This window comes from Streptomyces sp. Ncost-T10-10d (assembly GCF_900091955.1).
Lineage (GTDB): Bacteria > Actinomycetota > Actinomycetes > Streptomycetales > Streptomycetaceae > Streptomyces.
In genome coordinates this window covers 1-56430 of the sequence record NZ_FMDF01000030.1, presented here as the reverse complement: position 1 = coordinate 56430, position 56430 = coordinate 1, and the positions used below count along the sequence as shown (strand labels likewise).

Genomic DNA, 56430 nt, shown 5'->3' with positions numbered 1-56430 from the left:
GGCCGGGCCGACTGGCTGCAGGACGCCGAGCCGTACCTGGCCGGCGGCGGAGCCTCGCGCAAGGTCGCCCGCCGCACGGATGGCGGTGTGGACGTCGAGTGGCATTCCACCGCCGCCCGCCACGAGGCCGGTTCCCCCAACGTCATCGGCGTGTACTCGATCGCCTCCGCCTGCAAGGCGCTGACCGAGGCGGGCTTCGACAACCTGGTCGCCCGGGAGCAGCACCTCGTCACCGCGGTCCGGGCCGGGCTCGCCGCCGTTCCCGAGGTCAAGGTGCTCTCGCTGTTCGGCGACGACGCCCCGCGGGTCGGCGTCATCTCCTTCGTGGTGGAGGGCTGGAACAGCTCGCACTTCGCGGCCGCGCTCTCCGCCGAGTACGGCATCGGGGTCCGCGACGGACTGTTCTGCGCCCACCCGCTGGTCCGCACCCTGCTGGGCAGCGACCCGCAGGAGGTCGGCGAGTGCGGCGCGCCCGAGGCCGAGCCGGGCGAGCTCTCGCTCAACGCGATCCGGGTGAGTTTCGGCGCCGGTACGCCGGACGAGCACATCGAGCGATTCGTGCGCGCGGTCAAGGAACTGGTGAGCAGGGGCGCGCAGTGGAAGTACCGCACCGAGGACGGCCGCTGTGTCCCGGACCGGGGCGCGGCGCAGCTCTGACGGGCGCGCAGCACTGCGGCGGGGGACGGGCTCGGTCGAGCCCGTCCCCCGCCGCAGTGCTACGCCGTAATAAGGGGCGTACCTACGCGTCGAGGCCGATGGCGAAGGCGGCCTCCAGGTCGTGCTGCGAGTACGTACGGAAGGCCACATGCGTATCGGTGGCCTCGACGCCGGGGATCTTGCTGATCCGGCCGGGGATGACGTCCGCCAGATCGTCGTGCTTGGCCACCCGGACCATGGCGATCAGGTCGTACGTACCGGTGACGGAGAAGACCTCGCTGACGCTGTCCAGCGCTGCGATGGCCTCGGCGATCTCGGGAATCCGGTCCACGCTGGTTTTGATGAGCACGATCGCGGTGATCACGGCTGACTTTCTCCCTCGGTGGCCGTGGCTGGAGCCTTCACTCTATCCGTACGCCGGTAACGCCCCCAGGCGTAGAGGAAGCCGAGGGCGAAGCCGACCACATGGGCCAGATAAGCCACGCCGGGGCCCCGCTGCCCGCGCCCTGGACCGCCAGCCACTGCAGGACGAACCAGAAGATCAGCACGATCCAGGCAGGGAAGCGCAGCGGCAGGAAGAAGAGGAACGGGAACAGGCTGGTGACCCGGGCCCTGGGGAACAGATAGAGGAACGCCCCCAGCACCGCCGAGATCGCCCCCGACGCACCGACGAGCGTCTGGTCGGACGAGGCGTGCGCGGCCGCATAGCCGACCAGTGCGAGATAGCCGCAGCCCAGATAGAAGAAGGTGAACTCCACATGGCCCATGCGTTCCTCGGCCATCGCCCCGAACACGTACAGGAAGAGCATGTTGCCGAGCAGATGCAGCCAGCTGCCGTGCACGAAGAGGGCGGTCAGCGGGGTGAGCAGGGCGCGTGCGGAGCCGTCCCACAGCTCGCTCGGGATCACGCCCCAGCGTTCGAAATACCCGGCCTGGGCGGCGAGCAGGGTGTCGGCGGTGCCGTAGGGCGGGTTGAAGCCGGAGAGCGGACTGATCAGGAAGACCAGACAGCACAGGGCGATCAGGGCATAGGTCACCGGCGGTCCGCCCGAGGTGACCGTCCGTAGGAGTCCGCTGGTTAATCTGGCGCCCGCAGCCCGCCGATCGATCATGAACAGAGCATGACGCAAGTGGAGGGAACGGGACAGACCGCCTCGCCGTGTCGGGGGGACGTGGCTAGGCCGTAGGGTTACGGCAGGACATCCGCAGTTCGACGGCGCACCGCGAGATCCTTGAAGCAGGCGGCACGAGGCTCGACGAAAGAGGACGCACGATGACGACGGTTCCCCAACCGACCGACGGGACCCGCTGGCGCTGCACGCTCTGCGGAAATCTCACACGGTTCGACGTGACGCGTTCCTCCAAGGTCATCGAATACGTCCATCTCGACCTGGCCGGGGAATCCACCGTCGAGGAGCGCGAGGTGGTCAGTGAGACCATCGAGTCGGTGCGCTGCCGGTGGTGCAATGCGGTGGATCAGATCGAACTGGTGGACAGGCCGGGTGCCGACTCCTGACGGGGCCGTGCGGACAGACAATTTGGGGTGACGGATGGTGGAGCAGCCCGCTAGCGGCGCCGAGTCGGCCGAGGCGGCCGACGACGCCGTCGAGGCGCTCGACCGCCCGCTGCCCGAAGGTGTACGGCGACGGGTCGTCGCGCTGGTCTCGGACGCGTTCGGCGGCCTGACGGTCACCGAACTGCCGACCCAGCTGAGACAGTACGCCCGCTTCACTCCGACCCGGCGCGCCAAGTTCGCCGGGAACGCGATGGCGGCCGCGCTGGAGGGCGACGCACTGTTCCGGCAGCGCATCGGCGAACGGCTCAAGGAGGAGCAGCCGGAGCTGGCGGCCGCGCTGGAGGCCGGTTCGCCGCCCGCAGCCGCCGACCCCGTCGATGTGGCCGCCGCGGCCTATGTGCTGCGCCCGGCCGGCTGGGTGAAGCTGGTCACCTCCGCCGGCGAGGAGGCTCAGCGGGCCGGTGCCGAGCGCGCCGACGAGGAGAGCCGCCGCGAGCTGGAACGGCTGCGCGAGGAACTCGCCCAGGCCCGCTCCCAGACGAAGAGCGAGACCGAACGGCTCCGCGGCGAGCTGGACGCGGCCCGCAAGGAAGCCGAATCCCTTCAGCGCAAACTGCGCAGTGTCACCAACGAGGTCAAGCGCGGCGAGGCCGCGCTGCGCCGCAGCCGGGCCGAGACCGACGCCGTACGGTCCGAGGCGGCTGCCCAGGTCTCCGCGGCCGAGAGCGAGTCCCGTAGGCTCAAGGCGCGGCTCGGTGAGGCGGAGGCGTCCGTCGAGGCGGGCCGCAGGGCCGCCAGGGAGGGCCGCTCGGTCGAGGACATGCGGTTGCGACTGCTGCTGGACACGGTGCTCGACGCGGCCCGCGGGCTCCGTCGCGAACTGGCCCTGCCGCCCTCCTCGATCCGCCCCGCGGACAGTGCCGACGCGGTGGAGCCCGGCAGGATGTCGCCCAAGGACATTGCCGCCAGGGCTCTTTCGGAGACCGATCCGGCCCTGCTCGACCAGCTGCTCGCGCTGCCGCAGGCGCATCTGATCGTCGACGGCTACAACGTCACCAAGACCGGCTATCCGCAGCTGCCGCTGGAGAAGCAGCGATTGAGGCTGCTGGGCGGCCTCGCGGTGCTCGCGGCACAGACCGGCGCCGAGATGACCTGTGTCTTCGACGGGGCCGAACTGGCCGCCCCGGTGCTGCTCGCACCGCCGCGCGGGGTGCGGGTGCTGTTCAGCAAGCCGGGTGTGACCGCTGATGAACTCATCCGTCAGCTGGCGCGCGCCGAACCGCCGGGCCGGCCCGTCGTGGTGGTCTCCACCGACCGCGAAGTCGCCGACGGAGTGGCGAAGGCGGGCGCCAGGCCCGTTGCGTCCGTCTTGCTCCTGAAGCGCCTTTCGCGCGTCTAGTGACACTTGCCGGGTCTCGGCGGAAATCAGGGAACGGACCGTCAAGTCGCCGCTACCCCCTGTGTGTCGTGGGTAAAGAAGTGCAGTCTGTGACGAGATTTTTCTTGTGAGGATTTGAACTGATCACAAGTTGGTCACTAGGGTCGGGCCTCGAACCTTCGCACGGTTGATCACCCATCCGGGGTGGCAGCGAAGGCGCCGCCGAGTCCGTGACATGCACGGAGCCGGGGATCGAGTCCCCCCACAGCCCGGTAGGCGGCTCAAGGAAGAAGGAGCTCGCCTTCGTGGGGTCCCACCGCCGTCCCAAGCAGCCGAGCCGCGCCCGTGTGACCGTGCTCACCGCGACCGCCGCCGCAGCCGTCGCGCTGACCTCCCAGGCGGCCCACGCCGACCCGAAGCCCTCCAAGGGTGAAGTCCGGGAAGAGGTCGAGAAGCTCAGCCACGATGCCGGCGACGCCAACGAGAAGTACTACGGCGCCAAGGAGAAGCAGCAGAAGCTGGAGAAGGAAGTCGGCGCGCTGCAGGACAAGGTGGCCCGCGGTCAGCAGGAGCTCAACAACCTGCGCAACGGCCTCGGTTCGCTCGCGGCGGCGCAGTACCGCTCCGGCGGCATCGACCCGTCGGTGCAGCTCTTCCTCTCGTCCAACCCGGACACCTTCCTCGACGAGGCCTCGGCCCTCGACCAGTTGACGGCCAAGCAGACCGAGACCCTGGGCAAGATCCAGGAGAAGCAGCGGGTCCTCGCGCAGGAGCGCAAGGAGGCCCAGGACAAGCTCGGTGACCTCGCGGACGTACGCAAGACGCTCGGCGAGAAGAAGAAGGACCTCCAGACCAAGCTGGCCAAGGCGCAGCAACTGCTCAACTCGATGACCGCCGCCGAGCGTGCGAAGATGCGCGAGGACCAGCAGCGCGCCAGCCGCTCCGCGGGCGACCGGGTCGAACTGGGCAACGAGCTCCCCGCCTCCGCCTGGGGCGCCGCCGCTCTGAACGCCGCCAAGACCCAGGTGGGCAAGCCGTACGGCCGCGGCGGCACCGGCCCCGGCTCCTTCGACTGCTCCGGGCTGACCCAGTGGGCCTACGCCCAGGCCAACGTCCAGATCTCCCGGGTCACTTACACCCAGGTCAACGACGGAGTCCACATCGGGCGCAGCGCGCTGAAGCCGGGCGACCTGGTCTTCTTCAACAACACCGCGCACGTGGGCCTCTACGCGGGCAACAACACCGTCCTGCACGCCCCGTACCCGGGCACGGTCGTGCGCTACGAGTCGATGAACACCATCGGCAGCTTCCAGTTCGGCGTGCGCGTCGGCTGACGACGCCCGAACGGGCGAATTCCCGCGCCCGCGCAGACAGTCCGCCCCGCCGGAGACCACAGGTCACCGGCGGGGCGTCGCCGTTTCTGCCGCCCTGTCGCCCGGCGCGGTCGTTGGTCGCTCCGTAACCGTCCGACTACTGTCTGCCTGCCGTGCAGCTCCCGGTCGTCGGTCCGCCCGCCCCGGGCGGCAGGGGCTGCGCACATCTGCGTACAGCGGAAGGGAGTGCGGCGTCCTGTGGTGTCCCATCGCCGTTCCACACAGCCCGGCCTCAACGTGAGCGTCCGGGCCACCGTTCTGTCGGCCGCGGCGGCGACCGCGGCCGCCACCCTCGGGGCGGCCACCGCGAACGCCGACCCGCAGGACACGCCCCGGACCGCCAAGGCCCGGGTCGACCGGCTGTACAGCGAGGCGGAGCGGGCCACCGAGCAGTACAACAAGGCCGGTGAGAACGCCGACCGGCTGCGCGGCGAGCTGAAGCGGACCCAGGACCGGGCGGCCCGCGACCAGGAACGCCTCAACCGGATGCGTACGGCGCTCGGTTCGGTGGCGAGCGCGCAGTACCGCTCGGGCGGCCTCGATCCCTCGCTCGCTCTGCTGCTCTCCTCCGATCCGGACACCTACCTCGACCGGGCGGCCAGCCTGGACCGCCTGACCGAGCATCAGGCCGCCGAGCTGCGGCAGCTCCAGCAGGCTCAGCGCTCTCTCGCACAGACCCGCGCGGAGGCCGCCCGGGCGCTGGCCGATCTGGAGCGCAACAGGGCGGCCGTCACCCGCCACAGACGGACCGTCGAGCGCAAGATCGCCCGGGCCAAGCAGCTGCTGGACGCGCTGCCCAGCGCCGACAGGGCGGACTTCGAGCGGTCCTCGCGCTCCGGCCGCGACGACGCGTTCCCGGCCATGGCCGATCTGCCGGCCGGCTCCGCACGGGCCGCCGCAGCCGTCATGGCGGTCCGGGAGGCGCTGGGCCGCCCGTACATCTGGGGGGCCAGCGGACCCGCCGGATTCGACTGTTCCGGGCTGATGCAGTGGGCGTACGCCCGGGCCGGGGTCAGCCTGCCGCGCACCTCGCAGGCCCAGCGGTACGCGGGACACATGGTGCCGCTCTCCGAGGCCCGCCCCGGCGATCTGGTCGTCTACCGCGCGGACGCCGGCCACATCGGTATGTACGTCGGCAACGGCCAGGTGATCCACGCCCCCTACCCGGGCGCCCCGGTGCGCTACGACCCCGTCGGCATGATGCCCGTCTCCTCGGTCACCCGCATCTGACCCGTACTCTCGATCGGGTGGCTGACAGTCGGCGGACCGCGCGACGGGGACGTGACCGAGGACGGCGCACGGCGGGAGTGCTGCTCGCCGGGCTGCTGTCCGCCTCCGCCTGCGCGGCCCCCGACGACGGCGCCGCCCCGGACTCCACCGCCCGCGGCATCCGCGCCACCCTGGACCGCCGCGCGGCCGCCGTGCTGGAACACGACACGGACGCCTATCTGGCCGCCATAGACCCGCGGGCCACCGGGTTGCGCACGGCCCAGCGCCGGGAACTGGACAACCTCGCGGACGTACCGCTGAGCTCATGGACGTACCGGCTGACGGGCGTGACCGGACAGGGCACCGACCGGGCGACCGCGGACATACAGCTGCGCTACCGGATCAAGGGCTACGACGCCGCCCCGGTCGCCGCGGACCGGGTGCTCGATCTGAGACGGGACAGCGCGGAGGACCGCTGGTACATCGTCGGCGACCGGGCGGGCAAGGACGGCGGCCGGCAGCTCTGGCAGCAGGGCGATGTCCAGGTGGTGAGCGGAAAGCACAGCCTCGTCCTCGGGGTCGGCCGCACCGGGCAGGAGCTGCACCGGATCGCCCGGGCGGCGGACCGCGCGGTGCCCGCCGTCTCGGACGCCTGGCCGGAACGCTGGGCAGGCCGCGTGCTGGTGCTCGTACCGCACACCGTGGGGGACATGGCGGATCTGCTGGGGTCACCGGCGGCGAACTACCGGGGCATCGCGGCCGTCACCACCGGGCGGACCGGCGGTCCGGACCGGGCGCCCGCGGACCGGGTGATCGTCAACCCGCAGGCGTACGGCATGCTCGGCACCTTCGGGCAGCGGATCGTCCTCAGCCACGAGATCACCCATGTCGCCACCCGCACCCGCACCTCCGCCGCCACCCCGACCTGGCTCTCCGAAGGCTTCGCCGACTGGGCGGCCTACCGAGCCGAGAACCGTACCGCGGCACAGGCCGCGCCCGAACTGGCCGGCGCCGTCCTGCGCGGCGATCCGCCCGCCGAGCTCCCCACGGACGAGGACTTCGGCTTCGCGGGAGACCCCGCGCGCCTGGCAAGGGCGTACGAGGGCGCCTGGCTGGCCTGCGAGCTGATCGCCGACCACTGGGGCGAGGAGAAGCTGTTCGCCTTCTACCGCGCCGTCGGAGGGCACTCGGGGCGGGACGGGGCGGTGGAGCAGGCCATGCAGGAGGTGCTGTCCACGACCCCGCAGGACTTCACCGCACGCTGGCGGGAGTATCTGGGCTCCCGGCTCGGTTGAGCGGGACGCGTTCAGGAGCCGGCCGGCTCGGCCTCCCGGCCGACGCCGGACCGGGCGGCCGGCGGCCGCACGCCCTCGCGCGTCCCCCCGGACACCGTCTGCCGCCACAGCCGGCGGCAGGCGATCAGCGTCGCCGCGACCAGCAGGCCGTTGCGCAGGAACATCAGCGTCACGCCCGTCGCGTCGCTGGTCACCACATGGACGAACCCGAGCGGGAACTCCAGCTGAGTGATGCCCGTGGCGAGCAGTACCAGAACGGCCGGCAGCCCCATCCGGCTGTCGCGGAAGACCAGGCAGACCGCCGCCAGGCCGACCAGCCACAGCATGTACTGGGGGCTGATCACCCGGCTCGTCGTCGTGAACAGCAGCACCGCCGTGAACGCCGCGTCGGCCGGGGTGTTCACCCGGAAGTCGCAGGCCCTCAGCCGCCACACCAGCAGCCAGCCGAAGGCCACGACGGACAGGCCGAGAGCGAGCGTGCTCACCAGCGGCACATGCGGACCCAGGAACTCCAGCGAGCCGTAGTGCAGCTCCACCCGGCCCTGCCAGCCGAACTGCCGCCACACATGGAAGACCAGCGCCCCCAGCGACTCGACCTCGGTGCCCCGGTCGCGCTGGAAGCCGAGAAAGGCCAGCGCACCGGGCATCGCCACGGTGCAGACCACCAGCAGCCCGGCCGCCGCCACCGCCGCGGCCGTCCACGCCCGGCGCGTCTGCGGCCCACGCGCCGTACCGGCCAGGATCAGCACCGGCCACACCTTCAGCAGCGCACCCACGGCGGCGAGCACCCCCAGCACCCGCGGATGCCGTATCCCCGCGAGCAGCGCCGCCACCGCCACCGCCGCCACCATCACGTCGTAGCGGGCGTACGCGGTCGTACCGAGGAGCGGCACCCCCGCCACCCACACCCAGGCGCCCGCCGTCCACCGCCCGGTCCGGCGGCCCGCGTACAGCAGCAGCCCCAGCACCAGCCCGTCGCACAGGAACGCGAGGACGAAGAAGGCCGAGGCGTAGTCCAGGAACGGCAGCAGGGCGGGGGAGAGGATGGCGAGCGCGGCGAGGGGCGGGTACTGCCAGGTGACGTCGGACTGCGGGTACGTACCGGTCTTCAGGACCTCGGACCAGCCGTGGTAGATCACCGAGACATCACTGGTCACGTCCGGTCCGGGCAGCGTGATCACCTTCGTGACGCAGAGCAGCAGCGCGACCCTGGTGAGGGCCCACACCGCGACAGCCGGCCGCGCGCCGGTCGATCCCGTCATGGACGCCTCATCCGTTTCGTCAGTGGGTGCTCGGTGGGTACGACGAGCCATGATGCCTGCCCGGCCTGTGCGAGAGCCATCGGCCCGGCCGCCCGGTACTGTCGGCCGGGATGGACAAGACCCTGATCGTGACCAACGACTTCCCGCCCCGCCCCGGCGGCATCCAGGCATTCCTGCACAACATGGCACTGCGCCTGGACCCCGGACAGATCGTCGTATACGCCTCCACCTGGAAGCGCAGCCCCGAAGGCATCGCGGCCACCGCGGCCTTCGACGCCGAGCAGCCGTTCACCGTCGTCCGAGACCGTACGACGATGCTGCTGCCGACCCCGCGGGTCACCCGGCGCGCGGTGCAGCTGCTGCGCGTACACGGCTGCACATCCGTCTGGTTCGGCGCCGCGGCCCCGCTCGGACTGATGGCTCCGGCGCTGCGCAGGGCCGGTGCCCGCCGCCTGGTCGCCACCACGCACGGGCACGAGGCGGGCTGGGCCCAGCTGCCCGCGGCCCGGCAGCTGCTGGGAAGGATCGGGGAAAGCACGGACGCGATCACCTACCTGGGGGAGTACACCCGCTCCCGGATCGCCACGGCACTCAGCCCCGAGGCGGCGGACCGCATGGTTCAACTGCCGCCCGGCGTCGACGAGAAGACCTTCCACCCGGACTCCGGCGGGGACCTGATCAGGGCCCGGCTCGGGCTCTCGGACCGGCCCGTGGTCGTCTGCGTGTCACGGCTAGTGCCGCGCAAGGGCCAGGACACGCTGATCCTCGCGATGCCCGCGATCCTGGCGCAGGTGCCGGACGCGGTGCTGTTGATCGTCGGCGGTGGACCGTACGCCAAGGAGCTGAAGCGACTGGCCGAGGAGACGGGGGTCGGCGACTCGGTGCGCTTCACCGGGCCGGTGCCATGGGACGAACTGCCTGCCCACTGCGGCGCGGGCGACGTCTTCGCCATGCCGTGCCGGACCCGTCGCGGCGGCCTCGACGTGGAGGGCCTCGGCATCGTCTTCCTGGAGGCGTCCGCGACCGGACTGCCGGTGGTGGCGGGCGACTCGGGCGGCGCGCCGGACGCCGTGCTCGACGGCGAGACCGGGTGGGTGGTGCGCGGCGGCTCGGTGGAGGAGTCGGCCGACCGGATCGTCACCCTGCTCCGTGACCCGGAGCTGCGGCAGCGGATGGGGGAGCGGGGGCGGGCCTGGGTCGAGGAGAAGTGGCGCTGGGACCTGCTGGCCGACAGGCTCCGTGCGCTGCTCTGACGCCACGTGACGCGGTACGCCGAGGAGGCCCGCGCGCGTACGCGAGAGGGGGTCCGCACATGCCGTGCGGGCCCCCTCTCACGTGCTTCGGGTCAGCTCCGGTAGATCGACTCGACCTCGTCCGCGAAGTCCTTCGCCACCACGTTCCGCTTCAGCTTCAGCGACGGTGTGATGTGCCCCGCCTCCTCGGTGAACTGGGACGCCAGGATGCGGAACTTGCGTACCGACTCCGCCTTGGACACCGCGGCGTTCCCGTCGTCCACCGCCCGCTGCACCTCGGCCAGCAGCTCCGGGTCCTCACGCAGCGACACGGCCGTCGAGCCGGTCGGCTTGCCGTGCTCCTCGGCCCAGCGGCCCAGGAACTCCTCGTCCAGGGTGATCAGCGCGCCCACGAACGGCCGCCCGTCGCCGACCACCATGCACTCGGCGACCAGGGCGTGCCCGCGGATGCGGTCCTCGATCACCGCGGGAGCGACGTTCTTGCCGCCCGCCGTGACGATGATCTCCTTCTTGCGTCCGGTGATCGCGAGATAGCCGTCCTCGTCGAGCGTGCCGATGTCGCCCGTGTGGAACCAGCCGTCGGCCAGCGCCTCGGCCGACGCCACCTCGTTGTTCCAGTAGCCGGTGAACAGGTGCTCGCCGTGCAGCAGCACCTCGCCGTCGTCGGCGATCCGGACGACCGAGCCGGGCAGCGGCTGGCCGACCGTACCGATCTTCTGCCGGTCCCACGGATTGAACGCGGTGGCCGCGCACGTCTCGGTGAGGCCATAGCCCTCAAGCACCGTGAAGCCGATACCGCGGTAGAAGTGGCCGAGCCGCTCGCCCAGCGGTGCGCCGCCGGAGATCGCGTACTCGCCGCGTCCGCCGAGGACGGCCCGCAGCTTGCTGTAGACCAGCCGGTCGAAGATCTTGTGCTTGAACTTCAGGCCCATGGAGGGGCCCTGAGGGGTTCCCAGCGCGCGGCTGTACGCGATCGCCGTGTTCGCGGCCTTGTCGAAGATCCTGCCCTTGCCGTCGGCCTGTGCCCTGGCGCGCGCCGAGTTGTAGACCTTCTCGAAGACCCGCGGCACACCGAGGATCAACGTCGGCCGGAATGAGGCCAGTTCATCGGTGAGATTCTTGATGTCCGGTACGCAGCCGAGCTTGATCGGGGCCATCACCGAGGCCACCTCGACCAGCCGTCCGAAGACATGCGCGGCGGGCAGGAAGAGCAGCACCGAACACTCGCCGGTACGGAAGAGGGGCTTCAGCCGCTCCACCACATTGCCGCACTCCGCGAAGAAGCTGCGGTGCGTGAGCACGCAGCCCTTGGGGCGGCCGGTGGTGCCCGAGGTGTAGACGATGGTGGCCGGGTCGTCCGCCTTGGCGCTAGCCATCCGCAGGTCCAGGGTCTCGTCCGAGACGTCCTCGCCGATCGCCGACAGCCCGCGGACCGCGTCGTCCTCGATCTGCCAGATGCCCTTCAGGGCGGGCAGATCCGCCTGGACCGAGACCACGGAGGCCTGGTGCGCCTCCGACTCCGCGATGCACAAGGTGGCACCGGAGTCACCGAGGATCCACTGGATCTGCTCGGGCGAGCTGGTCTCGTACACCGGGACGGTGACCGCGCCCGCGCTCCAGATCGCGAAGTCGAGCAGGACCCACTCGTAGCGCGTACGGGAGAGCAGCGCCACCCGGTCGCCCGCTTCGATGCCCGCAGCGATCAGGCCCTTGGCGACGGCTCTGACCTCGGCCAGGAACTGTGTGGCGTCGACATCGGTCCACACTCCAGCCACTTTGCGGCTCATCACCGCAACATCGGGATGCTGAGCGGCATTGCGGCGGATGAGATCCGTCAGGTTGCCGTCCGAGGGGACCTCGTACAGGGCCGGAAGGCTGAACTCGCGCAAGACTGCTGCTCCTCATCGGGCTCCGGTGCCACGGCTCTGTGTGACGCACCGGCTGCGGTCCAAGATTGGCGGGTGCTCAGTGGGGGTGAGCACGACTGGACTGCCCGGACGTTACCCACCAGTACTCGGTTCCCGATAGGGGGTTCCGGCCAGATGTCTCATGCGTCACACAGAACCGTGATCCTTGCGCGCACAGTAGTCCACCGTGGTTACCCCCCGGAGGTCGTCGCAGGTCCGGCGGCCTCTACCCAGGTGGACAGCGGAGTTCTAGGGTGATCGTCATGCCAGCCGGACCGAACAGCCGAGAAACCTCGACCGCACGGCGCACGCGCGTTCACGTGGTCAGTGACGTGCACGGCAGCACCGAGGCCCTGGCCCGCGCCGGGGACGGCGCCGACGCGCTGGTCTGCCTTGGTGACCTGGTGCTCTTCCTCGACTATGCCGACCACTCGCGCGGCATCTTCCCCGATCTGTTCGGCGTGGAGAACGCCGACCGGATCGTCGAACTGCGCACCGCTCGCCGCTACGAGGAGGCGCGGGAGTTCGGCCGCGGCCTGTGGGCGGGCATGGACCGCAACGCCGCGATCGTCTCGGCGGTGCGCAAGCAGTACGCCGAACTCTTCGCCGCCTTCCCCACCCCGACGTACGCCACCTACGGCAACGTCGACATCCCCGATCTGTGGCCCGAGTACGCGCGCCCGGGCACCACCGTCCTCGACGGCGACCGCGTCGAGATCGGCGGCCGCGTGTTCGGTTTCGTCGGCGGCGGCCTGAAGACCCCTATGAACACCCCGTACGAGATCAGCGACGAGGAGTACGCCGCCAAGATCGAGGCCGTCGGCCCGGTCGACGTGCTCTGCACCCACATTCCCCCCGATGTGCCGGAGCTGACGTACGACACGGTGGCGCGCCGCTTCGAACGCGGCAGCCGGGCCCTGCTCGACGCCATCCGCAGGACCCGCCCCCGTTACGCACTGTTCGGCCATGTCCACCAGCCCCTGGTCCGCCGGATGCGGATCGGCACCACCGAATGCGTGAACGTCGGCCACTTCGCGTCCACCGGCAGGCCCTGGGCCCTGGAATGGTGACCGCACCGGCGCCGGACCCTGGAACGAGGCGCCGCGCACACGCGATAGCCTTCTGACGGCAGGCCTCTGCCGACGCACCGGTACACCGCACTGGAGGAGCCACGGCGATGGCTGAACACACCAGCTCGAGCATCACGATCGAGGCGGCGCCGGCCGACGTCATGGGAGTGATCGCCGACTTCGCCCGCTATCCGGAGTGGACCGGCGAGGTCAAGGAGGCCGAGGTCCTCTCCTTGGACGACCAGGGCCGCGCCGAGAAGGTCCGTCTCGTCCTCGACGCCGGAGCGATCAAGGACGACCACACCCTCGCGTACACCTGGATCGGCGACTACGAGGTCAGCTGGACCCTCGTCAAGTCCCAGATGCTGCGCGCCATCGACGGCTCCTACGCGCTGGCCCCGCTCGGCGACGGCGACCGCACCGAGGTCACCTACCGGCTGACCGTCGACGTCAAGATCCCGATGCTCGGCATGATCAAGCGCAAGGCCGAGAAGGTCATCATCGACCGAGCCCTGGCCGGCCTGAAGAAGCGCGTCGAGTCCGTCCCGAAGGCCTGACCCGGTGCGTACGGTCCTCGTCACCGGTCCCGGCGGCGCCGGCCGTACCACCCTCGCGGCGGCGACCGCGCTGGCCGCGGCCCGTCGCGGGCGCCGCACCCTGCTGCTCTCCGCCGACGCCATACCCGGCTTTCCAGAAGGCACAGAACCCACCGAGGTCACGGACGGTCTGTGGTCCGCCCGCATCGACTCCGGCGAACACTTCCGCAGCGAACTGCTCACCCTCCAGGATCAGGCGTCCGGCGTGCTCGACCTGCTCGGCGGGAACCGGCTGGACGGCGAGGAACTCACCGAACTCCCCGGCAGCGCCCAGCTCGCCCTCCTGCACGCCCTGCGCCGCGCCGCCCGGGGCGACTGGTCGCCGGGCGGCTACGAAGTCCTCGTCGTCGACCTTCCGCCGCTGCGCGAAGCGCTCGCCGTACTCGCCCTGCCCGAACAGCTGCGCCGCTATCTGCGCCGACTGCTGCCCCGGGAACGCCAGGCCGCACGCGCCCTTCGCCCGATGCTCGCCCAGCTCGCCGGCGTACCCATGCCCGCCCAGTGGCTGTACGAGGCCGCCGCCCGCAGGGACGCCGAGCTGGCCGCCGTCCAGGCACTGATCGATGACCGCAACACCACGCTGCGGCTGGTCGCCGAACCCGGCCCCGCCGCCGAGGACGCCCTGCGCACCGCCCGCACCGGACTCGCCCTGCACGGACTGCGCGTCGACACCCTCGCGGTGAACCGGGTACTGCCCAGGCACTCCGGCGACCCCTGGTTCGCGGCCCTCGCCGCGCAGCAGGAGAAGACCATCGACCACTGGTACGAGGAATGGGTGCCCTCGGCGGCCCTGTGCGAAGTGCCCCACCTCGGCCGCGATCCCCGGGGCCTGGACGACCTCGCCCTCCTCGACACCGGAGCCGGCTGCACCGTCTTCGAGGAGGCGGGCACCGGCGGCGGCCTCTTCGAGGGCGACGGACTCGCCGCGGAACTGGACGACCGGGGCCCCGGCCGGGCCGACGACCCCTGGTGGATCGAGGACCCGAACGCCCCGGACGGCCTCGACGAGCTGCGGTCGCTGCTGCCCGGCAGCCGGATCGTGACCGCCGCGCCGCCCGGCGAGGGCGACTCCGTTCTGGTCTGGTGCCTGCCCCTGCCCGGCGCCGTCAAGTCGGACCTCCAGTTGGTGCGCCGCGGCGACGAACTGCTCCTCACCGTGGGCCCGTTCCACCGGATCGTCCCTCTGGAATCCGGGCTGCGCCGTTGCACCGTCTCCGGCGCCGCCCTCACCGACGGGGTGCTCCGGGTCCGGTTCACGCCGGACCCCGGTCTGTGGCCCCGGACGAGCTGAACACCACATCACGGTTCGGGTAACGTCGGTAGTACGCGCCCCGTATGCCGGGCCGCCGGCAAACCACGTCGCAGGAGTCCGCCATGAGCGAAGCCACCGATCGTCCCGTCGACGACGACGCGTGGGCGAAGGCCTGCGCCGAGGACCTCGAAGCGGAGAAAGCCCGCCGTCGCGCCCAGCAGGGCCCGCCGCCCGGCTCCGCAGCCGAGGAACTGCGCAAGCTGGTCGACGCCGTGGCCGACAAGGTCTCGTCCCTCCGGTCGCCGCTGTTCGGCGCGGCGGCCCAGGGCACCGTGCAGCAGATCATCAAGCAGGCCAAGTCCGCCGTCGAGCCCGTCATCGAACGCAATCCGGACGTCTTCGACCACATTGCCGCGGCCGGCAACGAACTCCTCGCCGCCTACCGCTCCGCCGTGGAAGGCCAGGAACGCCGCTGGACCCAGGGCGCCGGGGCCCCCACGGGCACCGAGAAGAAGGCCGACAACCCCACCGACCCGCGCGACGAGGGCCCCGCAACGGGCGAACACATCGATCTGGACTGACCGGCACCGATGGGTAGGGTCCCCGGCTCGGGTACCGTTGGCCACAGCGGGGCTCGACCGAAACTGAGGGATTCATGGGACTCACCATCGGCGTCGATATCGGCGGCACGAAGATCGCAGCTGGAGTGGTCGACGAAGAGGGACAGATCCTCTCGATGTTCAAGGTGCCGACCCCGCCGACGGCTGAAGGCATTGTCGACGCGATCGCGGCGGCCGTGTCCGGTGCGAGCGAGGGCCACCAGATCGACGCCGTCGGCATCGGCGCCGCCGGATATGTCGACGACAAGCGCGCCACCGTGCTGTTCGCGCCGAACATCAACTGGCGGCACGAGCCGCTGAAGGACAAGGTCGAACAGCGCGTCGGCCTTCCGGTCGTCGTCGAGAACGACGCCAACGCCGCCGCCTGGGGCGAATACCGCTTCGGCGCCGGACAGGGCCACGACGACGTCATCTGCATCACGCTCGGCACCGGTCTCGGTGGCGGCATCATCATCGGCAACAAGCTGCGACGCGGACGCTTCGGTGTGGCCGCCGAATTCGGCCACATCCGGGTTGTCCCGGACGGGCTGCTCTGCGGCTGCGGCAGCCAGGGATGCTGGGAGCAGTACGCCTCCGGGCGTGCGCTCGTCCGCTACGCGAAGCAGCGCGCCAACGCCACCCCTTCGAGCGCCACTGTCCTGCTCAGCCTCGGCGACGGCACGGTGGACGGCATCGAGGGCAAGCACATCAGCCAGGCCGCCCGGCAGGGCGACCCGGTGGCGATCGACTCGTTCCGCGAGCTGGCCCGCTGGGCCGGCGCCGGACTCGCCGACCTGGCCTCGCTCTTCGACCCGTCCGCGTTCATCGTCGGCGGCGGCGTGTCGGACGAGGGCGAACTCGTCCTCGACCCGATCCGCAAGTCGTTCCGGCGCTGGCTGATCGGCGGCGAATGGCGTCCGCACGCCCAGGTGCTCGCGGCCCAACTGGGCGGCAAGGCAGGCCTGGTGGGCGCGGCTGACCTGGCCCGCCAGGGCTGAACCACCCGGAACCGGACAGAATCGGACGCCCGTCGCGCCCCCGTGGGGTGCGGCGGGCGTCCGTCGTATCGTGAGACGCATGGTCCTGACGCCACTGCCCGACTCCCGTACCGAGCCGGATGGTTCGGCCGTCATCAGAGTGCTCAGCTACAACGTCCGGTCGATGCGCGACGACCGCGAGGCACTGGCCCGCGTCATCAGCGCCTGCGCCCCCGACCTCGTCCTCATCCAGGAAGCCCCGCGCTTCTTCCGCTGGCGCAAGCGCGCCGCCTGGCTCGCGGCCCGCACCGACCTGGTCGTCCTGAGCGGCGGCGCCGCGGCGGCCGGGCCGCTGTTGCTCTGCTCGCTGCGGGCCACCGTGGAGCGGACGGAGGACGTGCTGCTGCCACTCAGCCCCGGACTGCACCGCAGGGGCTTCGCCACGTCGGTGGTACGGATCGCGGGCACCCGGATCGGTCTGCTGAGCTTCCATCTGAGCCTGCAGCGCGACGAACGCCTGGCCCAGGCGCAGATGCTGCTGGAACGGCTGGACGCGATGGGCGTCGAGCACGCCATCGCGGCCGGGGACCTCAACGACGTACCGACCGGGACCGCGTTCAGGCGGCTGGCCGGGCGGCTCCAGGACTGCTGGGCCGTGAGGCCGTGGGGTGGCGAGAACACCTTCTCGCCGGACCATCCGCGGCGGCGCATCGACGCCGTGTTCGCGACGGACGGGATCGAGGTGCTCGGCTGCGGTGTCCCCGCAGGGCTGCCCGGTGTCACCGACGCGGACCTGCGGGCGGCCACGGACCATCTGCCGGTGCTGGCGGCACTACGGGTGCCCGCGACCAGGCCCTGAGCTGCACGGCAACAGCGCAAGGCCACCTCGACCGGCCCGATCTCAGACCACCGCTCCGCGCCCCGGATCGTCGCCGTCCTCGTCGTCGTCCTCCATCCGCGCCACCAGCGTGACGAAGCCGCCCAGGAATCCGCCGACGCAGATCGTCGTGAGCCACCACGTCATGTCCCACCTCAGCAGCACCGCGACCAGCATCAGTACCGGGCCGCCGACGACCGCGAGCCAGGCGAACTTCGCCGTGACATCGGCCTCGGGCAGCGGTGGCGGCTCCGGAGGGACGAAATGTCCCTCGTCGCTGTCGTCGATGTCGCCGTCCTTCGGCTCCTCGACCTCGTAGTCGCGCGGACCGGCGACGCCGGGGGCGAACACGATCGAGCTGCCGAGCGGCTTCTCCGGCGGTTTTGGGGTCTTCTTCCCGACCCCCTTGTCCGGATCCAGGACGCTCGACTGATCGTCCTCCAGCAGCGCGAGATCCTCGATCGACCTGAACGGCTTGGCGCCCGGCGGGTCCGGCGGCTCGTCGCCGTAGCCCGCCACGATCGCCTTCCACACGGCGTCCTCGTCGATCGGCCGGTCGGACCGCTCGCCGCCGTCGCCCGGCGGCACTTTCCGGGCAGCGGCATCCTCGGGACCCGTACCGTCGTCCGGTACGGACGTTTCCTCCGTGGGAAGAGCCGCTCCCTCGGTGGGGAGGGCAGCTCCTTCCGCGGGCAGGGGCTCGCGTCCCTCCTCGCTGCCCGCGCGCTCCGCGTCGTGCTCAGCCACCTGACGTGCTCCCCTTCTTTCCTGCGCTCGGAGCGAGGCGGCCGATGAACCGGTAGCTCTCGTCGAAGATCCGCTCCGCATCGTGGTCCAACGTCGCCACGTGGTAGCTCTGTTCCAGCAGGATCTCCTCGACATCCGTCGACGACACCCGGCTGAGGATCCGGGCCGAGTCGGCGGGCGGCACCACATGGTCCTGCGGGCTGTGCAGCAGGACGATCGGCTGGGTGACCTGGGGCAGCTCGGCGTCGACCAGTCGGAAGAAATTCCGCAGCGAATGCGCCGCGTGCAACGGCACCCGGTCGTACCCCACCTCGGCGGAGCCCTCCAGGGCGATATCGCTCGCCAGCCCCTTCGTCGTCCGTACCAGGTGGCGGGCGACCGGCAGCGCGTACGCCGCCAGACCGTGCACCTTGTTCGCCGGATTGACGAGCACCAGACCGCTGATCGTGTCCCCGTGTTTCGCCGCCAGCCGCAGCGTGAGCGCTCCGCCCATGGAAAGCCCGAAGACGAAGACCTGGCTGCACTGCTCCAGGAGGGCGCGCAGCTCCCGGTCCACCTCCGCGTACCAGTCCTGCCAGCCCGTGAGCTGCATGTCCTCCCAGCGGGTGCCGTGACCGGGCAGCAGCGGCAGCGAGACGGTGAGCCCGCGCTCCACCAGATAGTCGGCCCAGGGGCGCAGCGACTGCGGGGAGCCGGTAAATCCGTGACAGAGAAGGACGCCGGCCTCTCCGCCCTCGTGGCGGAACGGCTCGGCTCCAGGCAGGACCGGCACCGGGGTCTCCTGTTCGTGAGGCTCGAAGGGGAGCGAAAGGGGGAGTGCAGAAGGATTACTTCACCGTACGCGACCGGACCGACACCGACCAGGGCCGTCACGGCCCCAGCCGCCGCCTCGGCTCCGTGCCGGGCGGGAGCGCGGACGGCCCCACGGGTTAAGGTCTGTCGGACAGCACACAGGAGGCACCCGAGTTGATCTACGGCGCAATGAAGTTCTCCATCGGCGGGTCGTTGAAGCTCGCCTTCAGGCCATGGGTGGAGGGCCTGGAGAACATCCCCGCGCAGGGACCGGCGATCCTCGCGAGCAACCATCTGTCGTTCTCCGATTCCTTCTTCCTGCCGGCCGTCCTGGACCGCAAGGTCACCTTCATCGCCAAGTCCGAGTACTTCACCGCGCCCGGCGTGAAGGGCAAACTGACCGCCGCCTTCTTCAAGGGCGTCGGCCAGCTCCCGGTGGACCGCTCGGGTGCCCGAGGCGCCGGCGAGGCGGCCATCAAGGCGGGCATCGAGGTCATCGAGAGCGGCGGGCTCTTCGGCATCTACCCGGAGGGCACCCGCTCGCCCGACGGCCGTCTCTACCGCGGCAAGCCCGGCGGACTCGCCCGGGTGGCGCTGGCCACCGGAGCGCCTGTCATCCCCGTCGCGATGATCGACACGGAGAAGATCCAGCCGCCGGGCCAGGTGATCCCCAAGCTGATGCGTCCGGGGATCAGGATCGGCAAGCCGCTCGACTTCAGCCGTTACCACGGCATGGAGGGGGACCGCTTCATCCTTCGCTCGGTCACCGACGAGGTGATGTACGAGATCATGAAGCTCTCCGGCCAGGAATACGTGGACATCTACGCGACCGCCGCCAAGCGGCAGATCGCCGATGAGGCGAAGCGCCGCGCCGAGGAGCAGAAGCAAGCGGCCAGAGAGTCCGGAATGCAGGGATGACGGAACGGTCCGGCGCGTAACCGCGTCGTTTCCGTCCGGGGGGTGGGGAAATGGCCAGGCGCGAGCGGGTCGTGCGCATGTCGGTCGAGCAGCCGCTGTGGAGTGCGCTGACTGCGTACCGCATTCTGACGATGCTCTACGCGATCCTGCTGGCCGTCTTCGGCCGGGACAGGTACGACCGGCCCTGGGTGGCCATCGTCTTCCTGGTGGTGATGGCGGCCTGGACGCTCGGCACCCTTCCGAAGGTCGCGGGCGCCGTCGCCTGCACCAAGCGTTTCCTCGGCGCCGACCTGGCCCTCGCCCTCGTGGGCATCCTCCTCACCCCGCTCGCCGACTTCGAGGCCCAGCACGTCGACGGTCCGACGCTGCCGTCCATCTGGACCGCGGGCTCCGTGCTGGCCTTCGCGATCAAGGGGGGCTGGCGCTGGGCGGCCTTCGCCTCCACCTTCGTCGCCGTCGCCAACATCATCGAGCGCGGCGAGCCCAGCCGGGACACCTTCCACAACGTCCTGCTGGTCTGGGTCGCCTCCATCGCCATCGGTTACGTCGTCGAGGTGGCCAGGGCCAGTGAGCGCACCCTCGCCCGCGCCCTGGAGATCGAGGCCGCCACCCGCGAGCGGGAACGGCTGGCCCGCGACATCCACGACAGCGTGCTCCAGGTCCTCGCGATGGTGCAGCGGCGCGGCACGGCGCTGGGCGGCGAGGCCGCCGAACTGGGCCGGATGGCCGGGGAGCAGGAAGTCGCCCTGCGCACCCTGGTCTCCAGCGGTCTGGTGCCCACCACCCGAGTCTCCGAGGACGCCGCCGAGGGCGCCGTGGTCCGCAGCGTGGAGGTCGACGACGAGCCGTCCGGGCAGGCCGACTGCGATCTGCGCTCCCTGCTCGCCCCGCACGCCGGCTCCCGGATCAGTTTCGCGGAGCCCGGCGCACCGGTGCTGCTCGCTCCCGGGGCGGCGAAGGAGCTGGCAGCCGCTGTCAGTGCCGCCCTGGACAATGTCAGGGTCCACGCGGGGGAGAATGCCCAGGCCTGGATCCTCGTCGAGGACTGGCCGGACGAGGTGATCGTGACGGTCCGGGACGACGGCCCCGGCATCCCGGACGGGCGGCTCGCCCAGGCCGAGGGCGAGGGACGGATGGGGGTCGCCCTGTCGATCCGGGGGCGGCTGCGTGACCTGGGCGGCACGGCGGAGTTGATTTCGGTGCCCGGCCAGGGCACCGAGGTCGAGTTGAAGGTTCCGAAGGTTTCACGGGGGAAGGCGGGATCAGCAAGATGAGCACGGAGAACATCCAGGGTGCCGAGGAGCGGACCATCAGGGTGATGGTCGTCGACGACCACCCGATGTGGCGCGATGCAGTCGCCCGCGATCTTTCCGAGTCCGGTTTCGAAGTGGTGGCGACCGCCGGTGACGGGCCGCAGGCCGTCCGCAGGGCGAAGGCCACCACCCCCGACGTCCTCGTACTCGACCTCAACCTGCCCGGCATGCCCGGCGTACAGGTCTGCAAGGAACTCGTCGGCTCCCACCCCGGACTGCGCGTCCTGGTGCTCTCCGCGAGCGGCGAGCACGCCGACGTACTGGAGGCGGTCAAGTCCGGCGCCACCGGCTATCTGCTCAAGTCGGCCAGTACGCAGGAGCTGACCGAGGCCGTGCGGTCCACCGCCGTCGGCGACCCCGTCTTCACCCCGGGCCTCGCCGGACTCGTCCTCGGCGAGTACCGCAGGCTCGCCTCCGACCCGACGCCCGTCGCCTCCGACGAACCCAAGGCCCCGCAGCTCACCGAGCGCGAGACCGAGGTGCTGCGGCTGGTCGCCAAAGGGCTCTCGTACAAGCAGATCGCCGAGCGTCTGGTCATCTCGCACCGCACCGTCCAGAACCACGTGCAGAACACCCTGGGCAAGCTCCAGTTGCACAACCGGGTGGAGCTCGTGCGGTACGCGATCGAGCGCGGCCTCGACGATGCCTGAACGCGCCGGAGCGTGCAGCTCCGCACCTGTGAGACCAACCGCCCCGTAACGCAACGGATTTGACCTTCCACCCCATCCCTGAGTGACCTGGATCACGATTAACGTGGTGGTCGGGGGGCTCACTTCGGCGAAGGGATGCTTCCATGCGGGTCGGAGTACTGACCGGGGGCGGCGATTGTCCCGGGCTCAATGCGGTCATCCGCGCCATCGTCCGCAAGGGCGTGCAGGAGTACGGCTACGACTTCATCGGATTCCGGGACGGCTGGCGCGGCCCGCTGGAGGGCGAGACGGTGCCGCTCTCCATTCCGGCGGTGCGCGGCATCCTGCCGCGCGGCGGCACCATCCTCGGTTCCTCGCGCACCAATCCGCTCGGCGCGGAGCACGGCGTCCGCCGGATCAGGGACAACCTCGCCAAGTACGAGGTCGATTCGCTCATCACGATCGGCGGCGAGGACACCCTGGGCGTGGCGGCGACCCTGTCCGACGAACACGGCATCAAGTGCGTGGGCGTTCCCAAGACCATCGACAACGACCTCTCCGCCACCGACTACACCTTTGGATTCGACACGGCTGTCGGGATCGCGACCGAGGCGATCGACCGGCTGCACACCACCGCCGAATCCCATATGCGCGTTCTCGTCGTCGAGGTGATGGGCCGTCATGCGGGCTGGATCGCGCTCCACTCGGGACTGGCCGGCGGTGCGAATGTCATCCTCATCCCGGAACAGCGCTTCGACATCGATCAGGTGTGCGCCTGGGTGACCTCCCGTTTCAGGGCGAGCTACGCACCGATAGTGGTGGTCGCCGAAGGGGCCATGCCCGCGCAGGGCGAGATGATCCTCAAGGACGGATCGCACGACTCCTTCGGTCACGTCCGGCTCTCCGGTGTCGGCGAATGGCTGGCCAAGGAGATCGAGAGCCGCACCGGCAAGGAGGCCAGAACGACCGTCCTCGGCCATGTCCAGCGCGGCGGCACCCCCAGCGCCTTCGACCGCTGGCTGGCCACCCGCTTCGGCCTGCACGCGATCGATGCCGTGCGGGACGGCGACTTCGGCACGATGGTCGCCCTGAAGGGCACCGGCATCATCCGGGTGCCGATCGCGGAGGCGACCGCCCGGCTCAAGACGGTCGACCCGGCCCTCTACGCGGAAGCAGGTGTCTTCTTCGGCTGAGCGGCGCACCGGGGGCATGGGCCGTATATTCGCGATGACCGGCCCATGCCCCCTGATCTGCACAATGAACGGGAGAAGTCATGGAAATCCTGGCATTCGGTGTGCAGTCCGACGAGAAGCCGCTGCTCGAGAAGGCGTTCGCCGGACAGCACGAGGTCCGTTGCCTGGACGTCTTCCTCACCAGGGACACTGCACCGATCGCGGCGGGCTACGAGATCATTTCCACCAGCGTCAACGCGGATCTGAGCAGCGCCGTCCTGCAGACCCTCGCAGCGGGTGGCACGCAGATGATCGCCCAGCGCTCCACCGGCTTCAACAACATCGATCTCGATGTCGCCGAGCGGCTTGCCCTGCGGGTCGCCCGGGTCTCCTTCTACTCGCCCTACTCGGTCGCGGAATTCGCCTGGACGCTCGCGCTGGCGGTCAATCGCCGCATCATCCGGGCCGCGAGCCGCACCCGCGATTTCGATTTCCGGCTCGACGGCCTCCTCGGCCGGGACATGCACGGCCGCACGGCCGGGGTGATCGGTACGGGCAAGATCGGCGAGGCCTTCACCCGGATCGCCCACGGCTTCGGCATGAAGCTGCTCGGCTGGGACATCGTCGAGAACCCCGCCTGCGCCGGGCTCGGCATGGAATACGTGGACAAGGAACAGCTCCTCACCGATTCCGACCTGATCAGCCTGCACGTTCCGCTGCTGCCTTCGACGCACCACATCATCGGCAAGGACGCCCTGGCGCACATGAGGGACGACGCGATCCTGATCAACTCCAGCCGCGGCGGACTCATCGACACCAGGGCGCTGGTCGCCGAGTTGCGCGCGGGCCGTCTTCTGGGTGTCGGGCTGGATGTGTACGAGGCGGAGGCCGGGCTCTTCTTCCTCGACAAGTCCCTGGAGGGCATCGACGACGACACGCTCGCCCGGCTCGTCACCTTCCCGAACGTGATCGTGACCTCGCACCAGGCGTACTACACCCAGGACGCCGTGGACCAGATCATCGACGCCACCGTCCAGAACGTCGCCGACTATCTGGCCGACCGCCCCAGCGACAACGTCCTCGTCCCGGTGCTTTCCCGGTGAAACGGGACCCCGGAGCTTCTCCGGGGTCCCCGCGCCCCCTTCAGCCGGCCACCGGCAGCCCTGCCAGCAGCCCGGCCACGATCGTCGCGCCGCGCAGTGTCAGCACCGACTCCGGGTGGAACTGCACCGAGGCGAAGCCCGGCCCGCGCAGCGCATGCAGTTCCCCGGTCGCCTCGTCCAGGCTCGCCTCGACACCGTGTGCAGCCAGCTCGGTGACCGCGCCGTCGTCACAGCGCGCGGTGAAGCTGTTGTAGAAGCCGACCGTCTCCGGCCGCCCGAACAGATCGATCCGGGCCTGCGTGCCCTGGTACGGCACGGTCTTGCGGACGATCTCCAGACCCAGCTCCGCCGCGATCAGCTCATGGCCGAGGCAGACCCCGAGCAGCCCGTGCCGGTGATCACGGACCAGCTCCGCGGCGAACTCGCGCAGCAGCCGCATCTTCGGGTCGGTGGTGTCACCCGGATCCCCGGGCCCGGGGCCCAGCACGACCGGACCCTCGTGTGCCCGTACGCGCCCGCGCAGCCCCGGCTCGTCGTAGCGGTGCACCGACACCTCCAGCCCCGAGGAGCGCAGCAGATGCGCCAGCATCGCGGTGAAGGTGTCCTCACCATCGATCACCAGCGCATGGCCGGACAGCTCGTGCGTACGCTCCTGCATCCGCAACCAGAACGGCGCGAGACCGTCGCGCCGGGCGTCCAGTGCCGCCTGCACCCGCGGGTCGGCCGCCAGCTGCGGAGGTGCCGCCTCGGCCCGGGGCCGGCCCGGCCGCACCCCCAGCGCGGCCAGCACGCCGGCCGCCTTCGCATGGGTCTCGGCGACCTCGCTGTCCGGATCGGAGTGGCGTACGAGCGTCGCCCCGACAGGGACCTGCAATTGCCCGTCGGCCGAGATGTCGGCGGTACGGATCAGGATCGGTGAGTCCAGGGTCTGCGCCCCGCCCGGCTCCTGCCGCAGCAGCGCCAGCGCGCCCGCGTAGTAGCCGCGGCCGCCGGGCTCGTACCGCTCGATGACCCGGCAGGCGTTCTGCACGGGGGAGCCGGTGACCGTCGCCGCGAACATGGTCTCCCTCAGCACCTCCCGCACATCCAGCGAGGAACGCCCGCGCAGCTCGTACTCCGTGTGTGCGAGATGGGCCATCTCCTTGAGCCGCGGCCCGACCACCACCCCGCCCATGTCGCCGACGGTGCACATCATCTTGAGTTCCTCGTCGACCACCATGGAGAGCTCGTCCCTCTCCTTGTGGTCGGAGAGGAAGGCCAGCAGATCCTCGGCGGTCGGCCCCTCGGCGGGGTAGCGGTACGTGCCGCTGATCGGGTTCATCACGACCGTCCCGCCGGACATCCGCACATGTACCTCGGGGCTGGCACCGACGAGCGTCCGCCCACCCGTCGCCCGTTGCCCCGACGACGAGCGCCCTTCGGGCCCGCTGTCACCTGTGTGCACGACGAACGTCCAGTACGCGCCACGCTCACCGGCCAGCAGCCGCCGGAAGAGGGCCAGCGCGTCGGCCCGGCCGAAGCCGGGGATCTCGCCCCGGAAGGTCCGCCGGATGACGAAGTTCGCTCCCTCTCCCTGCCCGATCTCGTCCTCGATGACCCGCCGGACGATCCCGGCGTACTCCTCGTCGGGGACGTCGAACGCGCCGCCCTCGACCCGCACGTCATGGACCGGCAGGTGGTCCAGCACCTCGGCCAGCGGCAGCTCGTACGTCTCCTCCGCGGCCAGCACGGACAGCGGCGTCCCGTCGTCGCGCACATCGAAACCGCGCTCGGCGATCTGCCGGAACGGCACCAGGGCGAGCGAGGGCAGCGCACCGACCGGGAGGTCGGCGAGCCGGTCCACTTCCCGCACCCGGCCGATCAGCACCTCGACGGTGTCCTGGTCGTGGCCGGGGGTGCGCCGGCGCAGCAGCGCGAACGGCGGGCAGTCGTCACCAAGAAGCCTCTCGATGACCAGGTCGGTGCGGTGAGGCTGAGACATGGGGGGTGTTCCTTCCGGATGGAGGAACGGCTCCCTGAACACAGAGAAGGCCGCCCCTCGGGCGGCCTTCGCGTGGTCTGTTGCGCGCGATCGATCAGTGGGCCGCCGGATGAGCGGTCCACCACCAGTTCTGGTTTGTCTGCGCGAACATGTTCCGAACCCTAACGGATGACCACGTCATCCGAGCGCGCGTCTCAACTATTGAGCCTACGGATGGACGCACCGCCGAACCCCGTAGTGTTGTCGGTGTGACCGTGAACGCCAATACCTCTGTCGCCGGTGGCAACACCTGGCGAGACCTTCCCGCGGCGCAGCAGCCCGAGTACCCCGATGCCGAGGCTCTGCGCGATGTACTCGCGGACCTCGCGTCTTATCCGCCGCTCGTCTTCGCGGGCGAGTGCGACCAGCTGCGTGCCCGCATGGGAGCCGTCGCCAAGGGCGAGGCGTTCCTGCTGCAGGGCGGTGACTGCGCCGAGGCCTTCGACGCCGTGTCGGCCGACCACATCCGGGCCAAGCTGAAGACGTTGCTCCAGATGAGCGCCGTCCTGACCTACGCGGCCTCCGTGCCCGTCGTCAAGGTGGGCCGGATCGCCGGGCAGTACTCCAAGCCGCGCTCCAAGTCGACCGAGACCCGCGACGGCGTCACCCTGCCGACCTACCGCGGCGACTCCGTCAACGGCTTCGCCTTCACCGAGGAAGCCCGCGTCCCGGACCCCGAGCGGCTGAAGCAGATGTACCACGCATCCGCTTCCACGCTGAACCTGGTCCGTGCCTTCACCACCGGCGGTTACGCCGACCTGCGCCAGGTGCACGCCTGGAACCAGGACTTCGTGAAGTCGTCGCCGTCCGGCCAGCGCTACGAGGCGCTCGCCCGCGAGATCGACAACGCGCTGAACTTCATGAAGGCGTGCGGTACGGACCCGGCCGAGTTCAAGGCGGTCGAGTTCTACTCCTCGCACGAGGGGCTGCTGCTGGACTACGAGTCGGCGCTGACCCGCACCGACTCGCGCACCGGTGAGCTGTACGACACCTCCGGCCACATGGTCTGGATCGGTGAGCGCACCCGCCAGATGGACGGCGCGCACATCGAGTTCGCCTCGAAGATCCGTAACCCCATCGGCATCAAGCTCGGCCCGACGACCACCGTCGACGAGGCGCTCGGCTACATCGAACGCCTCGACCCCGAGCGCGAGCCGGGCCGACTGACCTTCATCGTCCGCATGGGCGCCGACAAGGTCCGCGACAAGCTCCCCGACCTGGTCGAGAAGGTCACCGCCTCCGGTGCCACCGTGGCGTGGGTGACCGACCCGATGCACGGCAACACCTTCGAGGCCGCCTCCGGCCACAAGACCCGTCGCTTCGACGACGTCCTCGACGAGGTCAAGGGCTTCTTCGAGGTGCACAAGGGTCTCGGCACGCACCCGGGCGGCATCCATGTCGAGCTCACCGGTGACGATGTCACCGAGTGCGTCGGTGGCGGACACGAGATCTTCGTGGACGATCTGCACCAGCGCTACGAGACGGCATGCGACCCGCGGCTCAACCGCAGCCAGTCCCTCGACCTGGCGTTCCTGGTCGCCGAGATGTACCGGGACCAGTAGGCATCACCGCGGGCAGCGCGCGTACGACTGTGGGGCACGGATCGATGTGATCCGTGCCCCACAGGGCGTTCGAAGGCTTTCAAGGGCTTGGAGCGCCAGGTAAGGTTAGGTTGGCCTCACCGAATGATGGGGTGGCGCCGACGACCGATCCCGCCGGGAGGTGAACCGCATGTACGTCTGCTCGTGCTTCGGCATTACGGAGAAGCAGGTCAAGGAACATGCGGAAGCCGGGGCGTGCACGCCCCGGCAGATAGCCTCCGCCTGCAAGGCGGGCACGGACTGCGGCGGCTGCGTCCGCGCGATCCAGGCCGTGCTCGGCCGAGGCGCCTGCCCGCGCCGCGAGCTGATCGACCGGAAGCGGACGCCGGGCACTGCCGCCGAGGCCGACACGGACACCGTCCCCGAGGTCGATCCGGGTATCGCTCCCGGCATCGCCCCGGGCATCCGGCTCCCCGAAGCGGCCTGACCCGCCGGGCACCCTCCTAGCTGTCGGGCTGCTCGATCTGCTGGGCGATGTAGAGCGGCTCACCGAGCTTCTCGACCAGCTCCAGCTGGGTGTCGAGGTAGTCGATGTGGTGCTCCTCGTCCTCCAGGATCGACTCAAAGATGTTTGCGGACGTGATGTCGCCCTTGCCACGCATCAGCTCGATCCCGCGCTTGAGGCGGTCGATCGCCTCCACTTCGACCTGGCGGTCGGCCTGGAACATCTCGGTGACGGTCTGACCCACCCGCACGTGGAACAGCCGCTGGTAATTTGGCAGTCCATCGAGGAAGAGGATGCGGTCCGTGAGGATCTCGGCGTGCTTCATCTCGTCGAACGACTCGGAGCGGGTGTACTTCGCGAGCTTTGTCCAGCCGAAGTTGTCCTGCATCTTTGCGTGCAGGAAGTACTGATTGATCGCGGTCAACTCGGCGGTCAGCTGCTCGTTCAGGAACTCAAGGACCTCGGGGTCGCCCTGCATTGCAGAGGCTCCTTCCAACCGGTGAACGGGGCAAGTTGGCCGCATCCTCGCACCGCACCAGGTGATCGTCCAGTAAGTACATGCTTAGTACGAGTTGCCCGAATTGACCTCGCCCTGGTCGGGACCACCCCTGCCTGTCTGTCACCATGGAGTCATGGGTCAGCCGGAAAGCCGGGAAAACAGCGCGTCAGAGCAGTCCGAGCTTCCGCCGGGACAGCGACTCCAGCGTGGTTGGCCGGTTACCCACTACGGGCCCGTCCCCAAGTTCAAGCCCGACCGCTGGGAATTCCGGGTCTTCGGGGCCACAGCGGACGGCGAGAAACACTGCTGGAACCACCAGGAGTTCTCGGTACTGCCGTTCACCTCGGTCGTCGCCGACCTTCACTGCGTCACCAAATTCAGCATGCTCGGCGCCGAATGGGGCGGGGTGCTCGCCCGCACGGTCCTGGAACTCGCGCCACCCGCACCCAACGTCACCCATGTGATGGTCTGGGCCGAGTACGGGTTCAGCTCGAACCTTCGCCTCTCCGACTTCGCCTCGGACCGAACACTTTTCGCCACCCACAAGGGCGGCGAGCTGCTCACTGCCGAGCACGGCTTCCCGCTCCGGCTCATCGTGCCGCACCTCTATGCCTGGAAGGGGCCCAAGTGGGTCCGGGGTGTCGAGTACATGACGGCCGACCGTCGCGGCTTCTGGGAGGAGCGCGGCTATCACAACATCGGCGACCCGTGGCGCGAGCAGCGATACTCCTACCAGGAAGAGCCCGGGGACGGCCCCGAGCTCTGACCTGACGGCGCCCGGACCGGCCCGGTTCGCCCTCAGTGGTGGTACTGATGCACCACCGCGTGGCCCTTGCCGCGGCCGATCATCCACTTGTTGACCGGTGTGGTGACGACGAAGGCGACGGCGAGCGAGAGCGCGAGCGCTCCCCAGAACAGCGTGTCGGAAAGAGTGGCGTCCATGGCGCCCGGCCACAGTGCGATCACGCCGTTGTCGATCAGCTCCATCACCGCGATGGAGAGCGTGTCGGCGGCGAGGGCGACCCGCAGGGCCGTACGGAAGTCGACGCCCGCCTTCCGGATGGAGCGCAGCGTCAGCGTGTAGCCGAAGAAGAAGGCCAGGACGATCGCCAGCACCATCGTCTCCATGTTGCCCCAGCCGAGCGCCGTGCCGATCACCATGCCGAGGATCTCGCCGATGGCGCATCCGGTGAGGCAGTGCAGAGTGGCCTGCGCGGCCATGGCCCAGCCGGCCTTGGTGGGGTGGTGGCCGGTGTGGTCGGCGTGACCTGAGTGGGCTTCGTGCTCGCCATGGTCTACGTGCCGACTGTGATCTGTGTGCTGCCCGTGCTGCTCGCCCCGCTCATGGTGGCTGTGCTGCTCGTGCTGTGTGTCGTGCTTCATGGCGATCCCCCAATGCCGAGTAACGGTTCCTGTCGACGGCAAGAACCGTATACCCCCATGGGGTATTCCTCAACCGGGGATATCGGTGCGGGGCGAGGTGCTAGCCCCGGTCACGCAGCCGCTTCAGTCGCGACACATCTGCCGCATGCCCCTCCTTGCCGCCCGGCGTCTCGATGATCAGCGGTACACCGGCGGTCGCCGGATGAGTGAAAAGCTCCTGGAACGGCTTCTCGCCGATGTGCCCGGTGCCGATGTTCTCGTGCCGGTCCTTGTGGGCTCCCGCCACGTCCTTGGAGTCGTTGGCATGGATCAGTTTCAGCCGGCCCTCGCCGACCGTGTCCACCAGCAGGTCCAGTGTCCGGTGCATACCCTCGGGGACTGTCAGATCGTGGCCTGCCGCGTAGATGTGGCAGGTGTCGAGGCAGATGCCGAGCTTGGGGTGGGCGTCGAGTGCATCGAAGTACGGGCCGAAGTCCCAGGTCCGCGAGCAGAGCGAGAACCCCTGCCCGGCGGTTGACTCCAGCAGCAGATACGGGTCGTCGTCGTGCGTCAGCTCGTCCAGCAGCGGCCGCATGTGCGTGCGTACCTGTGCGAGGGCCTGCTCGCGCGGCCGGCCGCCCGTCGCCGATCCGGTGTGCACCACGACGCCCAGGGCGCCGATCTCGCGGGCCCGGCGCAGTGAGTGGCGCAGCGAGTCCACGGACTTCTCGACGGTGGCCACGGTGTGCGAACCGAAGTTGATCAGGTACGGGGCGTGGACGTACGCCGGTATGGAATCGGCGGCGCACTCGGCGCGGAACTGCTCGTCCTGGGCCGGGTTGCCGACGGGCGTCGCCCAGCCGCGCGGGTTGGCGACGAAGACCTGGACGGCCTCCGCCCCCATTTCGCGGGCGTAGGGGAGGCCGACCTTGGCGAGGCCGCCGGCCACGGGGACATGGCCGCCGACTGGGTTGCGCATGTGGATCTAGAGTCCCTTGGTCCTGATGGTGATGGTGCTGCCCTCGGGGGCCTGTTTGCCGCCGTCGACGGACTGGCTGTCGACGGTGTCGCCGAAGGAGAGGAACGGGCGGTCGACCTTGACCTCGAAGCCCGCGTCCTCCAGCTTGCTCCTGGCGTCGTCGACGTCCTTCCCGATGACGTCCGGGACGTCGATCATCCGCGGTCCCTTCGAGACCGTGAGCGTGATGGTGTCGCCCTCGGCGGCCTCGGTGCCCTCGCCCGGCGACTGACGGGCGATGTCGCCCGCGTCCTCGGGGGAGCTGACCCGGTCGGGCAGCACCTTTGCCTTCAGCCCCTTCTCGTCCAGTGCGGCGGTGGCGTCCTCGACGGACAGCCCGGAGACATCCGGGACGTCGACCGGAGCGCCCTTGCTGACGACGAGGGCGACCGCGGAGTCCGGATGGCGCTCGGTGCCCGCCACCGGTTCCGTGCGGATCACCTCGCCCCGTCCGGTCTCCTGGCTGAACTCCTTGGTGACCATGCCCGGCACCAGTCCCGCCTCCTTCAGCGCACGCCTGGCATCCCCGAGTGAGAGGTCCTGGACATCGGGCACCTTCACGATCTCCGGGCCGCGCGAGACGACGAGCGTCACCGCGTCGTTCCCCCGGATGCGGGCGCCGGACTCGGGGTCGCTGCTGATGACCTTGCCGCGCTCGACGGTGTCGCTGTAGGCCCGTTCGACGTTCCTGAGTTCCAGGCCGGCGTCCGAGAGCCGCTTCTCGGCGGTCTTCTCGGTCTGGCCGAGCACCGAGGGGACCCGGGTGAACTGCCCGGAGTTGATGTACCAGACACCTGTACCGATCCCCAGCGCCAGCAGCACCGCGACGACCACGGCGATGACGGAGCGCCGCGGACCGCGGCGGCGCAGGCCGTGCGGCGCGGGCTGTGCCGGCGTCGGCGGGGGCATCTCCAGCCGGCTGGTGTGGTGGGCGACGCCCTGGTCGGCCGGGAGCAGCCGCGGGATCACGCTCGTGCGGTCCTCGGCGGCGTCGTGCACCTCGGCGAGAGCCTGCGGCGGTACGGCGTCCAGCTGGGCGTCGGTGAGGCCCGAGCGGGCCTCGCGGGTCTCGGCGAGCAGTGCCACCGCGTCGAACGGACGGACCTCGGGGTTACGGGCGGTGGCGACGGCCACCAGGTCGTCGAGCTCGACCGGGAGCCCCGGGACGGCGGCCGACGGGGCCGGGACGTCCTCGTTGAGGTGCTGGTAGATGACCTGGGCGGGGGTGTCGCCGGCGTGCGGCTTGGAGCCGGTCAGCATCTCGTAGAGGACGACACCGCAGGCGTACACATCGGTGCGGGTGTCCGCCGTGCCGTGCTCTATCTGCTCGGGAGCGAGATAGGAGACGGTGCCCAGGACGGACCCGGTGGTGTTGGTGACGGCGCCCACGGCCCGTACGAGGCCGAAGTCGGCGACCTTGACCCGGCCGTCGTCCCCTATCAGGACGTTCTCAGGCTTCATGTCGCGGTGCACGAAGCCCGCGCGGTGCGCGGCGCCGAGGGCGGCGAGGACCGGCTCCAGGATGTCCAGTGCGGCCCTCGGCTGCAGGGCGCCGCGCTCGCGCAGTACGTCGCGCAGGGTGCAGCCGGCGACATACTCCATCGCGAGGTAGACGTACTGCCCCTGGGCGCCCTGGTCGAAGACCGCGACGACATTGGGGTGCGCGAGCCGGGCCACGGACTTGGCCTCGCGGATGAAGCGCTCGACGAACGAGGCGTCCGTGGCGAGCGCCGGGTGCATCACCTTGAGGGCGAGCACCCGGTCGAGCCGGGTGTCCACGGCCCGGTAGACCGTGGCCATGCCGCCCACGGCGATGCGGGCATCGACGCGGTAGCGGCCGTCGAGCAGCTGCCCGACGAGAGGGTCCTGGAGGGTCGTATCCACGCATGTGAGTCTACGAGCCGCCACGGACACGGCCCACGGGCCGGGGCGGACCCGGGGCCGTACTGCAGCCGAGCCGTGACAGGGACATGCGCGCCGCAGCCGCCGGCGGCGGTCCGGTCGGTCAGAACGCCGGGCGCTCCGGGTCCAGCACCGCGCGCCCCTCCACCGGCGACGAGGCCTCGGCGAAGTGGCGGCGCGGGATCCGGCCCGCGCGGTACGCCAGCCGCCCGCCCTCCACCGCATGCCGCATCGCCGCCGCCATCAGCTCGGGTTCCTGGGCCCGGGTCACCGCGGACGCCAGCATCACCGCCGCGCACCCCAGCTCCATCGCGAGCGCCGCGTCCGAGGCCGTCCCGGCGCCCGCGTCGAGAATCACCGGCACCCGGGCCTGCTCGACGATCAGCTGGAAGTTGTGCGGATTGCGGATGCCGAGACCGGAGCCGATGGGGGAGCCGAGCGGCATGATCGCCGCGCACCCCACGTCCTGGAGCCTGCGGGCCAGCACCGGGTCGTCATTGGTGTACGGCAGCACGGTGAAGCCGTCGTCCACCAGGGCCTCCGCGGCGTCCAGCAGCTCGATCGGGTCGGGCAGCAGGGTCCGCTCGTCGGCCACCACCTCCAGCTTGATCCAGTCGGTCCCGAGCGCCTCGCGGGCCAGCCGGGCGGTCAGCACGGCCTCGCCCGCGGTGAAGCAGCCCGCTGTGTTCGGCAGCACGCGGATGGAGAGCCGCTGGAGCACGGAGAGCACCGAGCCCTGCACGGTCGGATCGAGGCGGCGCATCGCGACGGTGGTGAGCTCGGTTCCGGAGGCGGACAGGGACCGTTCCAGCACGTCGAGGCTGGGAGCCCCGCCGGTTCCCATGATCAGCCGGGAGCCGAAGACGGTGTCGCCGAGGGTGAAGAGGTCGTCGGACATGGTCAGCCTCCCTGGACCGCGGTGAGAACTTCGATCCGGTCGCCGTCGGTGAGCGTCGCGGAGGACCACCGGCTGCGCGGGACGACGGTCTCGTTGACGGCGGCCGCGACGCCGGAGTGCGCGGCAGTCAGGGCGGCGACAAGGGCGTCCAGGGTGGTGCCCGCGGCGAGGAGACGGACCTCGCCGTTCACGGACACGGAGAGGGGCGCGGGCTCGGAGAGGGGCGCGGGATCGGTCATGCGGGCTGCTCCTGACGTACGGAGACGGCGGCGGACGAGAAACGGTGCGGGGTGAAGGGGCGGGCCACTTCGGGCAGCTCGCCTGTGGTGAGGAGCTCTGCCATGACGTCACCGGTGACGGGGGTCAGCAGCACCCCGTTGCGATGGTGGCCGGTGGCGAGATGGAGGCCGGGCAGGGCGGTGGGGCCGAGCAGCGGGGCGTTGTCGGGGGAGGCGGGGCGCAGGCCGGCCCGGGTCTCGGTGAGGGGCAGCTCGGTGATGCCGGGCACCAGCTCGTGGGCGTCCCGCAGCAGCTCGTAGATGCCGCCCGCGGTGACGGTGGTGTCCCAGCCCATCTCTTCGCTGGTGGCACCGACGACCAGTTCGCCGTTCTCGCGCGGTACGAGATAGACGTGGCTTCCCCGGACCACGGCACGGACCGTCCGGGTGAGGAACGGTGCGTACGCGGCGGGCACGGCCAGCCGCAGCACCTGCCCCTTCACCGGCCGGACCGGCGGCACGACCTCGTCCGGCAGCCCCGGGAGCCGGCCGCTGAGGCTGCCCGCGGCGAGCACGACCTGGTCGGCGGCGAGCTCCGCACCCCCGGCGGAGCGCGGCTCCGGCGGCCCGGTCGCGTATCACCGTCAGGCGCTCCACCCAGCCGCGGTGGAAGACCACCCCGGCCCGCTCGCAGGCGGTCAGCAGTGCGGCGGCCAGCCGGCGGGGATCGATCTGGTGGTCGCCGTCGACCCGCAGACCGCCGCGGACGCCCGGCGCGAGCATCGGCTCCAGGCGGCGGCATTCGCGGCCGGTGAGCCACTCCGACTCCAGGCCCGAACGCTGCTGCAGGGTGTGCAGTTCCCGCAGATGGGCACGGTCGTCGGAGTCCAGTGCGACGGCCAGGGTGCCGCACGTGCGGAAGCCGGTCTCCTGCCCGCTCGCCGCCTCCAGCTCGGCCGCGAAGGCCGGGTAGCGGGCGGCCGAGGCGACATTGAGGCCCAGCAGCATCTGTTCGCCGTAGTGGAGTTCGGTGACGGCGGCCAGCATGCCGGCCGCCACCCGGGCGGCTCCGCCGCCCGGTTCGGGATCGACGACCGCGGTGCGCAGTCCGCGTTGCGCGGCGCGCCAGGCGGTCACCAGACCGATGATCCCGCCCCCGATGACAAGGACGTCGGATCCGTTTCCGTTCCGAGAAGAACGCATGGGCGTCCAGCCCCTCCCTTCGCCGGCATGACCCGGATCAGGTTCGTACGGTCGGAGGCCGCCCCAGCCTCCCTCTCAGCCCGGTGCGTCCGGGCTCCCGCGAGTGTTTTACGTTGGCCACCCTAACCCCGTCCTCCGGCCCCAGTAAGGGAGCAGCCACCGTGGCCCGTTCGCTCGACGGACTCGTCCTCTCGCCGGTCGCCGACCAGGCCCCGGGCCAGGTCGGTACCCGTACCCGCTTCACGTACCACGAGGAGGACGGCCGGATCTGGGCCGAGTACACGGGCGGCGACGTGGTCCGCGGTCATCTCGTCGGCACCCGCGCCGACGACACCCTCGACTTCCGCTACATCCAGCTGAAGCAGGACGGCACGACATCCTCCGGTCACTGTGTCTCCACCGTCGTCGACCTCGCGGACGGCCGGGTCCGGCTGGACGAGCGGTGGGAGTGGGAGTCGCAGGAGGGCAGCGGGACGAGCACGGTCGAAGAGCTCCCCCTTTCCTGACGATCCGTCAGGTGCTTAAGGTGTACGGGTGAGCGAGCAGCAGCAGTCAGAGCAGCCGGACCGGCAGGCAGGGCGCCGGGTCGTCATCGTCGGCGCGGGCATGGCCGGCGTGCAGACGGCGGTGGCCCTGCGGGAACAGGGCTTCACCGGCTCCGTCGTCCTGATCGGCGCCGAACCGCACCAGCCCTACGACCGGCCCCCGCTGTCCAAGGCGGTACTGCTCGGCAAGGCCGAGGACTCCGCCTTCGACGTCGACTTCGAGGCGCTGGACATCGATCTGCAGCTGGGACGCGAAGTCACCGCTGTGCGGCCGGGCGCGCATGAGCTGGACACCCCGTCGGGACCCGTCGCATACGACGTCCTGGTGATCGCGGCCGGCGCCGAACCGGTCGTCCTGCCCGGCGCCGAAGGCGTTCCCGGAGTCCATCTGCTGCGCACCCTCGACGACGCGGCACGGCTGCGACCCGTACTCGACGGGCAGCACGGCGTCGTGGTCGTCGGCGCGGGCTGGATCGGCGCCGAGTTCGCCACCGCGGCCCGCGCCGCGGGCTGCGAGGTCACCGTCGTCGAGGCCGCCGACCGGCCCCTCGCGGGTGTGGTGCCCGCCGAGGTCGCCGCCCCGATGACCGCCTGGTACGCCGAGAGCGGCGCCCAACTCCTCACCGGGGCCCGGGTCGCCCGCATCGAACCCGGCCGGGTGATCCTCGCGGACGGCCGCACGATCCCGGCCGGGGCGGTCGTCGTCGGAATCGGCGCACGGCCCGCCACGGGCTGGCTGGCCGGCTCCGGCATCGCGCTCGGCCCCGACGGATCGGTGACCGCCGACGGGCAGCTGCGCACCTCGCTCCCCGATGTGTACGCGGTCGGCGACTGCGCCTCGTTCCCGTCCTTGCGGTACGGCGAACGCCTTCTCGTCCACCACTGGGACAACGCCCTCCAGGGTCCTCGGACCGCCGCCGCCAACATCATCGGAGCGGCGGCCGAGGACGGCCCGGCACCGCAGACGTACGACCCCGTGCCGTACTTCTGGTCCGAGCAGTTCGACCGGTTCGTGCAGTACGCGGGCCACCACGGGAGCGCCGACACCCTGCTGTGGCGCGGCGATCCGGCCGGTCCCTCCTGGTCGGTGTGCTGGCTGCGAGGCGGCGTCCTGGTCGCGGTCCTCGCCGTCGGCCGGCCACGCGATCTGGCGCAGGGGCGCAAGCTCATCGAGGCAGGGGCGCGGCTCGATCCGGCACGGGCCGCCGACCCCTCCGTACCGCTGAAGTCGGCCACCCTCTGAACGGCGTACCCCGACCCCCGTACGGTCGGCCCGGCTACCGACTGTCGGTCCGGGATGGCACGCTTGTCCATGTGACCGAGATTGACGCAAAGATCGATGCTCTCGTCCCCGCCTGGCTCCACCTTCCCGACATCGCCGAAATGCTCGATGTCGAGGTGACGCGCGTACGGCAGCTGGTCAAGGAGGGCCAGCTCATCGCCGTACGACGTGGTGAGAACCGGGCGCTCCAGGTGCCTGCCGCCTTCATCGACGGCAACAAGGTGGTCAAGGGTCTCTCCGGAACCCTGACGCTCCTGAGGGACGACGGCTACACCGACGAAGAGATGCTGGAATGGCTCTTCACCCCCGACCCGACCCTGCCGGGCACCCCTGCCCAGGCACTGAGCGAGAATCGCGGCACGGAGGTGAAGCGCCGCGCCCAGGCGCTCGCCGTCTGACCGCAGGCCGTATGTGAGGGGCGGGCCGCGCAGCAGCGCGGCCCGCACCCCCGCGCCGTACCGACAGCCGCTCCGCAAAGCTCTCCAGGGGGAACCGCACCATGCCCACGCCTCGCGCGCTGCTGGCCGATGCCCGGCTGTATCTGTGCACGGACGCCCGCAGGCGCCAAGGTGACCTGCCCGCGTTCCTCGACGCCGTCCTCTCCAGTGGGGTGGACATCGTCCAGCTGCGCGACAAGGGCATGGAAGCGGCCGAGGAGCTCGAACACCTGGCGGTCTTCGCGGAAGCCTGCAGGCGCCACGGCAGGCTCCTCGCGGTGAACGACCGGGCCGATGTCGCCCACGCCATCGGCTCCGATGTGCTGCACCTCGGCCAGGGCGACCTGCCGGTCCCCGCCGCCCGCGCCATCATCGGCGAGGACGTGGTGATCGGCCGCTCCACCCACGCCGAGTCCGAGGTCGACGCGGCCGTCGCCGAGCCCGGGGTGGACTACTTCTGCACCGGCCCCTGCTGGCCCACCCCGACCAAGCCCGGCCGGCACGCCCCGGGCCTGGATCTCGTGAGGTACGCCGCTTCGCTCGACCAGCAGCGTCCATGGTTCGCCATCGGCGGTATCGACGCGGGCAATCTCGACGAGGTGCTGGATGCCGGAGCGCGCCGGGTGGTCGTCGTACGGGCGATCACCGAGGCCACCGACCCGGCCGCCGCCACCGCCGAGCTGGCCAAGCGAATCCGGGCGCGCACCGGAGCGTGATCCGGCCAGATGTCCGAAGGGTGGACAAACAACCAGTCAATTCGGGCAATTACCGCTGGTCTGGTCCTGTGGCCGTCGCGCTCTGGTTAACCTGCCCGTATGGCCCTTGGCACACCTTCTACCAGGACAGATCACGCGCGCACGGTGCGTGAGTTCCTCGCGACCGGCAAGACTTCGTATTCGTTCGAGTTCTGGGCGCCCAAGACCGAGAAGGGCGAGCGGAACCTCTGGAATGCGCTGCGTCGCGTCGAGGCGGTGGGGCCGAGCTTCGTCTCCGTGACCTACGGGGCCGGTGGCTCCACCAGGGCGGGAACGGTCAAGGCCACCCAGCAGATCGCCGCCGATTCCACCCTCACCCCGGTCGCACACCTCACGGCGGTGAACCACTCCGTCGCCGAGCTGCGCAACATGATCGGGCAGTACGCAGACGCCGGAATCCGGAACATCCTCGCCGTGCGCGGAGACCCGCCCGGCGACCCGATGGGCGAGTGGGTCGAGCACCCGCAGGGTGTGCGGTACGCGGCCGATCTCGTCCGGCTCATCAAGGAATCCGGCGATTTCTGCGTCGGCGTCGCGGCATTTCCCGAGATGCATCCACGCTCGGCCGACTGGGACACCGACACCCGGCATTTCGTGGACAAGTGCCGCGCCGGTGCCGACTATGCGATCACCCAGATGTTCTTCAATCCGGAGGACTATTTGCGGATGCGTGACCGCGTGGTCGCTGCGGGTTGCGAAACGCCGATCATCCCCGAGGTCATGCCGCTGACCAGCGTCAAGCAGTTGGACCGGTTTGCGCAGCTCAGCAATGCGTCTTTCCCTTCCGCGCTGAAAGAACGCATCCTCGCCGCCAAGGACGATCCCGCCGCTGTACGCTCCATTGGAATCGACTTCGCAACGCAGTTCTGCGCGAGGCTGCGATCCGAGGGTGTGCCCGGACTGCACTTCATCACGCTCAACAACTCGACGGCGACGCTCGAAATCTACGAGAATCTCGGACTGCACAAGCAGTCGTGACCGGCCGTACCCGCCACGACCCGGGGCGGTGGCCGTAGGAGGGGGCGGGCATGGGCTGGACAGTCCTCTACATCGCGTTCGGAATCGTCGCGCTGTGGCTGCTCGGCGAGGTGCTCCTGCAGTACAAGGCGCGCCTTCGCTGGCGTCTGCTCGCCTTCGCGGGCTTCGGCTGTGTGGTCGTCGGCGTACTGATGCCGTCCGTGTTCGTGATCGCCGTCGGCGCGATCGCGTTCGCAACCGGTCAGACGTACGTCACGCTGTCCTTCAGGCGCGGCTTCTCGACCGGCTGGGCGATAGGGGGCAGCCCCGGTGAGAGCCGTCGCCGCCGGGGCGGGCGCGACCGGGGCAGCCGCGAGCCCACCCTCGAGGTGTCGGACCTGGAGATGGAGTACGACGAGCAGATCCCGCAGCGGGCGGACGCCACGGCACCGGGAGCCGCGGTCTACGAGCCGGAGCCGCTGCCGGACGACACCGGGCAGTACGGCATCTACAGCGACCACCCGCAGTCGCAGCAGGGACAGAACCAGGGCCGGCAACCCGAGCAGCAGCCCCAGTACGCGGCGTACGACCCCTACGCCGACCACTCCACGTACGCGGCGCCCGGCCAGGACACATACGCCGGTCAGGACTCGTTCGCCGGGCAGTACGACTACGGCACGGGCCAGCAGCAGTACGCCGCGTACTCCGACCCGTACATCGGGACCGGCACCACCGGCGGCTCCACGCAGTACGCCTCGTACGACGGCAACGGCAACGGCTACGACAGCTATGGCGGCCAGCAGCACGCCGCCGATCCGTACGCCCAGCAGTACGCCCCTGAGACCCCGCCCGGCGGTGTCTGGGTGCCGCAGCAGCGTGAGGGCGAGCAGTACCCGCCCGTACCTCCGGAGCAGCCCGCACAGCCTGCCCCGTACCCGAACGGCTACGACACCGGCTACAACGAGCAGCAGAACCGCTACTGACCTCGGACCGGCAGAAGCAGGGTGCCGCGGGAGTGATCGAGAGCAGGGCCCGGATGTGCCCGGCACCCCGTGGCGCCGCCGACCGGCGGCCTCTCCCTCATTGGGAGCCCCGGAACCCGTCCCCCTCCACGATCAGTCCGGCGACCAGCGCCCCCGACATCCCCGCGTGGGCGAGCCCGCCACCCGGATGCGACCAGCCACCCGCGGCGTAGAGCCCCGCAAGCCGGGTCCGATTGCCCGGATGCAGATACGCACCGCCCGCCCCGGCCAGCGCGGGCGGGGGCACCGACCCGCCCTCGGCGCCGATGTCGGCCGCCGTCTCGGCCGGGGTCCGCACCTCGGCGTGGAGCAGTCGCTCCCGTATGCCTGGCACGGCCGCGCCGGCCGCTTCGATCAGTGCGTCGGCGCACCGCTCGCGCAGCGCCGCGTCCGTCCAGTCCACCGCGCCGTGCGGGGCGACCGTCGCCATCAGCGTCACTGCCTCGTGCGCGTCGTCGGGGCGGGTCGACGGGTCGTCCGGGCGCAACACCGTCACTGTGGGACGGTCGGCGAGCCTTCCGCCGAACACCGCCTCGTGCTCCGCCCTGCCGTCCGCCGGGTGCACCAGGGTCCGGTGCACGGCATCCGCGGGCCGGGCGCCGCGCAGCGACAGCAGGACCAGGAACCGGCCCGGCACCACTCCCTGCCCCGGCTGCACCGCGACATCGCCGTCCCGCCACAGCTCCTGACCGGGCAACAGGCCCGGATTCGGACGGGCCCCCAGCACCACATGGCCGGCCTCGGCAACCGTCCCGTCGAGGAGCTCGACGCCCGCCGCCCGGCCGTCCTTCTCGACGACCCGGGCCACCTCGCCGCCGAAGACGAACTCCACCTTCCGGGCCAGACACCGCTCGTACACCGCCTGTGCCAGCGCCCGGATCCCGCCGGAGACGTACCAACTGCCGAAGGTCTCCTCCATGTACGGCAGCAGGGCGGCCGCCGCCGGGGCGCGCAGGGGGTCGAGCCCGTACGACAGGGCGTACCCGTCGAACAGGGCAGCCAGCCGGGGGTCCGAGAGCTCCCACGCGCCGACCTCCGCCACCGTGCCCGCCTGACGGGCCGAGCGCAGCAGCCGGCGCTGCCGGAGCGCGGGATACGGATCACGGCCGAGTACCTGCCAGTCGGAGCGCAACGGTTCCTCCAGCAGCGGACGCCGGGACCGGTCCCAGGCATCGCGCGCCCGGTCGAGGAACTCGCCCCAGGCCGCGCCCGCGCCGCCCCCTAGCGCAGTGTCCAGGGCGGCGACCACCCCGGCCCGTGAGGCATTCGGCAGCGAGACCGCCGTGCCGTCCGCGAAGATGTGGCGGCTCGCCGGATCGACCTGGGTCATGGTGACGCACCGCTCCAGCGGCTCCTTGCCCGTCTTCACGAACAAGTCGCGGTAGACCGCGGGCAGATGCAGCAGTGTGGGACCGGTGTCGAAGGCGAAGCCCTCATGGGCATACCGGCCGACCGAGCCGCCGAAGGTCTCCGACCGCTCGTACACCGTCACCCGGTGGCCTGCCACGGCGAGCCGGGCGGCCGCCGCCATCGCGCCCATCCCGGCGCCGATCACCGCAATTCGTGCCATGTCAGTGACCTTAACGGCCGCCTGTGACACTCAGTCCAGTGGCCAGTGCGAACCGGTCCCGACCAGGCGTTTCTCCTCGCGTCGCTGGGCCCTGCGGCGCAGGAACCGGCGGATCCGGGAGGCCAGGAAGACCAGTATCACCAGGCCGAGCAGCAGCAGTGCCGCGGCGATGACCGCGGCCGCCAGCGGATGGAATATCGCGAACGTGACGATTCCTGCGACGCCCAGGTCCTCGGCCATGCTGATCGCGATATTGCTGAACGGCTCGGGGGAGGTGTTGACCGCCATCCTGGTGCCGGCCTTCACCAGATGGCTCATCAGCGCGGTGGAACCGCCGACGGCCCCGGCCGCGAGCTCCGGCAGCGAACCGCTCTCGCCGGCCAGCAGCGCCGCCACGACGGCACCGGCGACCGGCCTGATGACGGTGTGCGCCGAATCCCAGACCGTGTCCACGTACGGGATCTTGTCCGCCACCACCTCGCACAGGAAGAGCACACCGGCCACGACGAGGACATCGGTGCGCTGCAGCGATGCGGGCACCTCGTCGGTGATGCCGGTCGCGCCGAAGACACCGAGCAGCAGGACCACCGCATAGGCGTTGATCCCGCTCGCCCAGCCGCTTGTGAACACCAGAGGGAGTACGGACACGGACGCGATCGTAACCAGGCGGCGATCGGCCCGGAGTGGGGTTCGGTGCGCAGCCCTGAGTATCCGTACCTAGGCAACGAGATGAGTAGGTGCGCGGATGGGCTCCCACCTGCGCGGACGGGAGACTGGAGGCCACGGAGAGGGCGCGGCACCGGCACCGCCGACACGGGGCGGCGGAACGGGCGCGGCACTCCTTCCGGAGGCGGGGGGGGGGGGCGACGACGGAGAGCCCGGGGACCACGGGGGAAACGGGGGTCACGGGGGAAGGTTCTCCGGCTGCACAGCAGACGCCGGTCCGGCGCAGGCTCGGGGGGATCGAGCCTCGCCGGTCCGGCGTCTTTGTGCGTCGGTGCGGGCGGCCGTGGCGGGGACAGCCCGGCAGAGGGGGCCGGCCCCTGAGGGGGTCAGCGCCCGCTGACGCGCCCGTGCAGCAGCAGCGACAGCGCCGAGTGCACATCGTCGATCGACCGTTCCGGCTGGAACGCCTGCCAGTCCAGGGCCGCCACCAGCACCATGCCGACCAGGGCGGCAGCTGTCAGCTGGATGTCGATCTCCTCGCTGAGCTCACCGTTCTTCACCCCTTCGCGCAGCACCTCCTCGACCACGGCGACGGCCTCCTGACGCACCACCAGGAGGGTCGACTGCCAGGCCCGGTTGGTGCGCCACAGCTCCGCGACGTACAGCTGGGTGAAGGCCGGATATCGGTCGATGAAGACCAGACCGGCCCTGATCATCGCGTCCAGGGCCTCGACCCGGGTGCCGCCGCGCCCCTCGGTCTGCTCCGCCGCCGAGCGCAGCGATGCCGTGAGCAGCCCGACGCCGTGGCGCAGCAGCTCCTCGAAGAGCTCGGTCTTGCTCTTGAAGTTGTAGTAGACCGTGCCCTTGGCGACCCCGGCGCGCTCGGCGATCTCGTCCACCGTGGTCGCCGAGAAGCCCTTCTCGGCGATGAGAGTCACCGCCGCCTCGTAGAGCTTCTGCCGGGTGGCCTGGCGGCGCGTGGTGCTACTGCTTTCCATGCCCCTGATTCTCACAGGTCCGGGCGCGCTCACAGGCTCAGCTCCGGGTGGAGCCGGTCCAGGGTCCACACCTGCTTGCGCCGTGCGGAGACCGCCGTCAGTGCGAGCGTCGCCGCCGTGAAGGCCAGCAGCACCGCGGAGCCCTGCCAGACGGGACCGAGTCCGCCGCCCGTGATCAGCCGGCGCAGCCCCTCGACGATGTAACTCATCGGCAGATAGGGGTGGATCGCGTTGAAGAATCCGGGGCTGGTCTCGACGGGATACGTACCGCCGGCCGAGGTCAGCTGGAGCATCAGCACCGCCAGCACGAGAATCCGTCCGGCAGCCCCGAACCGGGCGTTGAGCCACTGGACGATAGCTGCGAAGCAGCAGGTGACCAGCGCCAGGAAGCCGATCGTTCCGGCGGCACGGGTCATCTGCAGACCGAGCCCCCAGTGCAGTACGGACATCAGGGCGGCCACCTGCAGCAGACCGATCGCGGCCACCGGCAGCCAGCCCGCGAAGGCGATCCGCCAGGCGGAGGCCCCGGCGGCGAGTGCGCGCCGGTTGAGCGGCTGGATCAGCATGTACGCCACCATCGCGCCGACCCAGAGGGAGAGCGGGATGAAGTAAGGGGCGAAGCCGGTGCCGTAGTTGGGGGCCGCGTGCAGCGACTTGGAGGCCAGCTGCACCGGGTCGGCCATGACTTCGGTACGCGCGTCGCGGTCCTTCTTGTCGTAGTCGGGGATCTTGCCGACGCCGTCGTTGAGCCCCTGGGCGAGGTTCGTCGAACCGTCGCCGAGCCGGATCAGCCCGCTGTCCAGGTCGTTCGCGCCCTTCTTGAGGTTGCTCACGCCGGTGTCCAGATCGGCGGAGCCCGTCCTTGCCGTGGCCAGGCCGGTGTGCAGTTCGTTCGCCCCCTTGGCGACCTTGTGGGCGCCGGTGTTCAGCGCGTTGACCTTCTCCACTGCGGACTTCAGGTCCTTGTCGAGATGCGGCGCCGCCTTGGCCAGGCCGTCGGCCTGCTGCTGCAGCGTGGTCAGCTGGGTGCGCAGCTTCTTCAGATCGCCGTTCTGGTTGGTGACCAGCGCGTTCACGTCGTCGGCGACCTTCGACACATCGGCCGCCGCGGTCTTCGCGCGCTTCAGCGGCGGGCAGACGGTGGGGTCGGCGGGCGACTGTTCCGTGCAACTGGTGCGATAGACCTCGGTCAGGTCGTCGGAGGCCGTGCGGGCGGTGGTGGCCGCGGTGGGCGCCGCCTCCACCAGCAGGTCGAGGTTGTCCCGTACGGTCTGCGCGGAATCGGCGACCAGCCGGGCGGTGTCGCCGATCGACTTGCCGTTGTCCTTCAGGAACGGGCGTACGTCGCCCGCCACCCCGTTGACCTTGTCGGCGAGCACCTGGGTGCCGTCGGCGACCTGCCGGGAGCCGGTTTCGAGGTCGCCCGCGCCCTTGTTCAGCCTGACGATGCCACCGGCCAGGTTGCTGCTGCCGTCCTTGGCGTTCTTCAGCCCGTCGGCGAGATCTTCCGATCCCTTCTTCGCCTTGCCGATGCCGCCCTTGAGGTCCTCGGCCCCCTTGGCGGCCTTCGCCGTCGCGTCGTGGAGGTCGGAGAAGTTGATGAAGATCCGGTCGAGGAAGCCGCGCGAGGCGTTGGTCGACGCGGCGGTGCGCACCTCGGAGAACACCGTCCGGGAGATCTGCCCGACGATGTAGTTGTTGGCGTCGTTGGTCCGTACCTGGAGCGCGCCGGTCTCGGGGGAGTCACCCGAACTGGACGCGATCCGCTCGCTGAAGTCCGACGGCATGGTGAGCGAGAGGTAGTACGTACCGTCCTCGACGCCCTTGTGTGCTTCGGCCGGACTCACCTCGTGCCACTCGAAGGTCCTGGAGTCGAGGAGCTTGCCGGTGATCTCGTCGCCGACCGCGAGGTGCTCTCCGGCGACGGTGGTGCCCTTGTCGTCGTTGACCAGCGCGACCGGGATCTTGTCGAGGCGGCTGTACGGGTCCCAGAAGGAGCACAGGTACAGGGCGCCGTAGAGCAGCGGCAGCAGCAGGAGCGCGATCAGTGCGGCGACCGGCAGCTTTCCCCTGCCGAAACGCTTCAGCTCAAGCGCGGCCAGTCTCGGCGAACGCATCGGCCGGTCCCTCCTCGGTCGTGGTTTCCTCGGCTGCGGTGTCCTGCGCGTCCGCCGGTGCGGCCGCGGTGCCGGTACGTACGGTGATGGCGCCCTCGGGTGCCTGGCTGCACACGGCGAGCACGGTCGTCCCGCCGTCGGCGATGGACCGCAACAGCTCCCAGGCCTGGGCCCGTTCGGCGTCGGAGAGCTTGAGATCGGTGTCGTCCACCGCGAGCAGCCGGGGCCGGCCGATCAGCGCGAGGGCGATGGACAGCCGCAGCGCCTCCAGCCGTTCCAGATCCCGTACGGAGGTCCGCTCGGCCTTGGGCAGGGCGGCGGGATCGAGTCCGGCGGCCTCCAGCGCCGCGTCGATCCGTTCCCGCGCGGCGGCGACGCGCTCGGCGCGCGGACGCAGCAGAGCGCGCAGCGAACCGCCGAAGCGGCGCTGCAGCAGGGCCCGTTCCCGCAGATGCTCGGCGACGGTGAAGGCCGGGTCGAGCTCGCTGACCCCGGGCACCGGGCCCAGTGCGCTGATGCGGCGTACGGCGGCCATCTGGCGCGGCAGACGCAGTCCGCCTGTCTCCGCCCGGCCCTCGGTGGGGCGCATCCGGCCGGTGAGGGCGAGCAGCAGGCAGGTGCGGCCGGAGCCGGACGGGCCCTCGATCGCCACGAGCGAGCCGGGTGCGGCCTTGATGCCTACGCCCCGGAAGGCCCAGCCGCGTGGTCCTTTGAGCCCGAAATCCTCGGCGGTGACGGCTGCCCCGTGCGGGCTGTCCACAGACCCTCCCCCTCTTTTTGAACTGACTGGTCAGTCCAAAAAGTATCCCGAACTCGCGATCGAAGCAAAAGAGCAGGTCAGGGGGTGCGTGGGACTGATTGTCAGTGGTGCCCCTCACGATGGATACATACGGCCACGGAGCCGTTACACGAGACAGGAGGTTTCGTCATGGCCCACTCGTCCGCAGCAGCCGCACCCCGGCGCCGCGCAGACGGCCCTGCCCCCTCACTGACCGGTCCGGCAAACGATGTCCATCCCGTTGTGCGCCGTACCGCGGCGCCGCCCGCCGCCCTCGATCTGCTCGCCCAGGCCCGCACCGGCCTCGACGAGGCCGCCGCTCTCGATGTGCCGAACGAGCGGTATGCCACCGCCCACCTCGCCGCGCTGCGCACCGCTGCCGCCGTGCTCGCTGTGCGGGGTCGCCCCGAGACCTCCCGGAGGCGCCGGGAGCGGATCCGCAGCGCCTGGGAGGTTCTCCCGGAAATAGCACCCGAACTGACCGAATGGAGCGCGCTGTTCGCCTCCGGCGCCCGTCGCAGGGCCCGCGCGGAAGCCGGCATACCGGGCGCGGCCAGCCGGCGGGACGCCGACGATCTGCTGCGTGACGCGGCGATGTTCCTGCGCCTGGTCGAGCGGCTGCTGGCGCTTCAGCCGGTGCTCCCGCAGGCCCGGAGGGAGCGGCCCGAGGCAGGATGACGGCGACGGGGGCGCGAGGCAATAGGGTGGACGGTACCTGTACCACCTGCACTGTTCACGCTCCGCCGTCAGCGGCGGCACCGTGCCGAGGAGTCATCTGCTGTGTCGGACCAGCTGCGCCCCCGCGCCTCCCTCCGTACCGCCGTGGTCTGGGAGGTCCTGAAGGACGCCCTCGACCGCCAGGTCAAGGCGACCGGCAGGGACGCCCTGGATGTTCTGGACACCGGCGGCGGCACCGGCAACTTCGCGGTGCCGGTCGCCCGTCTCGGCCACCGGGTCACCGTCGTCGACCCCAGCCCCAACGCGCTCTTCGCCCTGGAGCGCCGAGCCGCCGAGGCCGGGGTCGCCGACCGGGTCCGAGGGGTCCAGGGCGACATCCACGGCCTGTTCGAGGTGGTGGAGCGCGGTGGTTACGACGCGGTGCTGTGCCACGGAGTCCTGGAGTACGTGGACGACCCCGCCGAGGGTGTGCGCAACGCGGTCGAGGCGCTCCGCCCGTCCGGTGCGCTCAGCCTGCTCGCCGCCGGGCTCGGTGGCGCGGTCCTGGCCCGGGCGCTCGCCGGTCACTTCACCGAGGCCCGGAAGGCGCTCAGTGACCCGGCGGGCCGCTGGGGCGACGGGGACCCGATGCCCCGGCGCTACACCGCGGACCAGCTCACCGAGCTGGTCGCCGCGGCGGACGTCGAGGTCGGCGCGGTCCACGGTGTACGGGTCTTCGCCGACCTCGTACCGGGCGTCCTGGTGGACACCGAGCCCGGTGCCATGGAGGCCCTGCTCAAGCTGGAGGCGGCCGCGGCCGAACTGCCCGCCTTCCACTCGGTCGCGACGCAGCTCCACGTTCTGGGCACGAAGCGCGCCTGAGCGCGCGGCCGCCGACCGGTGGTAGCTCGGCTGTAGCGTGGCTGATCAGGGACGCAACCGCAGATGGAGTACGTCCCAGGACCCCCGATCGGGGGCTTCGCCACGTATGATCGGGTGACACCATCCGGCATGACGGATCGGAGGTTGGGGAATCAACGCCTCAGCAGCTGAGCCGTCATGGCGGCCCGGACTGGCTGATTGGAATGAGGGCGGGTTTCACGGGGGCGATTCCCTGCCTATCCTGGAAGGGCCGCATACCGGCCGCCCCCCGCGGCCGACGACGAGGAGGACTCCGTGCCGCTCTCGGAGCACGAGCAGCGAATGCTCGAGCAAATGGAGCGAGCGCTGTACGCCGAAGATCCCAAGTTCGCGACAGCGCTCGAGGGAAGCGGGCTGCGTACGTACACCCGGCGACGGGTCTACCAGGCGGTCGCAGGCTTCCTGGTGGGTATCGCGCTCCTCATGGCCGGAATGGTCGCCCAGCAGATCTGGATCAGCGTGGTGGGGTTCCTCGTCATGCTCGGCTGTGCGGTCCTTGCGGTCACAGGTTGGCGCAAAGCGCCCAAGCCGGGCGAGCGACAGGCAGCCGGAGGCGGTGACGAGCGCCGTCAGCCCAGGCAACGCCGAACCGTGATGAATCGGATCGAGCAGCGGTGGCAGCGCCGCCGTGACGAGCAGGGCCAATAGGGCCTCGGACAATCTTGGGTGAGGGGCGGCCGCATTTCTGCGGCCGCCCCTCACGTGTGCCCGGCCCGCCGCTGCCCTCAAATGCCGGGCAGGCCCGAAGATCGAGCCTGCCCGGCGCTTGAGGACGTACCTTCAGCCGGGGCAGCGCGAGGAAGCTCCGAACCTGTTCGGCCATTCAGGGCAAAGGACTGTCAGGGACGGGCCCAGGAAGCTTCAAGTCTGTCCGCCGCCGGGGCGAAAGGCTGCCGGGCGGGCCCGGGGCGCCTACCGCCCCGTCCGGCGATCGAGGACAGAGGCAGGGCCGCAGGCCAGGCCCTCCGCCGCCCCTGCCGGTGTGACGGAGCCGGGTCGCAGGCCTGCCCCCGTCACCCCTGCTGGCGGGAAGGCCGTCGCAGCCAACCGGTCCACCGGTCCCGGCCCCACCGCGCCGCCCACCTGCCGGTGAACGCCGCCCAGCGGTCCGAGGCCGCCCAGATCACCCGAATGGCCGAGCGCGGTGCCGCGACCGCGCGGATCCGGGCGAACCGCCCGGCCGATGTCCGCAATCCGGCCCGCACCATCTCCACGTCCTCGGCGAGCCCGGTACCCGACCGGGGCTCCGGGGCGTAGAGCACCTGCTCCACCGCCCCCGCCACCCGGTGCACCGCGGCGGCCTCATCGGGGCCGAGCTGCCCCAGCCGCACCACCCGGGCCGCCGCCTTGCGCGGGGTCTGGGAATCATCCGGCTCGATGCCGTGATCCCACGCCGTGTCGATGACCTCCTGCCAGGCCGCCAGCGTTCTGGCCGTCGCATCAGCCGGCGTACGCCCGGCGGAGAAACTCAGCCGGCGCCTGCGCGTCCGAACCCGCCACAGCATGGGCAGCAATGGCAGCGCCAGGACGACCAGGGCGGCCAGGACCAGACCGAGGACGGTGCCTGTCGGCGTCCCGGAATCCGTCGGAGCGGCCACCCCCGGCGCCGCCGAGCTGCCGCACTCGCCCTGCTTGCGCATCTGGGCAGGGCAGCTGTCCGAGACGGACGGCGCGACCGTCGGAGCGGCCGAGGCGCCCTTCTCCGGCTGGGCCGGGTCGGACGTGCCGCCGGCGGGGGCGTCCGACTGGGTGTAGGACGGGGCGGTGCCCCGCGTCGGGGTCGGTTCGAAACGGGTCCACCCGACACCCTCGAAATACAGCTCGGGCCAGGCATGAGCATCGCGCAGCCCCACCGACACCGAACCGTTCGACTGCGCGGTGCCGGGAGTGAAGCCCACCGCGACCCGGGCCGGAATGCCCAGCGTCCGCGCCATCGCGGCCATCGTGAACGAGAAGTGGACGCAGAAGCCCCGCTTTTCCTTCAGGAACCGGCCGATCGCCGCGCTCCCGGTGCCCGAGTTCACCGAGGTGTCGTAGATGAAGCCGCCCTCCGAGGCGAAGAAGTTCTGCAGCTTCACCGCACGCTCGTAGTTGTTGGCGGCGCCCTTCGTCACCCTGTCCGCGGTCTCCCTGACCACCTTGGGCAGGGAGTCGGGAACACTGGTGTACTCGCGCTGCAGAGCGGCCGGCGCGGTGCCTGCCGCGGCGAGCTGGTCGGCGGTCGGCTGGACCACCAGACTGGAGACCTGGTACTGCGCACCGCGGGTCGTCTCCCCGCGGTCACCGACGAGCGTCCGCCCCATCGGCTCGTACCGCCAGCGCCCGCCGATCCTGACCTCGGTCGCGGGGTAGGGGAGCGGCAGATAGGTCTGCTGGTAGGAACGGGACGCGGAGATGTTCGTCCTGATCTCCGTGGCCAGGACGTCCGGGCCGAGGCCGTCCGGGGTCGGGAGCCGCTTCGGCACGTCCTTCAGACGGCGGGTGGAGGGCCTCCACTCGCTTCCGTTGAACTGGTCCAGGGCCAGGATCCGCAGATAGAAGCCCTGCGGGTCACCGGAATTGGTGCGGTAGGACATCACCTCCCGGTTCTCCGGCTGGTTCAGATTGTCCCGCAGCGAGACCAGGGGGTTGACCGCGGAGATGGTGCCTCCACCGCTCCCCTTGCCGTTCGTGCCACCCGTACCGGCCAGCAGACCGCTGTCGAGCGCGGGCAGCGCCGCCGGTACGACCAGTGAGATCCCCAGCGCAAATGCGCCGATGCGGCGTCCGGTGCGGACCGGGGCCGTCGGGCGGCCGTGGGACAACGCCGCACCGACCGCCGGCCCGCCAGGGCGGCTGGGTGCGCCGCTGAACACCCGCCCCCACTGGGAGAGCCTGTCCCGGCCCTCGGCCAGCAGAAGCAGCAGATAGCCACCGGCCGCGAGCAGGAACCAGAGCCAGTCCGCTCCGCCCTCGGAAAGTCCTGCGGCCACCGAGTACAGCGCGAGAAGCGGCAGGCCGGCCGGGGCCGCGCTGCGGAACGTCACCGCGAGGGCGTCCACGGCCAGGCCGACCAGCAGCACACCGCCGATCAGTATCAGCCGGATGCCGTCCGTCACGGGCGCCGGAACGGCGTACCTCGCGACATCCTCGGCGCCCGACGTCAGCAGAGCCGCGAGCCGCTGGACGGCCTCCGGACCCGGCAGGACACCGGCCAACGCCTGGGTCCTGGCGAACACCACCGTCAGCAGAACCAGTGTGACCAGTGTCTGCGCCGCGACGATCAGCATCCGGGGCATGGGCACCCGGCGGGCGAGCGCGCCCATCCCGCTCTGGACCGCCAGCAGAAACGCGGCCTGCAGGATCCACCCGGCGGGCTCGACCAGCGGCAGCATCGAGCCCGCCGCCATCAGCGTCGCCGCGAAAGCGCACAGCGCCAGCCGACCACGACCGCTCATGACCATCCCCCGGAGAAACCTGTGGTGCCGCCGACGGCAGCGGACTGCGTCGCCAGGCCCTGGTGCCCAGCCTGCTGCCAATACCGGGCGAGACCGGTTCCCGGCGCCACCGCCACCGTCGTCCAGCCCGATTCGCGCAGCAGCCGCAGCCGCCGTTCGAACGCCGTGTCCGCCCCCGCGGGCGCGACGGCGCCCTGCACCCAGGCCGTGCTGTCCAGTACGAACGCGACGGCGCCGCCACTGCGCTGCCGCATCCGGGCCGCCACCGCCGCCTGCTCCTCGTCCAGATCACCGAAGAACGCGATCAGCAGCCCTTCGTTGCCGCCGCGCAGCACGTCGTACGCACGTGACAGACCGCCCCCGTCGGAGTGATCGACCACCGCCAGGGTGTCCATCATCAGCCCCGCGGAGTCGGCGGACTCCTGCGTCGATCCGGCGAAGCCTCCTTCGCCCTCGCCGGGAACCGCGTTCCCGTCGTCGGTCAGCAGCCGGACCGCGAAGCCGCGCTCCAGCATGTGTACCAGCGTGGACGCCGCACCGGACACCGCCCACTCGAAGGCGGAGTCGGGCCCCGTCCCCTGATAGGCGATCCGCCGGGTGTCCAGCAGCACCGTGCACCTGGCCCGCTGCGGCTGCTCCTCGCGGCGCACCATCAGCTCGCCGTAGCGCGCGGTGGAGCGCCAGTGGACCCGGCGCAGATCGTCGCCGTGCCGGTAGCCGCGCGGAATCACGTCGTCGTCACCGGCCAGCGCCAGCGAACGCTGCCGTCCCTCGCCGTACCCGGAGGCCTCGCCCGCCAGCCGGACCGGCGGCAGCGGCTCGGTCCGCGGAATGACCACGAGGGTGTCGTACGCGCTGAACGAACGAGTGAGCTCGCACATCCCGAACGGATCGCTCAGCCGCAGCTGCAGCGGCCCCAGCGGATAGCGCCCGCGCAGATCCGACCGCACCCGGTAGGAGACCTCGCGACGGCCGCCCGCCTCCACCCGGTCCAGCACGAACCGGGGCCGCGGCCCGAGCACATAGGGCACCCGGTCCTGCAGCATCAGCAGCCCGGTCGGCAGCCGCGACACGTTCTCCATGCGCAGATGGACCCGTGCCTCCGTGCCCGCGGGTACCCGGGACGGCGAGAGCCGCCGGGTGCCCGCGACCCGGTAACGGGTGCGGACGAGCACCACGACACAGACAAGTGGCAGCGCGGCGAGCAACAGCCCGACCCGCAGCAGATCCGCCTGTCCCAGCACATACGCGCAGATCGCCGCGGCGACACCGGCCGCGAGAAAGGACCGCCCGCGCGTGGTCAGCCCGCTCAGAGCGGCCCGCAGACCTCCCTTGTCGTCGCCGTCGTCCATCGCGGCCGGCCCCCCGGAGGTCATCACACCCGCCGTACGCCGGGCTGCTGCCGGCTGTACACCGGGCGGCCCGGCTGGTGCTGGGGCTGCACCTGGGCGACGCCGCCGGCGGCGGTGGGTACCGGTGTCTGCTGGAGGATCTCCAGCACTACCTGCTCGGCGGTACGACGGTTCAGCTGGGCCTGTGCCGTCGGCAGCAGCCGGTGCGCGAGCACCGCGACCGCCAGCGCCTGCACATCGTCCGGCAGGCAGTAGTCCCGGCCGCTCAGCGCCGCGGAGGCCTTTGCCGCGCGCAGCAGATGAAGGGTGGCTCGCGGCGAGGCGCCGAGCCGGAGATCGGGATGGCTGCGGGTGGCCCCGACGAGCTCCACCGCGTACCGCCGCACGGCGTCGGCCACATGGACCGTCCGTACCGCGTCGATCAGCTTCACGATGTCGTGCGCGTGCGCCACCGGCTGCAGATCGTCGAGCGGCGAGGTCCCGCCGTGCACATCGAGCATCTGCAGCTCGGCGTCCGCACTCGGATAGCCGATCGACACCCGGGCCATGAACCGGTCGCGCTGGGCCTCGGGCAGCGGATAGGTGCCCTCCATCTCCACCGGATTCTGGGTGGCCACCACCATGAACGGGTCGGGCAGCTCGTACGTGTGCCCGTCGATCGTGACCTGGCGCTCCTCCATCGACTCCAACAGAGCGGACTGGGTCTTCGGCGAGGCCCGGTTGATCTCGTCGCCGATCACGATCTGGGCGAAGATCGCGCCCGGTTTGAACTCGAAGTCGCGCCGCTGCTGGTCGAAGATCGACACACCGGTGATGTCCGAAGGCAGCAGGTCCGGTGTGAACTGAATGCGTCGCACCGAGCAGTCGATGGACCGCGCCAGCGCCTTTGCCAGCATCGTCTTCCCGACCCCGGGGACATCCTCGATGAGGAGATGCCCCTCTGCCAGCAGCACGGTCAGCGAAAGCCGTACGACCTCAGGCTTGCCCTCGATCACGCTCTCCACCGACCTGCGCACCCGCTCCGCAGTCGTGGTCAGATCTGTGAGGCTCGCTCGATCGTCATAGGTCGTCACCCGGCCCTCCTCGGCCCTGCCCCACGCTCACCAGGAGCAGGGGATACCCCATCCACGGGCCGACGCGCATGCAGCGGCCCGGCCCACCCCGAAACACGGACACCCCTCCGGAAACGTCCGGCGAGATGCCACACGCGCATTCTTGTTGCCGTTACCGCTTCGTGTCACTCGCCTGTGGACAAGTGGGGGCGATATGTCGGGGTCGATGGGGTTATGGGTTCCCGACGAGCACCCGTCCGGGCGGTCAGGAGACGGGAAGGATCTCGCGCAGCAAGCCGCTGGTCACATCGAAGACGAAGCCGCGGACGTCGTCGGTGTGCAGCAGGAACGGCGAGGTGCGTACGCGCTGCATCGACTGCCGTACGTCCTGGTCGGCGTCCTTGTATGCCTCGACCGCCCAGACCGGACGCTGACCGACCTCCGCCTCCAGCTCCTGGCGGAATTCCTCGGTGATCGATTCCAGGCCGCAATTCGTGTGATGAATGAGTATGACGCTGCGGGTGCCGAGAGCCCGCTGGCTGATGGTCAGCGAACGGATCACGTCATCGGTGACCACGCCGCCCGCGTTGCGGATGGTGTGGCAGTCGCCGAGCGACAGACCGAGTGCGTCGTGCAGGTCGAGCCGCGCGTCCATGCAGGCGACCACGGCGACGCGCAGCACCGGCTTGGCGTCCATGCCCGGGTCTTCGAATTCGGCGGCGTACCGGACGTTCGCCTCGACGAGGTGGTCGGTGACTGTGTCTCCGGCGCGGGCCTGGTCGGCAACGGAGGCGGACGGCCCGGCGGGGGAGTGCGTGGAAGTCGACATGGATATGACGTTAGCTCTCACCCCTGGTCCCGTCGTGCTGTGAGAAGCGACAAAGAACGTCAACGACGCTTGTTGTGAGGTAACCCACAAGCCTCGCAGCTGTTCGTTCGGTCGAGTGAACAGTGGACAGGGCGACGCGCTGCCCGGTTGATTGATCGGGAATCGATCGAATGGCAGGGTGGACTAAAGTGACGGGAAGTTACCGACACCCTGCACATTCCTTAGATTTCGCCCGTGTGTGCGGTGTGTGTACGGTCCGGCCCTCTCCCGCTCGCCGGTCGACCGACGTCCCTTCCCCGGCGCCGGCCGACCTCCCCTTCTGAGCGGGCGGGGACCAGGTCGTACGCGCAGCCACACGGGACCTGAGCCTGAGAGGGCGCATGAGCCAGACCCGACACGTCCCGGTGATGCTCCAGCGGTGCCTGGACCTGTTGGCGCCTGCTCTGGAGACGCCCGGCCCGCCGCAGCCCGTGGTGGTCGACTGCACCCTCGGCCTCGGCGGACACAGCGAGGCGCTGCTCGCCGCATTCCCCTCCGCGCGACTGATCGCGCTGGACCGTGACAAGGAGGCGCTGCGGCTCTCCGGCGAGCGGCTCGCCCCGTACGGAGACCGGGCCACCCTGGTGCACGCGGTCTACGACGAACTGCCCGAGGTACTCGCCAGACTCGGCATCCCCAAGGTCCAGGGCGTCCTGTTCGACCTCGGTGTCTCCTCCATGCAGCTGGACGAGGCCGACCGTGGATTCGCGTACGCCCAGGACGCCCCGCTCGACATGCGCATGGACCAGACGACCGGCATCGGCGCGGCCGAGGTGCTCAACACGTATCCGCCGGGTGAACTGGTACGGATCCTGCGGGCGTACGGCGAGGAGAAGCAGGCCAAGCGGATCGTCTCCGCGATCGTTCGCGAGCGCGAGAAGGAGCCGTTCAGCAACAGTGCCCGGCTCGTCGAGCTGATCCGTGACGCGCTGCCGCAGGCCGCCAAGCGCACCGGCGGCAACCCTGCCAAGCGCACCTTCCAGGCGCTGCGCATCGAGGTCAACGGCGAGCTCACCGTCCTGGAGCGGGCCATTCCGGCCGCCGTGCAGAGCCTCGCGGTCGGCGGCCGTATCGCCGTCCTCTCGTACCACTCGCTGGAGGACCGGCTGGTCAAGCAGGTCTTCGCGGCGGGCGCCGCCACCACGGCGCCGCCCGGACTGCCGGTCGTGCCCGAGCGCTATCAGCCCCGGCTGAAGCTGCTGACCCGCGGTGCGGAGCTGCCCACGGAGGAGGAGGTCGCCGAGAACCGCCGCGCCGCCCCCGCCAGGCTGCGCGGCGCCCAGCGGATCCGCGAGGAGGAACGATGAGCGTCCGGCGTCCGGGAACCCGGACACCGGCGACAGCCGGGGCGGCGTGGTGAGCAAACCGGCCGGGCAGTTGAAAGGGCGGGCAGCGCGGCTCGCCCGGCTGATGCCGTCCGGGCCGAGCAACGCGGCCCGTACGCCCTTCGTCCTGCTGGTCGTGCTGCTCCTCGGCGGCGGGCTCATCACGCTTCTGGTCCTCAACTCGGCCCTCAACGAGGGATCGTTCAGGCTGAGCGAGCTGAAGAAACGGACCACCGAGCTCACGGACGAGCAGCAGGCCCTCCAGCGCGACGTCGACAGCTACTCCGAGCCGGACGCCCTGGAGCGGCGCGCCCGAAAGCTGGGCATGGTGCCCGGCGGCAGCCCCGCCTTTCTCGACCCGAACGGTAGGGTCCGCGGCGTAGCCGCCGAGGCCAGCGCCGAGCCGACCCCCGCAAAGCCGCCGCAGAAGCCCAGAACCCCCCACGACGCCCCCCGCGGCCGCACCGTCCGCCGCCTCGGCCCCGGCCGCCGGCTCGACCTCTCCCTCGATGCCGGCCACCCCTTCGGGCGCCGCCGTGGAGCCCAGCACCTCCGCGACCCCGCCCGCCGGACCGGGTGCTCCGGCAAACCAGCCCTCGACGAGCCCCGGCAGGTGACGCAGTGCCTTCC

Annotated in this window: 53 protein-coding genes, 3 pseudogenes and 1 riboswitch (1 of these 57 only partly in view); of the genes and pseudogenes, 32 read left to right on the top strand and 24 right to left on the bottom strand. The window is 70.7% G+C overall.

Annotation, left to right across the window (positions count from 1 at the left end; translation table 11 throughout):
• Positions 1-657 carry the final stretch of an aminotransferase class V-fold PLP-dependent enzyme gene (locus tag GA0115254_RS02575; protein WP_093893616.1) on the top strand. Its footprint begins 759 nt before the window's first position, so 657 of the gene's 1416 nt are visible here — the last part of the coding sequence; its start codon lies off the left edge, out of view; the stop codon is at positions 655-657.
• A gap of 82 nt (positions 658-739) precedes the next feature.
• Here the strand turns inward: GA0115254_RS02575 and GA0115254_RS02570 are convergent, their stop codons facing one another.
• Together GA0115254_RS02570 and GA0115254_RS02565 are read right to left on the bottom strand one after the other, a co-directional pair.
• Positions 740-1021, bottom strand: a complete 282-nt coding sequence (locus GA0115254_RS02570) for an Lrp/AsnC family transcriptional regulator (RefSeq protein WP_093543818.1) — start codon at positions 1019-1021, stop codon at positions 740-742.
• Positions 1018-1769: pseudogene (locus GA0115254_RS02565) on the bottom strand (rhomboid family intramembrane serine protease). The gene GA0115254_RS02570 and the pseudogene GA0115254_RS02565 overlap by 4 nt, the downstream one beginning before the upstream one ends.
• A gap of 161 nt (positions 1770-1930) precedes the next feature.
• On the opposite strand from GA0115254_RS02565, the gene GA0115254_RS02560 reads away from it, so the two are divergent.
• From GA0115254_RS02560 to GA0115254_RS02540, 5 genes are all read left to right on the top strand, one after another.
• Positions 1931-2173: a hypothetical protein gene (locus tag GA0115254_RS02560; RefSeq protein ID WP_093893615.1), complete on the top strand. Its 243-nt coding sequence runs from the start codon at positions 1931-1933 to the stop codon at positions 2171-2173.
• 37 nt (positions 2174-2210) lie between these two features.
• The gene (locus GA0115254_RS02555; protein ID WP_176739948.1) at positions 2211-3572 is read left to right on the top strand and encodes an NYN domain-containing protein; all 1362 of its coding nucleotides are present in this window, start codon (positions 2211-2213) and stop codon (positions 3570-3572) included.
• A 284-nt stretch (positions 3573-3856) separates the two neighbouring features.
• Entirely contained in the window at positions 3857-4885 is a 1029-nt protein-coding gene (locus tag GA0115254_RS02550) for a C40 family peptidase (RefSeq protein WP_093893613.1), read from the top strand.
• 237 nt (positions 4886-5122) lie between these two features.
• The gene (locus tag GA0115254_RS02545; RefSeq protein WP_093893612.1) at positions 5123-6154 is read left to right on the top strand and encodes a C40 family peptidase; all 1032 of its coding nucleotides are present in this window, start codon (positions 5123-5125) and stop codon (positions 6152-6154) included.
• 17 nt (positions 6155-6171) lie between these two features.
• Positions 6172-7428, top strand: a complete 1257-nt coding sequence (locus GA0115254_RS02540; protein ID WP_176739946.1) for a hypothetical protein — start codon at positions 6172-6174, stop codon at positions 7426-7428.
• 11 nt (positions 7429-7439) lie between these two features.
• On the opposite strand, the gene GA0115254_RS02535 is transcribed toward GA0115254_RS02540, so the two are convergent.
• Positions 7440-8690 carry a glycosyltransferase family 87 protein gene (locus tag GA0115254_RS02535; protein ID WP_093893611.1) on the bottom strand — a complete coding sequence of 417 codons (1251 nt, stop codon included), beginning with the start codon at positions 8688-8690 and terminating at the stop codon, positions 7440-7442.
• A gap of 110 nt (positions 8691-8800) precedes the next feature.
• Between GA0115254_RS02535 and GA0115254_RS02530 the strand changes: the two genes are divergently transcribed.
• Entirely contained in the window at positions 8801-9943 is a 1143-nt protein-coding gene (locus GA0115254_RS02530) for a glycosyltransferase family 4 protein (protein WP_093893610.1), read from the top strand.
• 92 nt (positions 9944-10035) lie between these two features.
• On the opposite strand, the gene GA0115254_RS02525 is transcribed toward GA0115254_RS02530, so the two are convergent.
• Entirely contained in the window at positions 10036-11832 is a 1797-nt protein-coding gene (locus GA0115254_RS02525) for an AMP-dependent synthetase/ligase (protein ID WP_093893609.1), read from the bottom strand.
• A gap of 281 nt (positions 11833-12113) precedes the next feature.
• On the opposite strand from GA0115254_RS02525, the gene GA0115254_RS02520 reads away from it, so the two are divergent.
• The 6 genes from GA0115254_RS02520 to GA0115254_RS02495 all read left to right on the top strand — a co-directional run bounded on the left by GA0115254_RS02520 (position 12114) and on the right by GA0115254_RS02495 (position 17203).
• On the top strand, positions 12114-12920 hold the full coding sequence (locus GA0115254_RS02520) for a metallophosphoesterase family protein (protein ID WP_093893637.1): 807 nt from the start codon (positions 12114-12116) through the stop codon (positions 12918-12920).
• 107 nt (positions 12921-13027) lie between these two features.
• Positions 13028-13477, top strand: coding sequence for an SRPBCC family protein (locus GA0115254_RS02515; protein ID WP_093893608.1), 450 nt, complete (start codon positions 13028-13030; stop codon positions 13475-13477).
• A gap of 4 nt (positions 13478-13481) precedes the next feature.
• Positions 13482-14807 (top strand): ArsA family ATPase, encoded by a 1326-nt coding sequence (locus GA0115254_RS02510; protein WP_093893607.1) that lies wholly within the window; start codon positions 13482-13484, stop codon positions 14805-14807.
• An 83-nt stretch (positions 14808-14890) separates the two neighbouring features.
• Complete coding sequence (locus GA0115254_RS02505; protein ID WP_093893606.1) at positions 14891-15349, top strand: DUF5304 domain-containing protein; 459 nt, start codon at positions 14891-14893, stop codon at positions 15347-15349.
• A 74-nt stretch (positions 15350-15423) separates the two neighbouring features.
• A complete protein-coding gene (locus GA0115254_RS02500) occupies positions 15424-16365 on the top strand; it encodes an ROK family glucokinase (protein WP_093893605.1) in 942 nt (313 codons plus the stop codon).
• Positions 16366-16444: 79 nt separating this feature from the next.
• On the top strand, positions 16445-17203 hold the full coding sequence (locus GA0115254_RS02495; RefSeq protein WP_093893604.1) for an endonuclease/exonuclease/phosphatase family protein: 759 nt from the start codon (positions 16445-16447) through the stop codon (positions 17201-17203).
• Positions 17204-17245: 42 nt separating this feature from the next.
• Here the strand turns inward: GA0115254_RS02495 and GA0115254_RS02490 are convergent, their stop codons facing one another.
• Positions 17246-17968 carry a hypothetical protein gene (locus tag GA0115254_RS02490; protein WP_093893603.1) on the bottom strand — a complete coding sequence of 241 codons (723 nt, stop codon included), beginning with the start codon at positions 17966-17968 and terminating at the stop codon, positions 17246-17248.
• On the bottom strand, positions 17961-18740 hold the full coding sequence (locus GA0115254_RS02485; RefSeq protein WP_093893602.1) for an alpha/beta hydrolase: 780 nt from the start codon (positions 18738-18740) through the stop codon (positions 17961-17963). The genes GA0115254_RS02490 and GA0115254_RS02485 overlap by 8 nt, the downstream gene beginning before the upstream one ends.
• Before the next feature lie 194 nt (positions 18741-18934).
• Here GA0115254_RS02485 and GA0115254_RS02480 point away from each other — a divergent pair, with 194 nt between their 5' ends.
• The 5 genes from GA0115254_RS02480 to GA0115254_RS02460 all read left to right on the top strand — a co-directional run bounded on the left by GA0115254_RS02480 (position 18935) and on the right by GA0115254_RS02460 (position 23895).
• Entirely contained in the window at positions 18935-19678 is a 744-nt protein-coding gene (locus GA0115254_RS02480; RefSeq protein WP_093893601.1) for a lysophospholipid acyltransferase family protein, read from the top strand.
• 50 nt (positions 19679-19728) lie between these two features.
• Positions 19729-20952, top strand: a complete 1224-nt coding sequence (macS, locus tag GA0115254_RS02475) for a MacS family sensor histidine kinase (protein ID WP_093893600.1) — start codon at positions 19729-19731, stop codon at positions 20950-20952.
• On the top strand, positions 20949-21641 hold the full coding sequence (locus GA0115254_RS02470; RefSeq protein WP_093893599.1) for a response regulator: 693 nt from the start codon (positions 20949-20951) through the stop codon (positions 21639-21641). Before macS ends, GA0115254_RS02470 begins: the two co-directional genes overlap by 4 nt.
• A 143-nt stretch (positions 21642-21784) precedes the next feature.
• Entirely contained in the window at positions 21785-22813 is a 1029-nt protein-coding gene (locus tag GA0115254_RS02465) for a 6-phosphofructokinase (RefSeq protein ID WP_093893598.1), read from the top strand.
• 80 nt (positions 22814-22893) lie between these two features.
• On the top strand, positions 22894-23895 hold the full coding sequence (locus GA0115254_RS02460; protein ID WP_093893597.1) for a 2-hydroxyacid dehydrogenase: 1002 nt from the start codon (positions 22894-22896) through the stop codon (positions 23893-23895).
• A 40-nt stretch (positions 23896-23935) separates the two neighbouring features.
• Here GA0115254_RS02460 and GA0115254_RS02455 read toward each other — a convergent pair whose 3' ends face one another.
• Positions 23936-25876, bottom strand: a complete 1941-nt coding sequence (locus GA0115254_RS02455; RefSeq protein ID WP_093893596.1) for an anthranilate synthase family protein — start codon at positions 25874-25876, stop codon at positions 23936-23938.
• A gap of 94 nt (positions 25877-25970) precedes the next feature.
• On the bottom strand, positions 25971-26027 hold the full coding sequence (locus GA0115254_RS47370; protein WP_107408160.1) for a trp operon leader peptide: 57 nt from the start codon (positions 26025-26027) through the stop codon (positions 25971-25973).
• 103 nt (positions 26028-26130) lie between these two features.
• Here GA0115254_RS47370 and GA0115254_RS02450 point away from each other — a divergent pair, with 103 nt between their 5' ends.
• Together GA0115254_RS02450 and GA0115254_RS02445 are read left to right on the top strand one after the other, a co-directional pair.
• Positions 26131-27477 carry a class II 3-deoxy-7-phosphoheptulonate synthase gene (locus GA0115254_RS02450; protein ID WP_176739947.1) on the top strand — a complete coding sequence of 449 codons (1347 nt, stop codon included), beginning with the start codon at positions 26131-26133 and terminating at the stop codon, positions 27475-27477.
• Positions 27478-27646: 169 nt separating this feature from the next.
• Positions 27647-27943, top strand: coding sequence for a (2Fe-2S)-binding protein (locus GA0115254_RS02445; RefSeq protein ID WP_093893636.1), 297 nt, complete (start codon positions 27647-27649; stop codon positions 27941-27943).
• 16 nt (positions 27944-27959) lie between these two features.
• Here the strand turns inward: GA0115254_RS02445 and bfr are convergent, their stop codons facing one another.
• Positions 27960-28439: a bacterioferritin gene (gene bfr / locus GA0115254_RS02440; RefSeq protein ID WP_093543851.1), complete on the bottom strand. Its 480-nt coding sequence runs from the start codon at positions 28437-28439 to the stop codon at positions 27960-27962.
• Positions 28440-28593: 154 nt separating this feature from the next.
• On the opposite strand from bfr, the gene GA0115254_RS02435 reads away from it, so the two are divergent.
• A complete protein-coding gene (locus GA0115254_RS02435) occupies positions 28594-29226 on the top strand; it encodes a sulfite oxidase-like oxidoreductase (protein ID WP_093893594.1) in 633 nt (210 codons plus the stop codon).
• Positions 29227-29258: 32 nt separating this feature from the next.
• Here GA0115254_RS02435 and GA0115254_RS02430 read toward each other — a convergent pair whose 3' ends face one another.
• From GA0115254_RS02430 to thiO, 6 genes and pseudogenes are all read right to left on the bottom strand, one after another.
• Entirely contained in the window at positions 29259-29843 is a 585-nt protein-coding gene (locus tag GA0115254_RS02430) for a DUF4396 domain-containing protein (RefSeq protein WP_093893593.1), read from the bottom strand.
• Between the two features lie 100 nt (positions 29844-29943).
• The gene (locus GA0115254_RS02425) at positions 29944-30801 is read right to left on the bottom strand and encodes a deoxyribonuclease IV (protein ID WP_093893592.1); all 858 of its coding nucleotides are present in this window, start codon (positions 30799-30801) and stop codon (positions 29944-29946) included.
• Between the two features lie 6 nt (positions 30802-30807).
• Entirely contained in the window at positions 30808-32724 is a 1917-nt protein-coding gene (gene pknB, locus GA0115254_RS02420) for a Stk1 family PASTA domain-containing Ser/Thr kinase (RefSeq protein ID WP_093893591.1), read from the bottom strand.
• Positions 32725-32845: 121 nt separating this feature from the next.
• The gene (locus GA0115254_RS02415; protein ID WP_093893590.1) at positions 32846-33640 is read right to left on the bottom strand and encodes a thiazole synthase; all 795 of its coding nucleotides are present in this window, start codon (positions 33638-33640) and stop codon (positions 32846-32848) included.
• 2 nt (positions 33641-33642) lie between these two features.
• Entirely contained in the window at positions 33643-33879 is a 237-nt protein-coding gene (thiS, locus tag GA0115254_RS02410) for a sulfur carrier protein ThiS (RefSeq protein ID WP_093893589.1), read from the bottom strand.
• Positions 33876-35061, bottom strand: a pseudogene (gene thiO, locus GA0115254_RS02405) (glycine oxidase ThiO). The gene thiS and the pseudogene thiO overlap by 4 nt, the downstream one beginning before the upstream one ends.
• Positions 35059-35172: riboswitch (TPP riboswitch) on the bottom strand. Its footprint overlaps the pseudogene before it by 3 nt.
• Before the next feature lie 50 nt (positions 35173-35222).
• Between thiO and GA0115254_RS02400 the strand changes: the two are divergent.
• The 6 genes from GA0115254_RS02400 (at position 35223) to GA0115254_RS02375 (ending at position 40020) form a co-directional block, all read left to right on the top strand.
• A complete protein-coding gene (locus tag GA0115254_RS02400; protein WP_093893588.1) occupies positions 35223-35567 on the top strand; it encodes an avidin-fold protein in 345 nt (114 codons plus the stop codon).
• Between the two features lie 28 nt (positions 35568-35595).
• Entirely contained in the window at positions 35596-36849 is a 1254-nt protein-coding gene (locus GA0115254_RS02395) for an NAD(P)/FAD-dependent oxidoreductase (RefSeq protein WP_093893587.1), read from the top strand.
• A 71-nt stretch (positions 36850-36920) separates the two neighbouring features.
• Positions 36921-37286, top strand: a complete 366-nt coding sequence (locus GA0115254_RS02390; protein WP_093893586.1) for an Rv2175c family DNA-binding protein — start codon at positions 36921-36923, stop codon at positions 37284-37286.
• Between the two features lie 101 nt (positions 37287-37387).
• Positions 37388-38041, top strand: coding sequence for a thiamine phosphate synthase (gene thiE / locus GA0115254_RS02385; RefSeq protein WP_093893585.1), 654 nt, complete (start codon positions 37388-37390; stop codon positions 38039-38041).
• Between the two features lie 99 nt (positions 38042-38140).
• Positions 38141-39058, top strand: coding sequence for a methylenetetrahydrofolate reductase [NAD(P)H] (gene metF / locus GA0115254_RS02380; protein WP_093893584.1), 918 nt, complete (start codon positions 38141-38143; stop codon positions 39056-39058).
• 50 nt (positions 39059-39108) lie between these two features.
• Positions 39109-40020 (top strand): hypothetical protein, encoded by a 912-nt coding sequence (locus tag GA0115254_RS02375; RefSeq protein WP_093893583.1) that lies wholly within the window; start codon positions 39109-39111, stop codon positions 40018-40020.
• A 97-nt stretch (positions 40021-40117) separates the two neighbouring features.
• On the opposite strand, the gene GA0115254_RS02370 is transcribed toward GA0115254_RS02375, so the two are convergent.
• The 5 genes from GA0115254_RS02370 to GA0115254_RS02350 form a co-directional block, all read right to left on the bottom strand.
• Positions 40118-41629, bottom strand: coding sequence for a phytoene desaturase family protein (locus GA0115254_RS02370; RefSeq protein ID WP_176739945.1), 1512 nt, complete (start codon positions 41627-41629; stop codon positions 40118-40120).
• Positions 41630-41659: 30 nt separating this feature from the next.
• Complete coding sequence (locus GA0115254_RS02365) at positions 41660-42277, bottom strand: DUF4126 domain-containing protein (protein ID WP_093893581.1); 618 nt, start codon at positions 42275-42277, stop codon at positions 41660-41662.
• Between the two features lie 404 nt (positions 42278-42681).
• Positions 42682-43293: a TetR/AcrR family transcriptional regulator gene (locus GA0115254_RS02360; RefSeq protein ID WP_093893580.1), complete on the bottom strand. Its 612-nt coding sequence runs from the start codon at positions 43291-43293 to the stop codon at positions 42682-42684.
• 29 nt (positions 43294-43322) lie between these two features.
• Positions 43323-45410 carry a YhgE/Pip family protein gene (locus GA0115254_RS02355; RefSeq protein ID WP_093893579.1) on the bottom strand — a complete coding sequence of 696 codons (2088 nt, stop codon included), beginning with the start codon at positions 45408-45410 and terminating at the stop codon, positions 43323-43325.
• The gene (locus GA0115254_RS02350) at positions 45382-46170 is read right to left on the bottom strand and encodes an ATP-binding cassette domain-containing protein (RefSeq protein WP_093893578.1); all 789 of its coding nucleotides are present in this window, start codon (positions 46168-46170) and stop codon (positions 45382-45384) included. The genes GA0115254_RS02355 and GA0115254_RS02350 overlap by 29 nt, the downstream gene beginning before the upstream one ends.
• Before the next feature lie 168 nt (positions 46171-46338).
• On the opposite strand from GA0115254_RS02350, the gene GA0115254_RS02345 reads away from it, so the two are divergent.
• The 3 genes from GA0115254_RS02345 to GA0115254_RS02335 all read left to right on the top strand — a co-directional run bounded on the left by GA0115254_RS02345 (position 46339) and on the right by GA0115254_RS02335 (position 48414).
• Positions 46339-46866, top strand: coding sequence for an SAV_6107 family HEPN domain-containing protein (locus GA0115254_RS02345; protein WP_093893577.1), 528 nt, complete (start codon positions 46339-46341; stop codon positions 46864-46866).
• A 102-nt stretch (positions 46867-46968) separates the two neighbouring features.
• Positions 46969-47727 carry a class I SAM-dependent methyltransferase gene (locus GA0115254_RS02340; protein ID WP_093893576.1) on the top strand — a complete coding sequence of 253 codons (759 nt, stop codon included), beginning with the start codon at positions 46969-46971 and terminating at the stop codon, positions 47725-47727.
• A 294-nt stretch (positions 47728-48021) separates the two neighbouring features.
• Positions 48022-48414, top strand: a complete 393-nt coding sequence (locus GA0115254_RS02335) for a DUF3040 domain-containing protein (RefSeq protein WP_093893575.1) — start codon at positions 48022-48024, stop codon at positions 48412-48414.
• Between the two features lie 365 nt (positions 48415-48779).
• On the opposite strand, the gene GA0115254_RS02330 is transcribed toward GA0115254_RS02335, so the two are convergent.
• The 4 genes from GA0115254_RS02330 to GA0115254_RS02315 form a co-directional block, all read right to left on the bottom strand.
• Positions 48780-51203 carry a transglutaminase TgpA family protein gene (locus tag GA0115254_RS02330; RefSeq protein WP_093893635.1) on the bottom strand — a complete coding sequence of 808 codons (2424 nt, stop codon included), beginning with the start codon at positions 51201-51203 and terminating at the stop codon, positions 48780-48782.
• Entirely contained in the window at positions 51200-52579 is a 1380-nt protein-coding gene (locus tag GA0115254_RS02325; RefSeq protein ID WP_093893574.1) for a DUF58 domain-containing protein, read from the bottom strand. The genes GA0115254_RS02330 and GA0115254_RS02325 overlap by 4 nt, the downstream gene beginning before the upstream one ends.
• Positions 52579-53628, bottom strand: a complete 1050-nt coding sequence (locus GA0115254_RS02320) for an AAA family ATPase (protein ID WP_093893573.1) — start codon at positions 53626-53628, stop codon at positions 52579-52581. Before GA0115254_RS02320 ends, GA0115254_RS02325 begins: the two co-directional genes overlap by 1 nt.
• 244 nt (positions 53629-53872) lie before the next feature.
• A complete protein-coding gene (locus GA0115254_RS02315; protein WP_176739944.1) occupies positions 53873-54436 on the bottom strand; it encodes a beta-class carbonic anhydrase in 564 nt (187 codons plus the stop codon).
• Positions 54437-54816: 380 nt separating this feature from the next.
• Between GA0115254_RS02315 and rsmH the strand changes: the two genes are divergently transcribed.
• Entirely contained in the window at positions 54817-55782 is a 966-nt protein-coding gene (rsmH, locus tag GA0115254_RS02310) for a 16S rRNA (cytosine(1402)-N(4))-methyltransferase RsmH (protein WP_093893571.1), read from the top strand.
• Between the two features lie 49 nt (positions 55783-55831).
• Positions 55832-56417: pseudogene (locus GA0115254_RS02305) on the top strand (septum formation initiator family protein).
• Positions 56418-56430: the final 13 nt, after the last annotated feature.

What these genes read in the sequence shown, in the direction of transcription:
- rsmH (WP_093893571.1), top strand. Translation starts at nt 54,817, where the DNA reads ATGAGCCAGACCCGACACGTCCCGGTGATGCTCCAGCGGTGCCTGGAC.
- GA0115254_RS02330 (WP_093893635.1), bottom strand. Translation starts at nt 51,203, where the DNA reads ATGAGCGGTCGTGGTCGGCTGGCGCTGTGCGCTTTCGCGGCGACGCTG.
- GA0115254_RS02445 (WP_093893636.1), top strand. Translation starts at nt 27,647, where the DNA reads ATGTACGTCTGCTCGTGCTTCGGCATTACGGAGAAGCAGGTCAAGGAA.
- GA0115254_RS02415 (WP_093893590.1), bottom strand. Translation starts at nt 33,640, where the DNA reads ATGTCCGACGACCTCTTCACCCTCGGCGACACCGTCTTCGGCTCCCGG.
- GA0115254_RS02495 (WP_093893604.1), top strand. Translation starts at nt 16,445, where the DNA reads ATGGTCCTGACGCCACTGCCCGACTCCCGTACCGAGCCGGATGGTTCG.
- GA0115254_RS02460 (WP_093893597.1), top strand. Translation starts at nt 22,894, where the DNA reads ATGGAAATCCTGGCATTCGGTGTGCAGTCCGACGAGAAGCCGCTGCTC.
- GA0115254_RS02370 (WP_176739945.1), bottom strand. Translation starts at nt 41,629, where the DNA reads ATGGCACGAATTGCGGTGATCGGCGCCGGGATGGGCGCGATGGCGGCG.
- GA0115254_RS02315 (WP_176739944.1), bottom strand. Translation starts at nt 54,436, where the DNA reads ATGTCGACTTCCACGCACTCCCCCGCCGGGCCGTCCGCCTCCGTTGCC.
- GA0115254_RS02560 (WP_093893615.1), top strand. Translation starts at nt 1,931, where the DNA reads ATGACGACGGTTCCCCAACCGACCGACGGGACCCGCTGGCGCTGCACG.
- GA0115254_RS02355 (WP_093893579.1), bottom strand. Translation starts at nt 45,410, where the DNA reads ATGCGTTCGCCGAGACTGGCCGCGCTTGAGCTGAAGCGTTTCGGCAGG.
- thiS (WP_093893589.1), bottom strand. Translation starts at nt 33,879, where the DNA reads ATGACCGATCCCGCGCCCCTCTCCGAGCCCGCGCCCCTCTCCGTGTCC.
- GA0115254_RS02470 (WP_093893599.1), top strand. Translation starts at nt 20,949, where the DNA reads ATGAGCACGGAGAACATCCAGGGTGCCGAGGAGCGGACCATCAGGGTG.
- GA0115254_RS02520 (WP_093893637.1), top strand. Translation starts at nt 12,114, where the DNA reads ATGCCAGCCGGACCGAACAGCCGAGAAACCTCGACCGCACGGCGCACG.
- GA0115254_RS02535 (WP_093893611.1), bottom strand. Translation starts at nt 8,690, where the DNA reads ATGACGGGATCGACCGGCGCGCGGCCGGCTGTCGCGGTGTGGGCCCTC.
- GA0115254_RS02500 (WP_093893605.1), top strand. Translation starts at nt 15,424, where the DNA reads ATGGGACTCACCATCGGCGTCGATATCGGCGGCACGAAGATCGCAGCT.
- GA0115254_RS02530 (WP_093893610.1), top strand. Translation starts at nt 8,801, where the DNA reads ATGGACAAGACCCTGATCGTGACCAACGACTTCCCGCCCCGCCCCGGC.
- GA0115254_RS02515 (WP_093893608.1), top strand. Translation starts at nt 13,028, where the DNA reads ATGGCTGAACACACCAGCTCGAGCATCACGATCGAGGCGGCGCCGGCC.
- GA0115254_RS02360 (WP_093893580.1), bottom strand. Translation starts at nt 43,293, where the DNA reads ATGGAAAGCAGTAGCACCACGCGCCGCCAGGCCACCCGGCAGAAGCTC.
- thiE (WP_093893585.1), top strand. Translation starts at nt 37,388, where the DNA reads ATGCCCACGCCTCGCGCGCTGCTGGCCGATGCCCGGCTGTATCTGTGC.
- GA0115254_RS02505 (WP_093893606.1), top strand. Translation starts at nt 14,891, where the DNA reads ATGAGCGAAGCCACCGATCGTCCCGTCGACGACGACGCGTGGGCGAAG.
- GA0115254_RS02455 (WP_093893596.1), bottom strand. Translation starts at nt 25,876, where the DNA reads ATGTCTCAGCCTCACCGCACCGACCTGGTCATCGAGAGGCTTCTTGGT.
- GA0115254_RS02465 (WP_093893598.1), top strand. Translation starts at nt 21,785, where the DNA reads ATGCGGGTCGGAGTACTGACCGGGGGCGGCGATTGTCCCGGGCTCAAT.
- GA0115254_RS02375 (WP_093893583.1), top strand. Translation starts at nt 39,109, where the DNA reads ATGGGCTGGACAGTCCTCTACATCGCGTTCGGAATCGTCGCGCTGTGG.
- metF (WP_093893584.1), top strand. Translation starts at nt 38,141, where the DNA reads ATGGCCCTTGGCACACCTTCTACCAGGACAGATCACGCGCGCACGGTG.
- GA0115254_RS02435 (WP_093893594.1), top strand. Translation starts at nt 28,594, where the DNA reads ATGGGTCAGCCGGAAAGCCGGGAAAACAGCGCGTCAGAGCAGTCCGAG.
- GA0115254_RS02345 (WP_093893577.1), top strand. Translation starts at nt 46,339, where the DNA reads ATGGCCCACTCGTCCGCAGCAGCCGCACCCCGGCGCCGCGCAGACGGC.
- GA0115254_RS02425 (WP_093893592.1), bottom strand. Translation starts at nt 30,801, where the DNA reads ATGCGCAACCCAGTCGGCGGCCATGTCCCCGTGGCCGGCGGCCTCGCC.
- bfr (WP_093543851.1), bottom strand. Translation starts at nt 28,439, where the DNA reads ATGCAGGGCGACCCCGAGGTCCTTGAGTTCCTGAACGAGCAGCTGACC.
- GA0115254_RS02430 (WP_093893593.1), bottom strand. Translation starts at nt 29,843, where the DNA reads ATGAAGCACGACACACAGCACGAGCAGCACAGCCACCATGAGCGGGGC.
- macS (WP_093893600.1), top strand. Translation starts at nt 19,729, where the DNA reads ATGGCCAGGCGCGAGCGGGTCGTGCGCATGTCGGTCGAGCAGCCGCTG.
- GA0115254_RS02325 (WP_093893574.1), bottom strand. Translation starts at nt 52,579, where the DNA reads ATGACCTCCGGGGGGCCGGCCGCGATGGACGACGGCGACGACAAGGGA.